This is a genomic window from Kitasatospora sp. NPDC097605 (assembly GCF_040302725.1).
GTDB lineage: Bacteria > Actinomycetota > Actinomycetes > Streptomycetales > Streptomycetaceae > Kitasatospora.
In genome coordinates, this window is record NZ_JBEOSF010000038.1 from 1 (window position 1) to 56,780 (window position 56,780).

50 protein-coding genes and 2 pseudogenes (1 of these 52 running past the window's edge) are annotated in these 56,780 nt (G+C 72.0%); 17 read left to right on the plus strand and 35 right to left on the minus strand.

All coding sequences use genetic code 11. The features are described from left to right. Window positions 1-94: pseudogene (locus tag ABTX81_RS31280) on the minus strand (D-Ala-D-Ala dipeptidase VanX); the annotation flags it as partial. Window positions 95-128: 34 nt separating this feature from the next. Beyond that, the gene (locus ABTX81_RS31285; protein ID WP_350552839.1) at window positions 129-821 is read right to left on the minus strand and encodes an RraA family protein; all 693 of its coding nucleotides are present in this window, start codon (window positions 819-821) and stop codon (window positions 129-131) included. Between the two features lie 185 nt (window positions 822-1,006). Between ABTX81_RS31285 and ABTX81_RS31290 the strand changes: the two genes are divergently transcribed. Beyond that, a complete protein-coding gene (locus tag ABTX81_RS31290; protein WP_350552650.1) occupies window positions 1,007-1,249 on the plus strand; it encodes a hypothetical protein in 243 nt (80 codons plus the stop codon). A 108-nt stretch (window positions 1,250-1,357) separates the two neighbouring features. Here the strand turns inward: ABTX81_RS31290 and ABTX81_RS31295 are convergent, their stop codons facing one another. Together ABTX81_RS31295 and pruA are read right to left on the minus strand one after the other, a co-directional pair. Then, window positions 1,358-2,287, minus strand: coding sequence for a proline dehydrogenase family protein (locus ABTX81_RS31295; RefSeq protein WP_350552653.1), 930 nt, complete (start codon window positions 2,285-2,287; stop codon window positions 1,358-1,360). 146 nt (window positions 2,288-2,433) lie between these two features. Then, window positions 2,434-4,062: an L-glutamate gamma-semialdehyde dehydrogenase gene (gene pruA, locus ABTX81_RS31300; RefSeq protein ID WP_350552656.1), complete on the minus strand. Its 1,629-nt coding sequence runs from the start codon at window positions 4,060-4,062 to the stop codon at window positions 2,434-2,436. 191 nt (window positions 4,063-4,253) lie between these two features. Between pruA and ABTX81_RS31305 the strand changes: the two genes are divergently transcribed. Beyond that, window positions 4,254-5,855, plus strand: a complete 1,602-nt coding sequence (locus ABTX81_RS31305) for a PucR family transcriptional regulator (RefSeq protein ID WP_350552659.1) — start codon at window positions 4,254-4,256, stop codon at window positions 5,853-5,855. 84 nt (window positions 5,856-5,939) lie between these two features. Here the strand turns inward: ABTX81_RS31305 and ABTX81_RS31310 are convergent, their stop codons facing one another. Together ABTX81_RS31310 and ABTX81_RS31315 are read right to left on the minus strand one after the other, a co-directional pair. Beyond that, window positions 5,940-7,421 carry an alkaline phosphatase PhoX gene (locus tag ABTX81_RS31310; RefSeq protein WP_350552662.1) on the minus strand — a complete coding sequence of 494 codons (1,482 nt, stop codon included), beginning with the start codon at window positions 7,419-7,421 and terminating at the stop codon, window positions 5,940-5,942. A 254-nt stretch (window positions 7,422-7,675) separates the two neighbouring features. Continuing rightward, window positions 7,676-9,028: a hypothetical protein gene (locus ABTX81_RS31315; RefSeq protein WP_350552665.1), complete on the minus strand. Its 1,353-nt coding sequence runs from the start codon at window positions 9,026-9,028 to the stop codon at window positions 7,676-7,678. A 238-nt stretch (window positions 9,029-9,266) separates the two neighbouring features. Here ABTX81_RS31315 and ABTX81_RS31320 point away from each other — a divergent pair, with 238 nt between their 5' ends. Next, on the plus strand, window positions 9,267-9,713 hold the full coding sequence (locus ABTX81_RS31320) for a VOC family protein (protein WP_350552668.1): 447 nt from the start codon (window positions 9,267-9,269) through the stop codon (window positions 9,711-9,713). Window positions 9,714-9,729: 16 nt separating this feature from the next. Here the strand turns inward: ABTX81_RS31320 and ABTX81_RS31325 are convergent, their stop codons facing one another. Next, window positions 9,730-11,340 (minus strand): hypothetical protein, encoded by a 1,611-nt coding sequence (locus tag ABTX81_RS31325; RefSeq protein WP_350552671.1) that lies wholly within the window; start codon window positions 11,338-11,340, stop codon window positions 9,730-9,732. A 330-nt stretch (window positions 11,341-11,670) separates the two neighbouring features. Here ABTX81_RS31325 and ABTX81_RS31330 point away from each other — a divergent pair, with 330 nt between their 5' ends. Next, window positions 11,671-13,002: an MFS transporter gene (locus ABTX81_RS31330; protein WP_350552674.1), complete on the plus strand. Its 1,332-nt coding sequence runs from the start codon at window positions 11,671-11,673 to the stop codon at window positions 13,000-13,002. Between the two features lie 53 nt (window positions 13,003-13,055). Here ABTX81_RS31330 and ABTX81_RS31335 read toward each other — a convergent pair whose 3' ends face one another. The 9 genes from ABTX81_RS31335 to ABTX81_RS31375 all read right to left on the minus strand — a co-directional run bounded on the left by ABTX81_RS31335 (window position 13,056) and on the right by ABTX81_RS31375 (window position 20,807). Further along, window positions 13,056-13,724, minus strand: coding sequence for a Uma2 family endonuclease (locus tag ABTX81_RS31335; protein ID WP_350552677.1), 669 nt, complete (start codon window positions 13,722-13,724; stop codon window positions 13,056-13,058). Between the two features lie 280 nt (window positions 13,725-14,004). Next, the gene (locus ABTX81_RS31340; protein ID WP_350552680.1) at window positions 14,005-14,379 is read right to left on the minus strand and encodes a metal-sulfur cluster assembly factor; all 375 of its coding nucleotides are present in this window, start codon (window positions 14,377-14,379) and stop codon (window positions 14,005-14,007) included. 9 nt (window positions 14,380-14,388) lie between these two features. Further along, window positions 14,389-14,841, minus strand: a complete 453-nt coding sequence (gene sufU / locus ABTX81_RS31345; protein ID WP_344324910.1) for a Fe-S cluster assembly sulfur transfer protein SufU — start codon at window positions 14,839-14,841, stop codon at window positions 14,389-14,391. Window positions 14,842-14,861: 20 nt separating this feature from the next. After that, entirely contained in the window at window positions 14,862-16,109 is a 1,248-nt protein-coding gene (locus ABTX81_RS31350) for a cysteine desulfurase (RefSeq protein ID WP_350552841.1), read from the minus strand. Window positions 16,110-16,132: 23 nt separating this feature from the next. Further along, on the minus strand, window positions 16,133-16,897 hold the full coding sequence (sufC, locus tag ABTX81_RS31355) for a Fe-S cluster assembly ATPase SufC (RefSeq protein ID WP_350552684.1): 765 nt from the start codon (window positions 16,895-16,897) through the stop codon (window positions 16,133-16,135). Window positions 16,898-16,903: 6 nt separating this feature from the next. Continuing rightward, window positions 16,904-17,221, minus strand: a complete 318-nt coding sequence (locus tag ABTX81_RS31360) for a bifunctional 3-phenylpropionate/cinnamic acid dioxygenase ferredoxin subunit (protein WP_344324904.1) — start codon at window positions 17,219-17,221, stop codon at window positions 16,904-16,906. Window positions 17,222-17,226: 5 nt separating this feature from the next. After that, window positions 17,227-18,474, minus strand: coding sequence for a Fe-S cluster assembly protein SufD (gene sufD / locus ABTX81_RS31365; RefSeq protein ID WP_350552688.1), 1,248 nt, complete (start codon window positions 18,472-18,474; stop codon window positions 17,227-17,229). 62 nt (window positions 18,475-18,536) lie between these two features. After that, window positions 18,537-19,952, minus strand: coding sequence for a Fe-S cluster assembly protein SufB (sufB, locus tag ABTX81_RS31370; protein ID WP_350552691.1), 1,416 nt, complete (start codon window positions 19,950-19,952; stop codon window positions 18,537-18,539). Between the two features lie 9 nt (window positions 19,953-19,961). Further along, window positions 19,962-20,807 carry a helix-turn-helix transcriptional regulator gene (locus tag ABTX81_RS31375; RefSeq protein WP_350552694.1) on the minus strand — a complete coding sequence of 282 codons (846 nt, stop codon included), beginning with the start codon at window positions 20,805-20,807 and terminating at the stop codon, window positions 19,962-19,964. A gap of 164 nt (window positions 20,808-20,971) precedes the next feature. On the opposite strand from ABTX81_RS31375, the gene ABTX81_RS31380 reads away from it, so the two are divergent. Continuing rightward, the gene (locus ABTX81_RS31380) at window positions 20,972-21,898 is read left to right on the plus strand and encodes an ABC transporter ATP-binding protein (protein WP_350552697.1); all 927 of its coding nucleotides are present in this window, start codon (window positions 20,972-20,974) and stop codon (window positions 21,896-21,898) included. Beyond that, complete coding sequence (locus tag ABTX81_RS31385; protein WP_350552700.1) at window positions 21,895-22,662, plus strand: ABC transporter permease; 768 nt, start codon at window positions 21,895-21,897, stop codon at window positions 22,660-22,662. The genes ABTX81_RS31380 and ABTX81_RS31385 overlap by 4 nt, the downstream gene beginning before the upstream one ends. Window positions 22,663-22,745: 83 nt before the next feature. Here ABTX81_RS31385 and ABTX81_RS31390 read toward each other — a convergent pair whose 3' ends face one another. Beyond that, window positions 22,746-23,426: an LAETG motif-containing sortase-dependent surface protein gene (locus ABTX81_RS31390; RefSeq protein WP_350552703.1), complete on the minus strand. Its 681-nt coding sequence runs from the start codon at window positions 23,424-23,426 to the stop codon at window positions 22,746-22,748. Window positions 23,427-23,754: 328 nt separating this feature from the next. Continuing rightward, on the minus strand, window positions 23,755-25,143 hold the full coding sequence (locus tag ABTX81_RS31395; RefSeq protein WP_350552706.1) for a choice-of-anchor A family protein: 1,389 nt from the start codon (window positions 25,141-25,143) through the stop codon (window positions 23,755-23,757). Window positions 25,144-25,388: 245 nt separating this feature from the next. Here ABTX81_RS31395 and ABTX81_RS31400 point away from each other — a divergent pair, with 245 nt between their 5' ends. Next, window positions 25,389-26,378, plus strand: coding sequence for a COX15/CtaA family protein (locus tag ABTX81_RS31400; protein WP_350552709.1), 990 nt, complete (start codon window positions 25,389-25,391; stop codon window positions 26,376-26,378). 70 nt (window positions 26,379-26,448) lie between these two features. Here ABTX81_RS31400 and ABTX81_RS31405 read toward each other — a convergent pair whose 3' ends face one another. Continuing rightward, window positions 26,449-26,787: a hypothetical protein gene (locus tag ABTX81_RS31405; RefSeq protein WP_350552712.1), complete on the minus strand. Its 339-nt coding sequence runs from the start codon at window positions 26,785-26,787 to the stop codon at window positions 26,449-26,451. A 7-nt stretch (window positions 26,788-26,794) separates the two neighbouring features. On the opposite strand from ABTX81_RS31405, the pseudogene ABTX81_RS31410 reads away from it, so the two are divergent. Together ABTX81_RS31410 and ABTX81_RS31415 are read left to right on the plus strand one after the other, a co-directional pair. After that, window positions 26,795-27,331: pseudogene (locus ABTX81_RS31410) on the plus strand (DUF2461 domain-containing protein); the annotation flags it as partial. Window positions 27,332-27,372: 41 nt separating this feature from the next. Next, window positions 27,373-27,501: a hypothetical protein gene (locus ABTX81_RS31415; RefSeq protein WP_350552715.1), complete on the plus strand. Its 129-nt coding sequence runs from the start codon at window positions 27,373-27,375 to the stop codon at window positions 27,499-27,501. 85 nt (window positions 27,502-27,586) lie between these two features. Here the strand turns inward: ABTX81_RS31415 and ABTX81_RS31420 are convergent, their stop codons facing one another. Next, on the minus strand, window positions 27,587-28,528 hold the full coding sequence (locus tag ABTX81_RS31420) for a heme o synthase (protein WP_350552718.1): 942 nt from the start codon (window positions 28,526-28,528) through the stop codon (window positions 27,587-27,589). Between the two features lie 500 nt (window positions 28,529-29,028). On the opposite strand from ABTX81_RS31420, the gene tkt reads away from it, so the two are divergent. The 5 genes from tkt (at window position 29,029) to pgl (ending at window position 35,836) form a co-directional block, all read left to right on the plus strand. Beyond that, window positions 29,029-31,125 (plus strand): transketolase, encoded by a 2,097-nt coding sequence (tkt, locus tag ABTX81_RS31425; protein ID WP_350552721.1) that lies wholly within the window; start codon window positions 29,029-29,031, stop codon window positions 31,123-31,125. A 92-nt stretch (window positions 31,126-31,217) separates the two neighbouring features. Further along, window positions 31,218-32,357, plus strand: a complete 1,140-nt coding sequence (gene tal / locus ABTX81_RS31430; protein WP_350552724.1) for a transaldolase — start codon at window positions 31,218-31,220, stop codon at window positions 32,355-32,357. A gap of 58 nt (window positions 32,358-32,415) precedes the next feature. Continuing rightward, the gene (zwf, locus tag ABTX81_RS31435) at window positions 32,416-33,972 is read left to right on the plus strand and encodes a glucose-6-phosphate dehydrogenase (RefSeq protein WP_350552843.1); all 1,557 of its coding nucleotides are present in this window, start codon (window positions 32,416-32,418) and stop codon (window positions 33,970-33,972) included. Further along, window positions 33,969-35,051, plus strand: a complete 1,083-nt coding sequence (gene opcA, locus ABTX81_RS31440) for a glucose-6-phosphate dehydrogenase assembly protein OpcA (RefSeq protein ID WP_350552726.1) — start codon at window positions 33,969-33,971, stop codon at window positions 35,049-35,051. Before zwf ends, opcA begins: the two co-directional genes overlap by 4 nt. Beyond that, window positions 35,048-35,836 (plus strand): 6-phosphogluconolactonase, encoded by a 789-nt coding sequence (pgl, locus tag ABTX81_RS31445; RefSeq protein WP_350552728.1) that lies wholly within the window; start codon window positions 35,048-35,050, stop codon window positions 35,834-35,836. The genes opcA and pgl overlap by 4 nt, the downstream gene beginning before the upstream one ends. Before the next feature lie 64 nt (window positions 35,837-35,900). On the opposite strand, the gene ABTX81_RS31450 is transcribed toward pgl, so the two are convergent. From ABTX81_RS31450 to uvrA, 11 genes are all read right to left on the minus strand, one after another. Then, window positions 35,901-36,188: an RNA polymerase-binding protein RbpA gene (locus ABTX81_RS31450; RefSeq protein WP_350552731.1), complete on the minus strand. Its 288-nt coding sequence runs from the start codon at window positions 36,186-36,188 to the stop codon at window positions 35,901-35,903. Between the two features lie 204 nt (window positions 36,189-36,392). Further along, window positions 36,393-36,629, minus strand: coding sequence for a preprotein translocase subunit SecG (secG, locus tag ABTX81_RS31455; protein WP_350552734.1), 237 nt, complete (start codon window positions 36,627-36,629; stop codon window positions 36,393-36,395). A gap of 87 nt (window positions 36,630-36,716) precedes the next feature. Beyond that, window positions 36,717-37,502 (minus strand): triose-phosphate isomerase, encoded by a 786-nt coding sequence (tpiA, locus tag ABTX81_RS31460; RefSeq protein ID WP_350552737.1) that lies wholly within the window; start codon window positions 37,500-37,502, stop codon window positions 36,717-36,719. 7 nt (window positions 37,503-37,509) lie between these two features. Further along, entirely contained in the window at window positions 37,510-38,712 is a 1,203-nt protein-coding gene (locus ABTX81_RS31465) for a phosphoglycerate kinase (RefSeq protein WP_350552740.1), read from the minus strand. 151 nt (window positions 38,713-38,863) lie between these two features. Next, on the minus strand, window positions 38,864-39,868 hold the full coding sequence (gap, locus tag ABTX81_RS31470) for a type I glyceraldehyde-3-phosphate dehydrogenase (RefSeq protein ID WP_350552743.1): 1,005 nt from the start codon (window positions 39,866-39,868) through the stop codon (window positions 38,864-38,866). Window positions 39,869-40,196: 328 nt separating this feature from the next. Continuing rightward, window positions 40,197-41,177, minus strand: coding sequence for a DNA-binding protein WhiA (whiA, locus tag ABTX81_RS31475; RefSeq protein WP_148642545.1), 981 nt, complete (start codon window positions 41,175-41,177; stop codon window positions 40,197-40,199). Continuing rightward, entirely contained in the window at window positions 41,168-42,316 is a 1,149-nt protein-coding gene (locus ABTX81_RS31480) for a gluconeogenesis factor YvcK family protein (protein WP_502892896.1), read from the minus strand. The genes whiA and ABTX81_RS31480 overlap by 10 nt, the downstream gene beginning before the upstream one ends. A 63-nt stretch (window positions 42,317-42,379) precedes the next feature. After that, window positions 42,380-43,210, minus strand: a complete 831-nt coding sequence (rapZ, locus tag ABTX81_RS31485) for an RNase adapter RapZ (protein ID WP_350567636.1) — start codon at window positions 43,208-43,210, stop codon at window positions 42,380-42,382. 199 nt (window positions 43,211-43,409) lie between these two features. After that, window positions 43,410-45,446 (minus strand): excinuclease ABC subunit UvrC, encoded by a 2,037-nt coding sequence (gene uvrC / locus ABTX81_RS31490; RefSeq protein ID WP_350552751.1) that lies wholly within the window; start codon window positions 45,444-45,446, stop codon window positions 43,410-43,412. Window positions 45,447-45,497: 51 nt separating this feature from the next. Continuing rightward, window positions 45,498-45,932 carry a Rieske (2Fe-2S) protein gene (locus ABTX81_RS31495; protein ID WP_350552754.1) on the minus strand — a complete coding sequence of 145 codons (435 nt, stop codon included), beginning with the start codon at window positions 45,930-45,932 and terminating at the stop codon, window positions 45,498-45,500. Window positions 45,933-46,125: 193 nt separating this feature from the next. Further along, complete coding sequence (gene uvrA / locus ABTX81_RS31500; protein ID WP_350552757.1) at window positions 46,126-49,077, minus strand: excinuclease ABC subunit UvrA; 2,952 nt, start codon at window positions 49,075-49,077, stop codon at window positions 46,126-46,128. Between the two features lie 281 nt (window positions 49,078-49,358). Between uvrA and ABTX81_RS31505 the strand changes: the two genes are divergently transcribed. After that, window positions 49,359-50,108: a maleylpyruvate isomerase family mycothiol-dependent enzyme gene (locus tag ABTX81_RS31505; RefSeq protein ID WP_350552760.1), complete on the plus strand. Its 750-nt coding sequence runs from the start codon at window positions 49,359-49,361 to the stop codon at window positions 50,106-50,108. Between the two features lie 64 nt (window positions 50,109-50,172). Further along, window positions 50,173-50,826: an MBL fold metallo-hydrolase gene (locus ABTX81_RS31510; RefSeq protein ID WP_350552763.1), complete on the plus strand. Its 654-nt coding sequence runs from the start codon at window positions 50,173-50,175 to the stop codon at window positions 50,824-50,826. 79 nt (window positions 50,827-50,905) lie between these two features. On the opposite strand, the gene ABTX81_RS31515 is transcribed toward ABTX81_RS31510, so the two are convergent. The 4 genes from ABTX81_RS31515 to zapE form a co-directional block, all read right to left on the minus strand. Next, complete coding sequence (locus tag ABTX81_RS31515) at window positions 50,906-51,889, minus strand: TerC family protein (protein ID WP_350552766.1); 984 nt, start codon at window positions 51,887-51,889, stop codon at window positions 50,906-50,908. 266 nt (window positions 51,890-52,155) lie between these two features. Then, a complete protein-coding gene (locus ABTX81_RS31520; protein ID WP_350552769.1) occupies window positions 52,156-52,737 on the minus strand; it encodes a TerD family protein in 582 nt (193 codons plus the stop codon). Window positions 52,738-52,995: 258 nt separating this feature from the next. After that, entirely contained in the window at window positions 52,996-55,095 is a 2,100-nt protein-coding gene (gene uvrB, locus ABTX81_RS31525; RefSeq protein WP_350552772.1) for an excinuclease ABC subunit UvrB, read from the minus strand. 36 nt (window positions 55,096-55,131) lie between these two features. Continuing rightward, window positions 55,132-56,184 carry a cell division protein ZapE gene (zapE, locus tag ABTX81_RS31530; RefSeq protein WP_350552775.1) on the minus strand — a complete coding sequence of 351 codons (1,053 nt, stop codon included), beginning with the start codon at window positions 56,182-56,184 and terminating at the stop codon, window positions 55,132-55,134. Between the two features lie 64 nt (window positions 56,185-56,248). Between zapE and ABTX81_RS31535 the strand changes: the two genes are divergently transcribed. Continuing rightward, window positions 56,249-56,780, plus strand: the 5' portion of a protein-coding gene (locus ABTX81_RS31535) for a pyrimidine reductase family protein (RefSeq protein ID WP_350552778.1). The gene runs 236 nt beyond the window's last position; only the first 532 of its 768 coding nucleotides appear in the window; the start codon lies at window positions 56,249-56,251; its stop codon lies beyond the right edge, outside the window.

The window sequence follows — 56,780 nt, forward strand, 5'->3', positions numbered from 1 at the left end:
GATAGATCGTCAGATCGACGGTGCTGCCCCGGCTGTGGCCGGACTTGGCGGCCACGTACCCCTGCTCGAACATCTCGGCCCTGCCGATGTTGGGACCCGGTTCTCCACCGGGGGCGCGGGCCGTCCGCTCACTCCTCGATCGCCCCGCCGACCCGCCGCAGATGCTGCCGGAAGCTGTACGCCGGGTCCGCGGCGCGGCGCTCCAGGTACTCGTCGAAGGCGGTCTGCCGGCGCAGCGTGTCGCCCGAGCGGATCCGCTGCGCCTGCGCGCGCTCGGTGCGGGCGATACCGGCCGCCGCCTCCAGCACCTCGTCCAGCCGGGCGCCGGGCACGAACAGCACCCCGTCGGCGTCCGCGAACACCACGTCCTCGACGCCCACCAGATGCGGCCCGAACCTGGCGCTGGCCAGCGCCTGCGGCTCCCGCCCGTCCAGCCGCAGCGGCCCGACCGGCAGGCTGCCGTAGCTGAACACCGGCAGCCCGATCTCCACCAGCTCCGGGGTGTCCCGGTGCAGCCCCCACACCACCACCCCGGCGGCTCCGGCGGCCCGGGCCTCCAGCACGGCGAGGTCCCCGACGCACGCCTCGTCGGTCCGCCCGCCGTTGTCGATCACCACGACGTCCCCGGGCTCGGCCGCGCCGTACGCCTCCAGGAACACGTCCACGCTCCCGTAGTGCCGCACCGGCAGCACGCGCCCGGCCACCCGGCTCCCCGGAACCACCCCCCGCACCCCCGCCGGCGCCGCCCGCACCGCCACCCCCACCCGCACGCACGCGTCCGCCACCAACGGCGTCGACAACTCCGCGAACCGCTTGACCACCACGTCAACTCCTCTCGGTCACCTCCGAGTTCACCACCTCTCCGATCCTATGCCGACCACCCCTTCCCCCCGTCGGGTGAAATCCGGCAGCCGCGACGAGGCCTCACCGCCCGACCGCCCTCACGGCCCCTGTCCCCCACCCGCCCGGTCGCCTACGGTGGAGCCCCCGACCACCGGAGGCCCCCGTGCCGGAAGAACAGCCGCCGCCGAACTACCGCAGTCACAGCTGGGAGGACGAGGCCACCGGCGCCCGGTGCTTCGCCTTCTACCCGGGTGACGAGGAAGCCGACGACGAACGCAAGGCGCGGCTGCGCGCCATGGCCCACCGGGCGTTCCCGGACCTCGGCGACCTCCCGGACGAGCCGGCCGAGCAGCCGGCCGAGAACACCGGGCCCACCCTGCGGCTGATCCGGGGAGACGGCCGCTGACTCCGCCCCCGGGGCCTCCGGTCGGTGGCCGGGGTGGCGTCCTCCAGCAGCACGCACGACGGCCCGCGCCCTCCGGGGAGGGCGCGGGCCGTTCGGTGTGCGGGGGCGTCAGCCGCGGGTGGCCATGGCGCGCAGGAAGAAGGTCAGGTTGGCCGGGCGCTCGGCGAGGCGGCGCATGAAGTAGCCGTACCACTCCTGGCCGTACGGGAGGTACACGCGCATGGTGTTGCCCTCGCCGGCGAGGCGCAGCTGCTCCTCGGGGCGGATGCCGTAGAGCATCTGGTACTCGAAGGAGTCCCGCTTGCGGCCGTTCCACTGGGCCAGCTGGCCGGCGATCTTGATCATGTTGGGGTCGTGCGAGGCGATCATCGGGTAGCCCTCGCCGGCCATCAGGATCTTGAGCGCGCGGACGTACGCGAGGTCGACCTCGTGCTTGCCCTGGAAGGCGACCGACTCGGGCTCCTTGTAGGCGCCCTTGCACAGGCGCACGCGCGAGCCGGCGCCGGAGAACTCGCGGCAGTCGTCCTCGGTGCGGCGCAGGTAGGCCTGCAGGACGACGCCCAGCCAGGGGAAGTCCTCGCGCAGCTCGCGGGCGATGGCGAGGGTGGAGTCGGTGGTGGTGTGGTCCTCCATGTCGAGGGTCACCGTGGTGCCGGCGTCGGCGGCGGCCGCGCAGATCCGGCGGGCGTTCTCCAGGGCGATCTTCTCGCCGTCCACCGGGAGGAACTGGCCGACGGCCGAGAGCTTGACCGAGACCTCGGCGCCGGCCGCCAGGCCGGTCTCCTTGAGCGCCTTGAGCAGGTGCTCGTACGCCTCGGCGGTGCCGGCGGCCTGGGCGGCGTCGCGGGTGTCCTCGCCCAGGTGGTCCAGGGTGACCTTGCGGCCGGTGGCGACCAGGTCGTCGCAGGCGGTGACGGCGTCGTCGAGGGCCTCGCCGGCGACGAACCGCTCGACTATCGCGTGGGTCGGCGGGAACTTCTCGACGACGGTGCGGACCTGCGAGGAGCGGGAGGCCGCGAGGAGGGCGGAACGGAGCATCGTGACTCCTGGAGCTGGTGCTTCTAAGGGTGGCAGAAAGTGACGGGCGGCGGACCGAGGGGGGTGGTCGGACCGCCGCCCGTGGGAGACGCGCCCGGCTGCGGGACCGGGGCGTCAGGGGACCCTGCGGGGTCCCGGCGGGGCACTCAGCCCATGTGCGGGTAGCGGTAGTCCGTCGGCGGGACGAAGGTCTCCTTGACCGAGCGGGTCGAGGTCCACCGCGCCAGGTTCTGCTTGGCACCGGCCTTGTCGTTGGTGCCCGAGGCCCGGCCGCCGCCGAACGGCTGCTGGCCGACGACCGCGCCGGTCGGCTTGTCGTTGATGTAGAAGTTGCCGGCGGCGAAGCGCAGCTTCCGCATCGCGTGCTGCACGGCCTCACGGTCCTGGGAGATGATCGAGCCGGTCAGGCCGTAGGCCGACACCGACTCCATCTGGGCCAGCATCTCGTCGTACGTGTCGTCCTCGTAGACGTGCACGGCCAGGATCGGGCCGAAGTACTCGTCCTTGAAGTACTCGCTCGCCGGGTCCTCGCAGACCAGGACGGTCGGGCGGACGAAGTAGCCGACCGAGTCGTCGTAGGTGCCGCCGGCCAGGACCTCGACCGCGGGGTCGGCCTGGGCGCGGTCGATGGCGGCCTTGTTCTTGGCGAACGAGCGGTCGTCGATGACGGCCGACATGAAGTTCGACAGATCGGTGACGTCGCCCATGGTGAGGCTCTCGACCTCGTCGCGGAACTCGTCCTTCAGCTCGGCCCAGATCGAGGCCGGGACGTAGGCGCGGGACAGGGCGGAGCACTTCTGGCCCTGGAACTCGAAGGCGCCGCGGGTCATCGCGGTCTTCAGCACGGCCTTGTCGGCGGACGGGTGGGCGACCAGGAAGTCCTTGCCGCCGGTCTCGCCGACGATCCGCGGGTAGGTGCGGTAGCCGGAGATGTTGTTGCCGACCTCGCGCCACAGGTGCTGGAAGGTCGCGGTGGAGCCGGTGAAGTGGATGCCGGCCAGCGCCGGGTGCTTCAGCGCGACGGCGGAGACGTCCAGGCCGTCGCCGGTCACCATGTTGATGACGCCCTTGGGCAGGCCGGCCTCCTCCAGCAGCTGCATCAGCAGGTGCGCGGAGAACTGCTGGGTCGGCGAGGGCTTCCACAGCACCACGTTGCCCATCAGCGCCGGCGCGGTCGGCAGGTTGCCGGCGATGGCGGTGAAGTTGAACGGGGTGATCGCGTAGACGAAGCCCTCCAGCGGGCGGTGGTCGCTGCGGTTCCACACGCCGTCCGAGGAGATCGGCTGCTCGGCCATGATCTGGCGGGCGAAGTGCACGTTGAAGCGCAGGAAGTCGACCAGCTCGCAGGGGGTGTCGATCTCCGCCTGCTGCGCGGTCTTGGACTGGCCGAGCATGGTGGCGGCGGCCAGCGTCTCGCGCCAGGGGCCGGCCAGCAGGTCGGCGGCGCGCAGGAAGATCGCGGCGCGGGAGTCGAAGGAGAGCGCCTGCCAGGCCGGAGCCGCGGCCAGGGCAGTGTCGATGGCCTCCTGCGCGTCCGCCTGGGTGGCGTTGCGCAGGGTGCCGAGCCTCGCCGCGTGGTTGTGCGGCTGGACGACGTGGAACTCGGTGCCGCCGCCCATCCGGCGCTCACCGTTGATCGTCATGGTCAGCTGGACCGGCTCCTGGCCGCCCAGCTCCTTCAGCTTGGCCTCCAGACGGGCCCGTTCCGGGCTGCCCGGGGCGTAGCTGTGGACCGGCTCGTTCACCGGCGCGGGGACCTGGGTCACAGCGTCCATGAGCGCACGCTCTCCTTCGTTTCATGCGGGGGGATACCGACGCGGGTCGCACGCCGGCCACATGACGAACGCTATTCCTGCACCGGGCCCCACTTGATTGGCCGGACGGCTAAAATCATCCGGACGGCGTTGTCCGCCCGGATGAATGATTCGGACGAAAGCCACCCGCCGGACACTCCGAGGAGGCCCGCATGACCACTCCCGGCCTCCCGCTGCGGCAACTGCTGATGTCCCTGGGCGAGCCGCTGGTCGAGCTCCAGGCCGCGCCGAACGGGCTGGACGTCCCGGTGCGCGACGTCGCCATCCTCGACCCCGAGGACCCGCCGACCGCCGCCCCCGGCGAACTCGTGCTCGCCATCGGCGCCCGCGGCCGGGCCGCGCTCCCCGCGCTGCGCGCCGCCGGGCGGGCCCGGGCCGCCGCGGTGGCCGTCAAGCTGGACGCCCCCGGGCAGGCCGACGCGCTGCGCGAGGCGGCCACCGAGGCGGGCGTCGCCCTGCTCTCGGTGCGCCGGGAGACCCGCTGGGAGCACCTCGACTCGCTCGCCCGCGCGATCATCGCCGGCCCGGACGCCCCGGACGCCCCCGGCAGCGCCGAGCACAACGCCGGTGACCTGTTCTCGCTCGCCCAGACCGTCGCCGTCCTCACCAACGGCATCGTCTCGATCGAGGACACCTCCAGCCGGGTGCTCGCCTACTCCCGCTCCTCCGACTCCGACGAGGTCGACGACCTGCGCCGGCTCTCCATCCTCGGCTGGCAGGGCCCCGAGCCGTACCTGTCCAAGCTCCGCGAGTGGGGCGTCTTCCAGCACCTGCGCAGCTCGGACACCGCCATCGCGGTCGACCCGCACCCGGAGCTGGGCCTGCGCCGCCGGCTGGCGATCGGCATCCGGGCGGGCGCGCAGCCGCTCGGCACCATCTGGGTGCAGGAGGGCGCCCAGCCGCTCGCGCCGCTGGCCGAGCAGGCGCTGGTCGGCGCGGCCCGGGTCGCGGCGGCCCAGCTGGTGCGCCGGCGCCGGGAGCTGTCCGCGGACGTCCGGCTGACCCAGACCCTGCTCACCGGCCTGCTGGAGGGCTCCACCGGCCCGCAGTCGCTCGCCACCCACCTGGGGCTCGACCTGCGCCGCCCGGCCACCGTGCTGGCGTACAGCGCGGGAACCACGGAGCAGCTGACCCGGGCCGAGGTGACCGGCCTGATCTCGGTGCACACGGCGGCCCGGCACCGCGCCGCGCTGCTCGCGCCGATCGAGTCCCGGGTCTACGTGCTGCTGCCCGAACTGCCCGCCAACCTGGCGATGGCCACCGTGCGCGGCTGGGCGCAGGAGGTGGTCGAGGCGGCCCGGGACCACCTGGGCGTCCCGCTGCGCGCGGCGATCGGCTCGACGGTGGACGGCCTCGCCCGGGTGCCCGAGTCACGCGCGCAGGCGGACCGGATCCTGGACGCGATGGGCCGCGGCGGGGTGGACCTGGAGGTCGCGGCGCTGATCGACGTCCAGGCGGAGGTGCTGGTCAGCGAGATGCTGGCGCTGCTCCAGGAGCGCGGCGGCCTGCGCGACCCGCGGCTCACCGCGCTGGCCGAGTACGACCGGCGGCACGGCACCAGGCTCGCCGAGTCGGTGCTGGCCTGGCTGGACGCGCTCGGCGAGGTCCGGGTCGCGGCGGACGCCCTGCACATCCACCCCAACACCCTGCGCTACCGGGTCCGCCGGGCGGAGCAGCTGACCGGCATCGACCTGGCCCAGCCGCAGCAGCGGCTGCTCGCCATGCTCCAGCTGCGGCTGCCGGCCGAGCCGTGAGCACCTCCTCGGCCGAGGCCGTCCTGAGCACGCGGAAGGGGCCCGCTCCGAGGAGCGGGCCCCTGGCGATCACTCGCGCTCAGCTCACTGGCCGTAGCCCTGGCCGCGCTTGTGCTCGTTCAGGCGGTGCCACGGGCCGGTGATGGCCAGCTGGATGCCCGGGGTCTGGATGTTGGCGAACAGGGTCTTGCCGTCGTCCGAGAAGGTGACGCCGGTGAACTCGCTGAACTCGGGCTTCTCGGCGGTGCCGATGTTCAGCTCGTTGCGGGCGATCGCGTAGGTCAGGCCGTCCTCGGTGGCGCCGAACAGGTGCGAGACACCCTCGCCGTCCTCGGCGATCACGATGCCGCCGTAGGGCGAGACGGTGATGTTGTCCGGGCCGTCGAAGTTGTCGTGGTCGCCCCAGACGTCGTTGTTGACGCCCAGCAGGACCTTCAGGGTGATGGTGCGGCGGGCCGGGTTGTAGAACCAGACCTGGCCGTCGTGCTGCAGCGGGCTCTCCGAGCGGGCGAAGCTGGAGACGAAGTAGAAGCCGCCGTCGCCCCACCACATGCCCTCGAGCTTGCGGGCGCGGGTGACCTCGCCGTCCTTGAACTGCTTGCGGATGGAGACGGTCTTGGCGTCGCGGTCCTCGACCTTGACCCAGTCCACGCCGTAGGTGGTACCGACCTTGGTGGCGCGGGACAGGTCGTCGATGAACTTGCCCTGGGCGTCGAAGACCTTGAAGGCCTCCAGCACACCGGCGTCGGCGGCCAGCTTGCGCAGCTGGTAGCGGCCGTGCTTGAAGCCGGCCGGCGGGGTCCAGCGGAACAGCAGGCCGTTGGGGTTGCCCGCGTCCTCGGTCAGGTAGACGTGGGCGCGCTTCGGGTCGACGACGACGGCCTCGTGGGCGAAGCGGCCGAACGCCTTCACCGGCTGCGGGTCGCGGTTGTAGTCGTCGTCGAACGGGTCGACCTCGAAGATGTAGCCGTGGTCCTTGGTGAAGCCGTTCTTGCCGGCCTTGTCCTCGGTCTCCTCGCCGGACAGCCAGGTGCCCCACGGGGTGACGCCACCGGCGCAGTTGGTGGCGGTGCCGGCGATGCCGACCCACTGCTCGACCTTGCCGTTGGCCTTGGCGTGCACGATGGTGCAGCCGCCGGCCGCGCCCGGGTCGTAGACGTGGCCCTCGGTCAGCGGGACCGGGTTCGGCCAGTTGGCGCGGGCGCCGCCCAGCTCGTGGTTGACGACCAGCAGGTTGCCGCCGCGCTCGTCCTCGAACGCCGAGGTGCCGTCGTGGTTGCTCGGGGTGAACTCGCCGGTGCGCAGCTTGCTGACGCCGGCGCGGTTCAGGACCTTGTACTTGAAGCCCTTGGGCAGCGCGAGCAGGCCCTCCGGGTCGGCGACCAGCGGGCCGTAGCCGACGGCGACGCGCTCGGCCGCGGCGGCCTCGGCGACCGGCACCTCGCCACCGGCCGGCGCGGCGATCGCACCCGGCGCGCTGGCCAGCGCCTCGGCGCTGCCGGCGATCAGAACGCCGGCCCCGACGATGGTGGAACGGTTGACGAAGTCCCGGCGGGACAGCGACATGGCAGTCACTCCTGAGGGGTCGGGCGCCGACCGGGAACGCTCCCGGTGCGTGGCCGTGCGAGGTGTCGAGGTGGTCGTCGACGCCCAGCAGACTCGGCCCGTCCGGTGAACACCCGGTGAAGCGGACGCCTCGGCAGGGTGGTCATTTGCCGACCTTATGCGAACCCATGACTCAACTTTTGCGTGGTCACCACCGGTCACACCGCAGGTCGGGCCGCCGTCACCGCCCGTTCCACCTCCGACGGGCCGTCAGCTCAGCTCCCGGCCCGCGCCGCCCGCCACTGCTCCCAGGCCGCCAGCCACAGCTGCTCGCCCATCCGGTGCTCCCCGCGCTCCCCGCGCCGGACCTGCCGCCAGGCGCGCTGCGCCGGCACGCTCGCCACCTCGCTGGCGAACACCGTGTACCGGATCGACTCCTCCATCGCGGCGTCGCCCTCCGGCGTGCCCACCACCCAGTGCGTCAGCTGGGAGAGCCGGCCGAGCTGTTCGACCATCGCGGCCACCGCCTCGGCCGCCTCCGCCCGGGTCTCCGAGGCCAGCCGCATCTGCTGGCGCACCGCCGCCTCCCAGCGCAGCGCGCCCGCCTCCGCGCGCGCCCCCCGGGGCGGCCGGGGCGGGCGCCCGGAGCGCAGCCGCGCCTCCAGGGCGGCGGCCTCGACGATGCCGTGCGCGATCACCGCCCGGTGCGCCTCCAGCCCGGCGGCCGGGGAGAGCTCGCGCTGCTCCACCGGCAGGTCCCGGCCGCGGCGCAGGGCCAGCTCGCGCAGCAGCGCGGTGCGCCCGCTCAGGCAGCGCTCGTGGTCCCGGATCCGCGCCAGCTCGACACCGCCCGGCGGCACGCCGCGCCCGCAGACCGTGACGGTCAGCCCGTCCACCCGGAAGCGGCCCGCCCAGACCGGCTCGGCGCCGCCGATCGGGCAGCAGCCGGGCAGCGCCGCGCCGGACCACAGGCCGCGCCGGTCCTCGTGCACCTCGACGGCGCGCGACTCCCCGTCGACGGTGATCCACTCGCGCAGTGCCCGGACCCGGGCGGGGGTGTCGCCCTCGTCGACGCCGAGCTGCTCGTAGACCCGGTCGCGCTCGTCCTCGACGACGTCCTCCAGCTCGGGCAGCGGCTCGTAGCGGTCGGCGCCGGGGCGGTGGGTGCGCACGGTGACGTAGGGGCCGTCCGGCGAGGTCCAGTCGCCGAAGCCGAGCTCGATCCAGCCGGGCGCGGCGGACGACCCGGCGCCCGGCAACCCGGTGCCCGGCTGCCCGGTGCCCGGGAGGCCGCCGTCCGGTGCGCCACCGTCCGGTGCGCCGCCGTCGGCCGTCCCGTAGGCGACCAGCGCGCCGCCGCCCAGGCCGGGCACCGGCGCGATGCCGTACACCGGGAAGTCGGCGGCGACGAGGGTGCGGCGGGCGAGGTCCTCCTGGACGGCCAGGAACTCCTCCAGATCACCGGCCGGGGACCCGTCGGGGTACCCGTCCACGGGTTCGCCGGCGCAGTGGTCCGGGTGCCCGTCCGGGCGTTCCCGCAGGTGGCCCCCCGCGCGGTCGCACGGGTCCACCGTCCCCGGACCGTCCCCGTACCGGCCGTCCCGGCCCCCTCCGCTCGTCCGCGTCATCCCGCGCCGCACCCCCTGCCTCGCCGTCCTCACCGTGCCGTCGACACCCGGGCAACGATACGTGGCCCGACCTGCCGGGTCATCAGGCCCTTTGCGCACCGGGCGGATCGGGCGCCCCGCCGGACGGCCCCGCCCGGGGCGCCGCTGTCGGTCCCCCTCCCCAGGGTCCGTCTTCAAACCCCCGTCGTCCGCCCGGCCGGCAGGCGGGGGTTTGAAGAGGGACCCTAGGCTGGCGGGCATGACAGCAACCACGTCCTTCCCGGCCCGGCTCAGCATCGTCACCCTCGGTGTGGCCGACCTCGACCGCAGTGCCCGCTTCTACGAGGCGCTCGGCTGGCACCGCTCCGCCGTGTCCAGCCCGGAGATCGTCTGGTTCCGCACCGCCGACTCGGTGCTCGGCCTCTTCCCGCACGAGGAGCTGGCCGCGGACGCGGGCGTACCGTCCGCCGGCGAACCGGCCTTCCGCGGCGTCACCCTCGCCGTGAACCTGGAGTCCCCGGCCCTGGTGGACGCCGCCCTGGAGACGGCGGTGGCGGCCGGCGCCATCGTGGTCAAGGCACCGGCCGCCACCCACTGGGGCGGTTACTCCGGGTACTTCGAGGACCCGGACGGCCACCTCTGGGAGCTGGCCCACAACCCGTTCTTCGCCTTCACCCAGGACGGCTCGCTGGACCTGCCGAACTGACCGGCGGAACCGGGGCTCAGCCCTGGGAGCGGGCCTTGAACGCCGCCTTGCGGGCCTCCTTCGCCACCGCCCGGTCCGGATGCAGCTCGCCGACCGCCTCCAGCACGTCCGCCGTGTAGGGGTGCTCGACCCGCCACAGCTCGCCGAAGTAGCCCACCGGGTCGTCCGTCACCGGCAGCTCGGCGACCAGGTCGCGCAGCTGGTCCGGATCGCCGCCGGTGTCCAGCAGCTGCGCCGCGAAGGCGTCCACGACCGTCCACAGCGCCATCGCCCGGTCCGGCACCGGCACGTCCGGCAGGCCGAGCGAGACCAGCCAGGCCCGCGCGCCGCCGCCCAGCTCCGGGTCGTCCAGCACCTCCCGGACGGCCGGCTCGGCGGGCGCGCCGAGCAGGGTCAGCGCCGAGTGGCAGAGCAGCCGCCGCATCGGGGCGTACGCGTCGGTGCCGCGCGCCGCCGCCAGCAGCTCGCGCGCCGCCGCCACCGGCTCCCGGCCGGCCACCCAGACCTTCAGCTCCTCCTCGGGCAGCACATTGGCGGCCTCACTGATCCCGCGCAGCAGGTCGGCGGCGTCGCCCCGGGCCAGGTCCCCGACCAGCGGCGCGTCGTAGCCGTCCTCCAGCAGCCACTGCCGGATCCCGTACTGGCCCAGCGGGGTGAGCCGGACCAGCCCGAACCGGGCGGACTCCGCCTCGTCCAGCTCGGCCGGCCCGTCCGGACCGGGGGCCTCCCCTTCCTCCTCCTCGTCGAAGAGCTCGGGGTCGATCGGCCGGTACTCCAGCAGACCCAGCTCGGCGAGGTCGGCGAGCATCGGGTCCAGGGAGACCATCACCTCGGTGATGTCGCCGAGCAGCTCGTCGCTCGGCTCCTCGCCCTCCGGGACCACCAGCAGCGCCGCCAGCACGCCCAGCGGCACCGTCTCGTTGCCCGGCTCGGCGAAGGCGGTGGTCTCGTAGAGCACCTGGAGCGCCTCGTCGAGCAGTTCGGCGGCCTCGTCGCGGGCGTCCTCGACCTCGTTCAGGCCGTCCTCGTCGGTCTCGTCCTCCGCCTGGCCGGACTCCAGCTCCTGCGAGTCGGCCTCCACCGCCAGCTCGCGGACGATCCCGGCGGCCGTCAGCCACAGCTCCAGGACGGTGTCGGCGTCCCCCTCCTCGGCCGGCTCCAGGTCCGGGCCGGGGATCGCCACGTGCTCGCCGGCGGCCGTGGTGCCGATCTCCACCAGGTCCAGGTCACAGGCCAGCGACCAGGCGCGCATCGCCTCGACCACCGCCTCCTCCGGTGCGTCCCCCTCCTCGGGGGCCAGGCCCAGCAGCCGGGCGGCCGGGGCCCGGTCCGGGCCGGTGAGGTCGCCGAACTCGTCCACCGCGCGGTGCGGGGCGGTCCAGCGGGCCAGCTTCAGCGCCCAGCCGAGCATCGGGACGGCCTTCGCCTGCTCGGCCAGCCCGGCCTCGGACGGCAGGGTGACCGGTGGTACCAGCACGGCCGCGTCGTCCAGGTCGTCGTCGTCCAGCCCGTGCGCGGCGAACGCCCCGTACAGATCCTGCAGCTCCAGGTCGGCGGGCAGCACCGCGCCCTCGCCCGGCGCACCCGCCGCCGGGGTGTCGGCGTTCCTACGACGTCGTGCGGCCATCGTTGCGCGTTCTCCCTACGCCGAGCGGTCAGCCGGCCGAACCGCGGAGATCACCTCCGCGTCACCGGTCCACCACCTCAGCGTATAGGCCGGGCACCCCCGACGCCCGGCCTCGAGGGGCGCGCGCCGGAACCGCGCGCCCACCCCTTATCCTTCGAAGTCGGTACCGCGCACAACCCCGCGCGCGCCGACGGGCAACGTAGCCCCCCTCTCAGCTCACCTGCCCCACCAGGGAGCCCGCACCGAGGCCACCACCACAGCGCCGCCAGGACGGGCGCGCCGGCACACCCCGCCGACCCGGGTGGTGCCCGGCCACAGGAGACCCCTGCCATGGCGGACCTCTCCCCCGCCGGCTCCGGCCTGCGCACCGCGCAGTTCCACGGACGCCGACTGTCGGAGGCCCTGCTTCCCCTGGAGCTCGCGCCCCGCGCCCAGCTCCAGCTCTCCGCGATCAGCCGCTGGAACGCGCTGCGCGGAGTGCGCGTCGGCCTCGTCGCCGCCGCCCTGCTGCTCATGCTGATCGGCGCCAACCTGGCCACGCCGATCTACTCGCTCCTCCAACAGCAGCTGCACCTGACCGCGCTCGACACCACCGTGCTCTTCGCGATCTACGTGTTCGCGCTGGTCCCGGTGCTGGCCGTGGTCGGCCACTGGTCCGACCACCTCGGCCGGCGCGCCCTGATCCTGCCCGCCGTCGCGCTGTCCGCCGTCGGCGACGTCGTGTTCGCCACCTCCGGCAGCTTCTGGCAGCTCGCCGCCGGCCGCGCCGTCCAGGGCATCGCCGTCGGTCTGACCACCGCCGCCGCCGGTGCCGCCCTCAGCGATCTGATGCCCGACCGCCCCACCCTGGCCGCCAAGATCACCCTGGCCTGTTCCGCCGGCGGCGTCGCCCTCGGCCCGGTGATCGGCGCCCTGCTGGCCGGGGGTTCCGACCCCCTGCTGTCGCCCTTCCTGCTGCACGCCGTCGCGCTGCTCGCGCTCTGCGTGCCGCTCGCCCTGGTCCACCCCCGGATGCCCGGCCGCAACCGCCCGCCGGCCTCCCCGCCCCGCATCACCACCCCGGCGCACCTGCGCCCCCAGCGCCCCCGCCTGCCGCGCACCGGCCGCCGCGACTTCCTGCTCGCGGCCTCGGCCGGCTTCATCTCCTACGCGGTCTTCGGCGTCTACCTCAGCCTGGCCCCGGCCTTCGCCGCCAAGCTGCTGCACACCGACTCCAAGCTGTCCGGCGCCGTGGTCGCGGCCCTGCTGCTCGGCTCCTCCGCCGTCGCCCAGCTGCTCGTCCCCCCGACCGCCGACCGTGTGGTCATCGCCCTCGGCATGACCGGCCTGGCCACCGGCCTCGCCCTGGTCGTCACCGCCCAGTACACCGGCACCCCCGCCCTGCTCTTCATCGGCAGCGTCCTCGGCGGCGCCTGCCAGGGCATCGCCTTCCGCTCCCTCTTCACCACCGCCGTCACCGCGATGCACCCCGAACGGCGGGGCTCCGAACTCTCCTCCCTCTGGATCATCGTCTACCTCGGCTCCTCCCTCCCCATCGTCGCCGTCGGCGCCCTCGTCCAGACCTACGGCCTCCTCCCCGCCACCAGCGGCTTCACCCTCCTCGCCGCCCTCCTCTGCACCGCCCTGGCCCTCGCCGTGGCCCGCAAGCCCAAGCACGGCTGACCCCCCACAGCAATGCCGCCGCCCCGGAACCAACGTTCCGGGGCGGCGGCATTTCACCAGGCCCTACACGCTCCAGGGCTTCCACGCATCGGTTCGATCTCGACACCGAACGGCTCCGGCAGCCGAACGGCCTCGCCGAACTTCCACTCGCCCAGGGTTTCGTACGTCCCCTCGCCCTTGTTCGGCTCGCCGAACAAGGTGACACCCGGCTGCCGTGGATCGCGGTCGACCAGCAGGTAATACGGCACTCCGCTCCGCGCGTACCCGCTCCACTTGGTCGGCTTGATCTGTCGCCCGAACATGGGGCGACGATCATGGCGGGCATTGGACGAGGACGTCACCTCGACGACCAGCTCAATGTCGTGTGGGTGGAGGTGCAGGACGTCCTCCGCCCGCTTCGCCGCCTCGGTCTCCTTGTGCAGCAGCACCAGGTCGGGGACGTAGCCGTCCCCGACCGGGACCAGATCCAGGTTGATCGCCTGAACGGCCCGCCAGGGAAAGGCGTTCTCCAGGAAGAGGGCCCGCTCGAAGCCCCGTTGGATGTCGGAGAGGATCCCCCCGTGGGCGAATACCGGCGCCGGCGACACGACGATCTCTCCTCCGATCACCTCGACCCGCGTACCGTCGTCCGGGAGCCGGAGGTAGTCGTCCAGCTCGCCCCGGACCCACATGGCGTACGGCGAGTCAGGCAGGAGCAACTGCGCGAACGCAACCACCGACATGACTCGCTCCCTCCGAGGTCGCGGCACCAGCCTGGCCGCCCGCTCGCAGATATACCACTGCCGCGCGAACCTTTCCTCCGAAGGAGCGGTTTACGCGGCAGCGTGTTGACGATCGGCGGATCTCAGACATTGATCGTCGGCGGCAAGGTCGAGCCGACCGACGCGAGCCCCGAGAACGCCCTGTTCCGCGAGGCGCGCGAGGCGCCTTCGAGAGACGGGGCGCGCGAACGCCGCTGCCCCGGAACGGACGTTCCGGGGCAGCGGCGTTCGCGCGGTGGTCTCAGACGTTGAAGCCGAGGGCGCGGAGCTGCTCGCGGCCGTCGTCGGTGATCTTGTCGGGGCCCCACGGCGGCATCCAGACCCAGTTGATCCGCAGGTCCTGGACGAGGCCGTCGGTGGCGGTCTTGGCCTGGTCCTCGATCACGTCGGTCAGCGGGCAGGCCGCCGAGGTGAGGGTCATGTCGATGGTGGCCACGTCGGACTCGTCGATGTGGACGCCGTAGATCAGGCCGAGGTTGACGACGTCGATGCCCAGTTCGGGGTCGACGACGTCCATCAGGGCCTCGGTCAGGTCCTCGACGGAGACGGTGCCGGCGCTGGTGCCGACCGGCCCGGTGGCCGTCTCCTCCGCGGCGGAGGTGGTTTCGTCGCTCATGTGGTGTCCTCAGTCGGTGACGGCGGGGTGCTCGGCGAGGGCCTTGGCGGTGGCGTCCTTCCAGGCCATCCAGCTGAGCAGGGCGCACTTGACCCGGGCCGGGTACTTGGAGACGCCGGCGAACGCGACGGCGTCCTCCAGCACCTCCTCGTCGCCCTCGGCCTGGCCCTTGCTCTGCATCAGCTCCAGGAAGGCCTCCTGGACCGCCTGCGCCTCGCCCACGGTCTTGCCGACCACCAGGTCGTTCAGCACCGAGGCACTGGCCTGGCTGATCGAACAGCCCTGGGACTCGTACGAGACGTCCGCGACGGTGGCGCCGTCGAGCTTCACCCGCAGGGTGATCTCGTCGCCGCAGGTCGGGTTGACGTGGTGCACCTCGGCGTCACCGTCGCGCAGACCCTTGCCGTGCGGGTTGCGGTAGTGGTCCAGGATGATGTCCTGGTACATCGAGTCGAGCTTCATGGTCGCGTTGCCCCGTCCCGTCAGCCGAAGAAGTTCCGGACGTGGTGCAGGCCGTCGATCAGCGCGTCGACCTCGCCCGGCGTCGAGTACAGGTAGAACGACGCCCGCGTGGTCGCCGGAATTCCGTACCGCAGGCAGACCGGCCGCGCGCAGTGGTGACCGACGCGCACCGCGATGCCCTGCTCGTCGAGCACCTGGCCCACGTCGTGCGGGTGGATGTCGCCCAGGGTGAACGAGATCGCCGCGCCGCGGTCGACCGCCGTGCGCGGGCCGATGATCCGCAGGTCCGGGACCTCCAGCAGCCGCTCGACCGCGTACGCGGTGATGGCGTGCTCATGGGCGGCGATCCGCTCCATGCCGATGCCGGACAGGTAGTCGATGGCCGCGCCGAGCCCGACCGCCTGGGCGATCGGCGGGGTGCCGGCCTCGAACTTGTGCGGCGCCGGGGCGTAGGTGGACGAGCCCATGGTGACGGTCTCGATCATCTCGCCGCCGCCGAGGAACGGCGGGAGGTCCTCCAGCAGCTCCTGGCGGCCCCAGAGCACGCCGATGCCGGTCGGGGCCAGCATCTTGTGTCCGGTGAAGGCGACGAAGTCGGCCTCCAGCGCCTGGACGTCCAGCACCATGTGCGGGGCGGCCTGCGAGGCGTCGATCACGACCAGCGCGCCGACGTCCTGCGCCTTGCGCACGATCGCCTCGACCGGGTTGACGGTGCCGAGCAGGTTGGAGACCAGGGTGAAGGAGACCACCTTGGTCTTCTCGGTGATCAGCTCGTCGATGTCGGACAGGTCGAGCCGGCCCTCGTCGGTCAGCCCGAACCACTTCAGCTTCGCGCCGGTGCGCTGCGCGAGCAGCTGCCACGGCACGATGTTGGAGTGGTGCTCCATCTCCGTGATGACGATCTCGGAGTCCTTGTCGACCCGGTACGGCTCGTCGGCCCAGCCGAGCATGTTGGCGACCAGGTTGAGCGACTCGGAGGCGTTCTTGGTGAAGATCACCTCGTCGCGGCTCGGCGCGTTGACGAACGCCGCCACCTTGTCCCGGGCGCCCTCGTACAGCGCCGTGGCCTCCTCGGCGAGCACGTGCACGCCGCGGTGGACGTTGGCGTTGTGCCGCTCGTAGTAGGCGTTCAGCGCGTCGAGCACCTGGCGGGGCTTCTGCGAGGTGGCCGCGTTGTCCAGGTAGACCAGCGGCTTGTCGTCGTGCAGCAGGCGCTGCAGGACCGGGAAGTCCTTGCGGATCGCGTCGGTGTCGAGCAGGCCCGGCAGGACCGCCGACTCGTGCGTACGGGTCACTCGGACGCGCCACCCTTCACGTAGGCCTCGTAGCCCTCCTCCTCCAGCTTGTCGGCCAGCTCGGCACCGCCGGACTCGACGATGCGGCCGCCCGCGAAGACGTGGACCTGGTCGGGCTTGATGTACCGCAGGATGCGGGTGTAGTGGGTGACCAGCAGGGTGCCCACCTCACCGGTCGAACGCACCCGGTTGATGCCCTCGGAGACGACCCGCAGCGCGTCGACGTCCAGGCCGGAGTCGGTCTCGTCGAGGATCGCGATCTTCGGCTTGAGCAGCTCCAGCTGGAGGATCTCGTGGCGCTTCTTCTCACCGCCGGAGAAGCCCTCGTTGACGTTGCGCTCGGCGAAGGCCGGGTCCATCTGGAGGGCGGCCATCGCCTCCTTGACCTCCTTCACCCACAGCCGCAGCTTGGGGGCCTCGCCGCGGACGGCGGTGGCGGCGGTGCGCAGGAAGTTGGAGACCGAGACACCGGGGACCTCGACCGGGTACTGCATCGCCAGGAAGACGCCGGCCCGGGCGCGCTCGTCGACGGACATCTCCAGGACGTCCTCGCCGTCCAGCAGGACGGAGCCGCCGGTGACGGTGTACTTGGGGTGGCCGGCCAGCGAGTAGGCCAGGGTGGACTTGCCGGAGCCGTTCGGACCCATGATCGCGTGGGTCTCGCCCTGCTTCACGGTCAGGTCGACGCCCTTCAGGATCTCCCGGGGGCCGTTCTCCGCCTCGACGGAGACGTGCAGGTCGCGGATTTCAAGGGTAGCCATATGTACTCAGGACTCCTGGTTGACGGAGACGAGCACATCGTCCCCTTCGATCTTTACGGGGTAGACAGCGACCGGCTTGGTGGCGGGCAGGCCGGAGGGCTTGCCGGTGCGCAGGTCGAAGCTGGAGCCGTGCAGCCAGCACTCGATCATGCAGTCCTCGACCTCGCCCTCGGAGAGCGAGACGTTCGCGTGCGAGCAGATGTCGTTGATCGCGAACACCCCCTCGTCGGTGCGGACGACGGCGACCGGGACGCCGTTGAGGTCGACGCGCTTGGGCACGTCCTCAGCCAGTTCGCTCAGCGCGCAGGCGCGAAGGAAGCTCATCGGTGTCAGACCGCCGCTTCCAGCTCGGACTCGATCTTCTCCATGAGGTGGTCCTGGATCTCGGCGACGCCGATCTGCTGGACCAGCTCGGCGAAGAAGCCGCGCACCACCAGGCGGCGGGCCTCGTCGGCCGGGATGCCGCGGGACTGCAGGTAGAAGAGCTGCTCGTCGTCGAAGCGGCCGGTGGCGGAGGCGTGGCCGGCGCCGACGATCTCGCCGGTCTCGATCTCCAGGTTCGGCACGGAGTCGACCCGGGCACCGTCGGTGAGCACCAGGTTGCGGTTGTGCTCGTAGGTGTCGGTGCCCTCGGCGGCGGCGCGGATCAGCACGTCGCCGATCCACACGGCGTGCGCGTCCTGGCCCTGCAGCGCGCCCTTGTAGACCACGTTGGAGCGGCAGTGCGGCGTGTCGTGGTCGATGACCAGCCGGTGCTCCAGGTGCTGGCCGGCGTCGGCGAAGTAGAGGCCGAACAGCTCGGCCTCGCCGCCCGGCGCGGCGTAGGTGACCCGCGGGTGCAGGCGGACCAGGTCGCCGCCGAAGGTGACGACGACGGACTTCAGCGAGGCGTCGCGGCCGATCAGCGCGGTGTGCTGGGCGGCGTGCACCGCGTCGCGGTCCCAGTCCTGCACCGAGACGAAGGTGAGCTTGGCGCCGTCGCCGAGCAGCAGCTCGACGTTGGCGGCCCGGGTGCCGGTGCCGGTGTGGTTCAGCAGCACGACGGCCTCGGCGAACGGCTTGACGTCGACGACCACGTGGGCGAAGCGGGTGCCGCCCTCGCCGTGCACGTCGATCCGCACCGGCTCGGTGAGCACCGTCTCCTTGGGGACGGTGACCACGAGCGCCTGCTCGAAGGCGCTGAACGCCTGCGCGGCGACCCGGTCGACCGGCTTGCCGGCCTTGCCGAGGCGGGCGTCGTCGCGGCCGACGGTCTCGGCGGTGACGCCCTCGGGCAGGCTCAGCTCGACCTTGTCCTCGCCCTTCTCGGCGTCGACGGCGGTGCCGTCGTGCAGGCCGCCGAGGCGGTGCAGCGGGGTGAACCGCCAGTCCTCCTCGCGGCCGGTGGGCACCGGGAAGTCCGCGACGTCGTAGGACGGCTCGACCGCGACGCGGGCGTCGATCGGCTGCCGGACGGTGTCCCGGCCGGTGCCGGGGCCGGCCAGCTGGGCGCCGGCACCGGCGGTGCCGACCTCGATCGAACCGGCGGTGGTGGAGCCGGGGGTGTTCCCGGTGACATTCACAGGCGTGTCAGCCATGGCTGTTCGTTGTGCTCTCTTCCTCAAAAAACGTGTCGACGGACGGCGGGGCGGTCGGCGGGTCAGCCGACGGAGCCCTCCATCTGCAGCTCGATCAGCCGGTTCAGCTCCAGCGCGTACTCCATCGGCAGCTCGCGGGCGATCGGCTCGACGAAGCCGCGGACGATCATCGCCATGGCCTCGAACTCGGTCATGCCGCGGCTCATCAGGTAGAAGAGCTGGTCCTCGCTGACCTTGGAGACGGTCGCCTCGTGGCCCATGGACACGTCGTCCTCGCGGACGTCCACGTACGGGTAGGTGTCCGAGCGCGAGATGGTGTCGACCAGCAGCGCGTCGCAGAGCACGTTGGACTTGGCGCCCTTGGAGCCCTCGCCGATCTCGATCAGACCGCGGTAGGAGGTGCGGCCGCCGCCCCGGGCCACCGACTTGGAGACGATGTTGGAGGAGGTGTTCGGCGCCATGTGGACCATCTTGGCGCCGGCGTCCTGGTGCTGGCCCTCGCCGGCGAAGGCGATGGACAGGGTCTCGCCCTTGGCGTGCTCGCCCATCAGGTAGACGGCCGGGTACTTCATGGTGACCTTGGAACCGATGTTGCCGTCGATCCACTCCATGGTCGCGCCCTCGTACGCCACGGCGCGCTTGGTGACCAGGTTGTAGACGTTGTTCGACCAGTTCTGGATGGTCGTGTAGCGGCAGCGGCCGCCCTTCTTGACGATGATCTCCACGACCGCCGAGTGCAGGGAGTCGGAGGAGTAGATCGGCGCGGTGCAGCCCTCGACGTAGTGGACGTAGGCGTCCTCGTCGACGATGATCAGCGTCCGCTCGAACTGGCCCATGTTCTCGGTGTTGATCCGGAAGTAGGCCTGCAGCGGGATGTCGACGTGCACGCCCTTCGGCACGTAGATGAAGGAGCCGCCGGACCAGACCGCCGTGTTCAGCGCGGCGAACTTGTTGTCGCCGGCCGGGATGACGGTGCCGAAGTACTCCTTGAAGATCTCCGGGTGCTCGCGCAGCGCGGTGTCGGTGTCCAGGAAGATGACGCCCTGCTCCTCCAGGTCCTCACGGATCTGGTGGTAGACGACCTCGGACTCGTACTGGGCGGCGACGCCGGCGACCAGGCGCTGCTTCTCCGCCTCCGGGATGCCGAGCTTGTCGTACGTCGCCTTGATGTCCGCCGGCAGGTCCTCCCAGGACTCGGCCTGCTTCTCGGTGGAGCGGACGAAGTACTTGATGTTGTCGAAGTCGATGCCGGACAGGTCGGAGCCCCAGGTCGGCATGGGCTTCTTCCCGAACAGCTTGAGGCCCTTGAGACGCAGGTTCAGCATCCACTCGGACTCGTTCTTCTTGGCCGAGATGTCGCGGACGACGTCCTCGTTCAGTCCGCGCTTGGCGGCGGCGCCGGCCACGTCCGAGTCGGCCCAGCCGTACTCGTAAGTGCCCAGGCCTTCGAGCTCGGGGTGCGAAACGGTGTCAGTCATGCGGGCTTCCTAACGCGCGGACGCTGAATCTTCGGTGGACGTACCGGCAGTCGGCGCGGCACCGGTGTCCCGGCCCGCGGCGGTGCGCAGGGCGGGCGACGATGCGGCACCGGGTGCCGGCACATAGGTGGTGCAGACCCCGTCGCCGTGGGCGATGGTGGCCAGCCGTTGCACATGGGTGCCCAGCAGCTGGGAGAAGACCTCGGTCTCCGCCTCGCACAGCTGCGGGAACTGCTCGGCGATGTGCGCGACCGGGCAGTGGTGCTGGCAGAGCTGGGCGCCCGCCGGGGCCTTCGCCGCGGCCGACGGGACCCGCCGCACCGTGGCAGCGTACCCGTCGGCGCTCAGCGCCTGGGCGAGTGCCTCGGTGCGCTCCGCCGCCCCGGCGGTGCGCAGCGCCTCCAGGTACTTCTCCGCCTGCCGGCCGAACCGGGCCCGGGCGAAGGCGGCGACCGCCTCCTCGCCGGCCTTGCCGCCCCCCACGGAGTCGGAGATCCAGCGCAGGGCGTCGGCCGCGAGCTGGTCGTACTCCTGGTAGAAGGCGTCCCGGCCGGCGTCGGTGAGGGCGAAGACCTTGGCCGGGCGGCCCCGGCCCCGGCTGCCGTAGACCTTCTGCTCACGGGACTCGACCAGACCGGTGGCCGCGAGTCCGTCCAGGTGACGGCGGACGGCGGCGGCGGTGAGGCCGAGCCGGCTCGCCAGGTCGGCGGCGGAGGAGGGGCCGTGGTCCAGGATCGAGCGGGCGACCCGGTCGCGGGTGGCGCGGTGGCCGTCCAGCAGCACCTCGGCGGCCGTCGCGGGCACGGCGCAGCCGGGGGCCGACTCGGCCTCCTGCTGCGTGGGGTGCTCGCGCATGTTTTTCACAACACCAGTGTTGCGTAATTACTTCCGCCGGGACAAGCCGTGATCCAGGCCTCACCCGTGTCATCTGTCACGCAGGCAAGCCTTACCTGACCAGCGGATGAAGTGATCAAGCCCAGTGTGCAAACGCCCTGTTGGGGCCTCTTAGACTCACCCGTATGCAATCCGAACCCGCGGTCCAGATCACCGGGCTGGTCAAGCGCTACGGGGACAAGCCCGCGGTGGACGGTCTCGACCTCAGCATCGCGCGCGGCACGGTGACCGCCGTTCTCGGCCCCAACGGCGCCGGCAAGACCACCACCATCGAGACCTGCGAGGGCTACCGCCGCCCCGACGCCGGCACGGTGCGGGTGCTCGGCCTCGACCCGGTCGCCCAGGGCGCCGAGCTGCGCCCCCGGATCGGGGTGATGCTGCAGTCCGGCGGCGTCTACGCGGGAGCCCGCGCCGTCGAGATGCTCCGGCACACCGCCGAGCTGCACGCCCACCCGCTGGACGTGGACGCGCTGGTCGAGCGGCTCGGCCTCGGTTCCTGCGGCCGCACCACCTACCGCCGGCTCTCCGGCGGCCAGCAGCAGCGGCTCGCCCTGGCGATGGCCGTGGTCGGCCGCCCCGAGCTGGTCTTCCTGGACGAGCCGACCGCCGGCCTGGACCCGCAGGCCCGCCGGGCCACCTGGGAGCTGGTCCGCGACCTGCGCCGGGACGGCGTCACCGTGGTGGTCACCACCCACCACATGGAGGAGGCCGAGCAGCTCGCCGACCGGGTGGCCATCGTCGACCGCGGCCGGGTGATCGCCGAGGGCAGCCCGGAGGAGCTCTGCCGCGGCGGCGCCGAGTCCACCGTGCGCTTCGACGGCCCGCCCGGGCTGGACCTCGCCACCCTGCTCAAGGAGCTGCCCGAGGGCGCCACCGCCGCCGAGACCGCGCCCGGCGGCTACCGCGTCGAGGCGCCGGTCGACCCGCAGCTGCTGGCCACCGTCACCGCCTGGTGCGCGGCCGGCGGGATCATGCCCGAACGGCTCGCGGTGCAGCGCCGCAGCCTCGAAGACGTCTTCCTCGACCTGACCGGACGGGACCTGCGCTCATGACCGCCGACTACTCCCCCCGGCCCGGCGCCGCGCCGGTCGGCCGGATGCTGCTCGCGCAGACCGCGTTCGAGACCCGGATGCTGCTGCGCAACGGTGAGCAGCTGCTGCTCACCGTGATCATCCCGACGGTGCTGCTGGTGCTGTTCTCCGCCGTCGACATCGTCGCCGTCGAGGGGCCCGGCAAGCGGGTCGACTTCCTCGCCCCGGGACTGCTCGCGCTCGCGGTGATGTCCACCGCCTTCACCGGCCAGGCCATCGCCACCGGCTTCGAGCGCCGCTACGGCGTGCTGAAGCGGCTGGGCGCCAGCCCGCTCCCCCGCTGGGCGCTGCTCACCGCGAAGACCGGCTGCGTGCTGGTCACCGAGGCGCTCCAGGTGGCGCTGCTGTCGGTGATCGCGCTGGCGCTCGGCTGGTCCCCGCAGGGCAACCCGCTCAGCGTGCTCGCCCTCCTGGTGCTCGGCACCGCCGCCTTCTCCGGCCTCGGCCTGCTGATGGCCGGCACCCTGCGCGCGGAGGCGACGCTGGCCGCCGCCAACCTGGTCTTCGTCCTGCTGCTGCTGGCCGGCGGAGTGATCGTCCCGCTCTCGAAGTTCCCCGCCGCCGTCCAGTCCGCCCTGGAACTCCTCCCGATCGCCGCCCTCTCCGACGGCCTGCGCACCGTCCTGCAGACCGGCGCCGGCACCCCCTGGGCCGACCTCGGCATCCTGGCCGTCTGGGCGGTCGCCGCCCTCGCCGCCGCCGCCCGCTTCTTCCGCTGGGAGTAGCCGCCGGCCCCGGACGCGACGGAACGGCCCCCGGCTCGATGGATGAGCCGGGGGCCGTCGTCGCTGTGGTCCGGTGCTCCGGATCAGCCCTCGGTGTTGCCGCGGCGACGGCGGGCGAGGAGCACGAGGGCGCCGCCGAGGAGCACGACACCGCCGCCGACGGCCGCGATCACCGGGGTGGCGTCGCTGCTACCGGTCTGCGCGAGAGCCGGCGCGACCGGGGTCTGGGTGGCGGTCGGGGTCGGGGTCGGCGTCACCGTACGACTGGGCGTGGGGGTCGGGGTGAGCGTCGGGGTGGGCGTGGGGGTCGGGGTCGGCGTCGGCGTCGGGGTGGGAGTCGGCGTCGGCGTGGGCGTGGGGGTGGGCGTGGGGGTGGGCGTCGGGGTCGCGCAGACCGGGATCGTCTTGGTCTCGGTCTTGTTCCAGTCCGTGTTCTTCGGGTCCTCGGTGGTGGTCACCACGAGGGTGGCGTCGACCGGCGCGCTGTGCGCGGCCACCGGGAAGCTCTGGTGGAACTCCTTGCCGAACTCCTTCTGGTCCAGCACCTTCACGCCGTCGATGCTCAGGCTGACGGCGTTCTTGATGCCCGTCTCGGTGCTGTAGTTGGTCAGGTCGACCGTGATCGTGTCGCAGGTCACCTTCCAGGTCGGCACATGGGCCGAAGCACTGGTCGCCAGCACCACCGGCAGCAGGGCCGCGGCCGCCGCCGTTCCCGCGATCGCCGCGCCGGTTCCGATCCTGGTCTGCCGCCGCTGTCGCGCCATCTCGTTGTCCCCTCCGAACGGTCTTGTGCAGCAGGCGTGTTGAGTGGAACAGCGGTGGCCCGCTACGACTGTCCGGGGGACTCTACCGGCACCCCCGTACCTCGCCACACCCCACTGCGCGGCCGGATTTCCTCTATCCGTCCGCTCCCGCATGTGCATCGACAGCCCATCACGCCCGCTGCCTCGGCGGACACCGCTTCGGCCAACTTGAAATGAACTCCGTCACAGTGGCCGAAAAGCGCGACCCCCGGTGATCGTTCGCGATCACCGGGGGTGCCTGATCGGGCAGTTCGGACCACTATCGGTCCGACAGCCTCCTGCGGCGGATTCAGGCCTGGCCCGCCGCCTTACGCCGACGCGCGACCAGGACCAGCGCGCCACCGGCGGCGATGACCACCGCGCCGCCGATCGCCAGCGGCACGACCGGGCCGGAGCCGGTGTGGGCGAGGTCGCCCCCGGCGTCGGCCTGGGCCGAGGGGCTCGCCGAGGCGCCCGGCGCGGCCGCCGAACCCGAGGCGGAGGCCGACGGGCTCGCCGAGGCACCGCCGGGCGGGTGGGCCGTGGCCGACGCGGACGGGCTGCCCGAACCGCCCGGCGTCACGGACGGACCAGGGGTGCCCGGGGTGGCCGGCGTGCTCGGCGTCCCGGAGGTGCCCGGGGTGGCCGGCGTCGACGGCGTGGTGGTGGCGGACGGCGTACCGGTCGGCACCACCACCGGCGGCGTGGTGGCCGGGGTGGTCGGCGGCGTGGTGGGCGGCACCACGCCCGGCAGGCAGCCGGTGAACGGGTAGTGGTGCGTCTCCGCACCGCCCTTGCCGGTCAGCGACTTGACGATGACCGAGCCGTTCACGGGGGCGGCCGAGCCGAGGTCGAACGCGGCGTTCGGCGCCAGCACGGTGCCGGACCAGGCGGCCAGGCTGCTCTTGACCACCTTGGTGGCGGTCGGGAAGTTCCAGAGCAGCTTGGAGCGGACGGCGCCGCCGTGCGCGCTCTGCACCTTGTCGTCCAGGACGTAGGCCTTCTTGCCCTCGTCCCACAGGTGGAAGCCGGTGGTCTTCGCGGCGGCCTGGTCGTACGACGCGCCGGTCACGGTGACCACGGTGACCGCGCCGGCCGGCACCTTCACGAAGATGTCGGTGGCGCCCTGCAGGGTGGCGGCGGAGACGGTGAAGCTGTTGAACTTCGCGTCGCCGCTGGTGAGGTGGAGCTCCTTGCCCTTGGCCTCGACGGTGGCACCGGCGGTCTGCGGCAGCCCCGCCAGCGTGGTGGCGACGGCGCGCGCCTTGGCGAACTCGGCGGCGAAGTCGATCGGCGAGCTGCCCTGGCCGACGCTGCCCTGATGGGCCTGGATCACGGCGGCGTCGGGCTTCGAGCCGTAGACGCCGTTACCCTTCATCACCTGGGTGTTGCCGCCGGTCAGCTTGCCCGCGACGACCAGGGCGTTGCCGCCGGGCAGCGCCTTGACCTGGTCCGCGGTCAGCTCCTGGCCGACCGAGAAGCCGCCGGTGAAGTCGGCGTTGCCGCCGACCGCCACCGCACCCTCGGCGTCCGGCGTGTGGGTGTCGTCACCCTCGACGAACTCACCGTAGAGGTTGGCGACCCCGAGGCTCAGGCACTGGTTCGGGTCGGCGGCGTGGGCGGCGGCCGGGGCTACCAGCCCGGCCAGAACGAGTGATCCACCGAGCGCGAGCGCTGCGGCGGGAACGGATATGCGCATGTGCAGGATCTCCGCTTACGTGCGGGGGTGGGAGGGGTCCACCTGAAAAAGGTATGGACCAAACCGCACTCTTTCGGCCAAACGGGTGATTGGTCAAGACCAATGACCGCCTTGCCCGAACAGTCCTTTTTGCTCCCTCTTTACGGTCCATGGGTTTACCGCTAAGTCGACACGGGAAAGCTTCTCCGTTCACCCCGCGCCACGGTGTCCGCCCCGCCCGAAGATCGCCTGTAAGGCCGCATACCATGGACGCCGTGCCTAACACCACCCCCTTCTCCCTGCTCGCCGAGCGCTGGCAGCCCTCCGCCGCCGTGGTCAAGCGCGCCGCGTTCGCCGCGCTGGTGATGAGCGTGGTGATCGTCGTCACCGGCGGTGCCGTCCGGCTCACCGCCTCCGGCCTCGGCTGCACCACCTGGCCGCGCTGCACCGACGAGAGCCTCACCCCGACCGCCGAGATGGGCTTCCACGGCGTCGTCGAGTTCGCCAACCGGATGCTCACCTACGTGCTGAGCGCCGCCGTCGGCTGGGCGATCCTCGCCGCCCGCTGCCACCGCCCCTGGCGGCACAGCCTGACCAAGCTCGGCTGGGCGCAGTTCTGGCTGGTGATGAGCAACGCCGTGCTCGGCGGCATCACCGTGCTCACCGGCCTCAACCCCTACACCGTCGCGCTGCACCTGATCGCCGCGATGGCCCTGGTCTGGGTCGCGACGCTGATGTGGGAGCGCAGCAAGGAGGGCGACGGCCCGGCCCGCCTCCTGGTGGCCGAGCCCATCAAGCGGCTCAGCTACGTCCTGGTCGGCGCGATCGGCCTGCTGGTCGCCGCCGGCACCCTGGTCACCGGCGCCGGCCATCACCCGGGCACGCCCAAGGACAACAAGATGGTCCCGCGCATCCCGCTGGACTACGACCGCCTCGCCCAGGCCCACGCCGACCTGGCCTTCGTCTCGATCGGCCTCTCGATCGCGGTGATCTTCGTCTTCGCCGCCGTCAAGGCCCCGCCCGCCGCCAAGGCCCGCGCCCGCGAACTCCTGATCGGCCTGCTGCTCCAGGCCGTGATCGGCTTCGCCCAGTACTTCACCGACGTCCCCGAACTCCTCGTCGGCCTCCACATGCTCGGCGCCACCCTCATCTGGATCGCCGCCCTCCGCATCCCCCTCGCCCTGCGCACCCGCGCCACCTCCCCGGCCGCCGCGGACGCCGCCACCTCCCGCACCCCCGAACCCGCGGCCGCCTGACGGCTCCCGTGCATGCCGAAGGCCCCGGTCGCATCGACCGGGGCCTTCGGCATGCACGGGAGCGGTGGGGTCAGCCGCCGAGCTGGATGCCGGCCATGCGCTTCCACTCGTAGGCGCCGGTCCTCACCTTGAGGCCCAGCTCGCCCTCGAAGGAGTCGTGCAGGGTGACCCCGGCGAGTTCGGCGGCGCGGCGGCCGATCGCGTAGCTGGGCGCGACCTGGTCGCCCCAGGTGCCGTCGGCGCCGACCACCACGATCCGGGTGGCGACCGCGCCGACGTACTCGACGACGCCGTCGGCGCTGCCGCCGTGCTGCGCGGCGAAGGCGGTCAGGTTCTTGGCGATGCGCTTGGCGCGGCGCTCGGCGCGGGCGTCCGGCGCGGCGGGGGTGGCGGTCTCTGCGCTGCTCATGCCCCGCATGCTACCCAGCGGTAGGGACGCTGGCGACGGGAGCGCCGTGTGCACCGGGCCACATACTGAGGGGGTGACCTTCGACGGCTGGCCGGCCGAGGCCCTCGACTTCTACGAGCACCTCGAAGCCGACAACTCCAAGACCTTCTGGCAGTCCCACAAGGCCCGGTACGAGCACGCCGTACGGGAGCCCATGGAGCGGCTGCTGGCCGAGCTGGAACCCGAGTTCGGGCCGGGCAGGATCTTCCGTCCCAACCGCGACGTCCGGTTCAGCGCCGACAAGTCCCCGTACAAGACCCACATCGGCGCCCATCTGCGGGCCGGCGGCTACGTCCAGCTCTCCGCCGACGGCCTGGCCTGCGGCAACGGGCTGTACCAGCTCGCCGCGGACCAGCTGGAGCGCTACCGCGCCGCGGTCGCCGAGGACGTCTCCGGCGCCGAGCTGGAGCGCGTGGTCGCCCGGGTCCGCGAGGCGGGCCCCGAGGTGGTCGGCCGGGACTCCCTGAAGTCCGCCCCGCGCGGCTACCCCAAGGACCACCCGCGGATCGCGCTGCTGCGCCACAAGGGGCTGATCGCCTGGCAGGAGTGGGCCCCCGGGCCCTGGCTGGGCACCCGACCGCGTACGAGCGGATCACCGGGTTCCTGCGCGCCTCGCAGCCGCTCAAGGACTGGCTGGACGGCCACGTGGGCCCGTCCGGGCTCCCCTCCCGCTGAGCGGAGAAGAAGCGGAGAAGAAGCAGAGGGGAAGCGGAAACGCAGAAGGCCCCGGTCGGATCGACCGGGGCCTTCTCTCAGCACATCACTTCACGAACGGATCCACCGCGATCACCACGAACAGCAGCGTCAGATAGGTGATCGACCAGTGGAACAGCCGCATCTCCTTGAGCTTGGCGCCCACCACCCCGGCCTTGGCCCGCGCGTACAGCGCGTGCGCCTCCTTGAGCCAGGCCGCGCCGAGCAGCACCGCCGCCACCGGGTAGAGCCAGCTGGTGTCGGCCAGCGGCCACAGCAGCAGCGAGACGCCCACCATCACCCAGGAGTAGGCGACGATCTGCTTGGCGACCGCCAGGTTGCCCTTGATCACCGGCAGCATCGGCACCCCGGCCCGGGCGTAGTCCTCGCGGACCTTCATCGACAGCGGCCAGTAGTGCGGCGGCGTCCAGAAGAAGATCACCAGGAAGAGCACCAGCGCCGACCAGGAGACCGAGTTGGTGACCGCCGCCCAGCCGACGAAGACCGGCATGCAGCCGGCGATCCCGCCCCAGACGATGTTCTGCGCGGTGCGCCGCTTGAGCCCCAGCGTGTAGACGAACACGTAGAACAGCAGGGCGCCGAGCGCCAGCGCCGAGGACAGCCAGTTGACCAGGACGCCCAGCCAGACCGTCGACAGGACGCCGAGCGCGATGCCGAACACCAGCGCCTCGCGCGGCGAGACCATGCCGGTGACGATCGGGCGCCGCTCGGTCCGGGACATCACCGCGTCGATGTCGCGGTCGATGTACATGTTGAGGGCGTTGGCGCCGCCCGCCGAGAGGTACCCGCCGAGGACCACCTTCAGCACCAGCAGCAGGTCCGGCACGCCGCGCTCCGCCAGGAACATCACCGGCACCGTGGTGATCAGCAGCAGCTCGATGATCCGCGGTTTGGTCAGTGCGACGAAGGCGCCGACACGGGCCCCGAACGGCCGTTGCGCAGGCGTCGCCCCGGTGACCCCGGCGGGACGGGATTCGACGGCGGTCACTAACACCCCAACTGAAGATGAATCCTCACAGGCGGCCACCGGAACGTTGTCTCCCGAATCGTCCGCTCTGCGCGTACCACGCCACCTTAGACGCTCCATATCTCCCCACCGGCCCCGGGGTGCCCCGGCGAGGCGGAACGCACACCCCCGGGTGAACCCCCGCCGCCCCGACCTGGAACGTTGCCGGCGCGACCCCCGCGGGGCCGGGGATCCCCCCTCCCGCACCCCGGAGAGGCGAACCGGACGGATCCGGGCGAGGGTGGACAAAGGGGCGGGCCGCGCCGACGCACGGTCGTCCACGGACCGTCCGGGGAATGACGGCCAACATGCCTGAGTTGTCCCACCACGGAGGGTGAGCCCCGGCCCGGACGGTAGGCTCGCCCACAGAAGCGGGATCTACCCTCCGTGACCGGCACCACCTCAGCGTCCGGCCCCAGCGACGTGGCCGACCCGGTCCCTCACGGGGTCACTCTTCACCATGGAAGGAGCCCTGAGACAGGGTGAGCACGACGCCGAATGCATTCGAGTGGTCGGACCTCGACGAGCGGACCGTCGACACGGCCCGCGTCCTGGCGATGGACGCGGTTCAGAAGGTCGGCAACGGACACCCCGGGACGGCCATGTCGCTGGCCCCGGCCGCCTACCTGATCTTCCAGCGCTTCCTGCGCCACGACCCCACCGACCCCGCCTGGGTCGGCCGTGACCGGTTCGTCCTCTCCCCCGGTCACACCAGCCTGACGCTCTACACGCAGCTCTACCTCTCCGGCTACGGCCTGGAGCTCGACGACCTCAAGGCCTTCCGGGTCGCCGGCAGCCGCACCCCGGGCCACCCCGAGCACGGCCACACCGCCGGCGTCGAGACCACCACCGGCCCGCTCGGCCAGGGCATCGCCAACGCCGTGGGCATGGCGATGGCCGCCCGCTTCGAGCGCGGCCTGTTCGACCCGGACGCCCCGGCCGGCGAGTCGCCGTTCGACCACACCGTCTGGGCCGTCGTCTCCGACGGCGACCTGGAGGAGGGCATCTCCGCCGAGGCCTCCTCGCTGGCCGGCCACCAGAAGCTCGGCAACCTGGTCGCCCTGTACGACGACAACCACATCTCGATCGAGGGCGACACCGAGACCGCCTTCTCCGAGGACGTCCTCAAGCGCTACGAGGCGTACGGCTGGCACGTCCAGCGCGTCACGCCGAAGGCCAACGGCGACATCGACGTCGCCGCGCTCGCCGAGGCGCTGGCCGCCGCGAAGGCCGAGACCTCCCGCCCGTCGATGATCGCTATGCGCACGATCATCGCCTGGCCGGCCCCGGACGCCCAGAACACCGCCAAGGCCCACGGCTCCGCGCTCGGCGCCGCCGAGATCGCCGCCACCAAGAAGGTCCTGGGCTTCGACCCGGAGAAGACCTTCGAGGTCAGCGACCATGTCATCGAGCACGCCCGGCTGGTCGTCAAGCGCGGCAAGGCCGCCCGCGCCGAGTGGCAGCAGTCCTTCGACGCCTGGCGCGCCGCCAACCCGTCGCGGGCCGCCGAGTTCGACCGGATCGAGGCCGGCGAGCTGCCCGAGGGCTGGAAGAAGGCCGTCCCGGTCTTCGAGGCCGGCAAGGACGTCGCCACCCGCAAGGCCAGCGGCGAGACCCTCAAGGCCCTCGGCGCGGTGATCCCGGAGCTGTGGGGCGGCTCGGCCGACCTCGCCGAGTCCAACCTCACCACCATCGACGAGGACAGCTCCTTCCTCCCCGAGGGCAACCCGCTGAAGACGGCCGGCCCCTACGGCCGCACCATCCACTTCGGCATCCGCGAGCACGCCATGGGCTCCACCATGAACGGCATCGCGCTGCACGGGAAGACCCGCGTCTACGGCGGCACCTTCCTGGTCTTCGCCGACTACATGCGCCCCGCCGTCCGCCTGGCCGCCCTGATGAAGCTGCCGGTCACCTACGTGTGGACGCACGACTCCATCGGCCTCGGCGAGGACGGCCCGACCCACCAGCCGGTCGAGCACCTGGCCTCGCTGCGCGCCATCCCGGGCCTGTCCGTGGTCCGCCCGGCCGACGCCAACGAGACCGCCGTCGCCTGGCGCACCGTCATCGAGCGCCAGACCACCCACCCCGGCCCGGTCGGCCTGGCGCTCACCCGCCAGAACGTCCCGACCTTCGACCGCGCGTCCTACGGCAACCCCGAGGGCACCGCGAAGGGCGGCTACGTCCTGGCCGAGGCCTCCACCGGCACCCCGCAGGTGATCCTGCTCGGCACCGGCTCCGAGGTCCAGCTGGCCGTCAAGGCCCGCGAGGTCCTGGAGGCCGAGGGCATCGCCACCCGCGTCGTCTCCATGCCGTCCTTCGAGTGGTTCCAGGAGCAGGACCAGGCCTACCGCGACAGCGTGCTGCCGCCGTCGGTCAAGGCCCGCGTCTCGGTCGAGGCCGGCATCGCCCAGGGCTGGCGCGAGCTGGTCGGCGACCACGGCCGGATCGTCTCGCTGGAGCACTTCGGCGCCTCCGCCGACTACAAGGTGCTCTTCGAGGAGTTCGGCATCACCGCCGAGCGCGTGGTCGCCGAGGCCCACAACGCGCTGCGCTCGCTCGAGGCCGTCAACCGCTAGCGGCACCGGGCCGGGGCGCCGACCGCACATCGGCGCCCCCGGCCCGCCCCACACCACCCCACAGCAAGAAGAAGTAAAGGGACGGAAGCACCATGACTGACGCACTGAAGCGCCTCAGCGACGAAGGCGTGGCGATCTGGCTGGACGACCTCAGCCGCAAGCGGCTGAACACCGGGAACCTCGCCGAGCTGGTGCAGCACAAGCACGTGGTGGGCGTGACCACCAACCCGACCATCTTCCAGAAGGCCATCGGCGGCGGCGACAGCTCCTACGACGGCCAGCTGCGCGACCTCGCCGTCCGCAAGGTCACCACCGACGAGGCCGTCCGCATGATCACCACCTCGGACGTGCGGGACGCGGCCGACGTGCTGCGCCCGGTCTACGACGCGTCCAACGGCCGCGACGGCCGGGTCTCCATCGAGGTCGACCCGCGACTGGCCCACGAGACCACCGCCACGGTGGCCGAGGCCAAGCAGCTGTGGTGGCTGGTCGACCGCCCCAACGTGTTCATCAAGATCCCCGCCACCAAGGCCGGCCTGCCCGCGATCGCCGAGGTCATCGGCAAGGGCATCAGCGTCAACGTCACGCTGATCTTCTCGCTGGAGCGCTACAAGGCCGTCATGGAGGCCTACCTGACCGGCCTGGAGGCCGCCAAGGCCAAGGGCCTGGACCTCTCCCAGATCGAGTCGGTCGCCTCCTTCTTCGTCTCCCGCGTCGACACCGAGATCGACAAGCGCCTGGACGCGGTCGGCGGCGAGGCCAAGAACCTCCGCTCCAAGGCCGCCCTCGCCAACGCCCGCCTCGCCTACCAGGCCTACGAGGAGGTCTTCGGCACGGTCGACGGCAAGACCGCCGGCAGCGACCGCTGGAAGGCCCTGGAGGCCGCCGGCGCCAAGCCGCAGCGTCCGCTCTGGGCGTCCACCGGCGTCAAGGACCCGGCCCTGCCGGACACCCTCTACGTCACCGAGCTGATCGCCCCCGGCACCGTCAACACCATGCCCGAGGCCACCCTGGACGCCACCGACGACCACGGCGTGGTCACCGGCGGCACCATCGTCCCCAACTACGCCGACGCCAAGGCCGTGATGGACGCCATCGCCGCCGCCGGCGTGGACTACGACGACGTGGTCCAGGTACTGGAGGACGAGGGCGTGGAGAAGTTCGAGCAGTCCTGGAAGGAGCTGCTCGACACCGTCACCGCCTCGCTCGCGTCGTTCGCCGACGAGAAGTGACCCCCTGCTCACAGCGCACGAAAGCGGAGCCCATCCAGTGAGCACTGATTTCCCCGAGTTGACGCCGGAGTCGGACGCGGACAACCTCCCGTCGGCCCCCGTCAACCCGCTTCGCGACCCCTCCGACCGGCGGCTCCCGCGCATCGCGGGGCCGTCCGGCCTGGTCATCTTCGGGGTCACCGGTGACCTGTCCCGCAAGAAGCTGATGCCGGCCATCTACGACCTGGCCAACCGCGGCCTGCTGCCGCCGGGCTTCTCGCTCGTCGGCTTCGCCCGCCGCGAGTGGAAGGACGAGGACTTCGCCCAGGAGGTCCACGACGCGGTCAAGGAGCACGCCCGCACCCCCTTCCGCGAGGAGGTCTGGCAGCAGCTCGCCAAGGGCATGCGGTTCGTCCACGGAACCTTCGACGACGACGACGCCTTCGACAAGCTCCGCGAGACCATCCAGGAGCTGGACAAGGCGCAGGGCACCGGCGGCAACTTCGCCTTCTACCTGTCCGTCCCGCCGAAGTTCTTCCCGACCGTCGTCCAGCAGCTCAAGAAGCACGGCCTGGCCGACCCGCCGAACGGCTCCTGGCGGCGCGCCGTCATCGAGAAGCCGTTCGGCCACGACCTGGAGTCCGCCCAGGAGCTGAACCGGATCGTCCACGAGGTCTTCCCCCGGGACGAGGTCTTCCGGATCGACCACTACCTGGGCAAGGAGACCGTCCAGAACATCCTGGCGCTCCGCTTCGCCAACCAGATGTTCGAGCCGATCTGGAACCGGTCGTACGTCGACCACGTGCAGATCACCATGGCCGAGGACATCGGCATCGGCGGCCGGGCCGGCTACTACGACGGCATCGGCTCGGCCCGTGACGTCATCCAGAACCACCTGCTCCAGCTGATGGCGCTCACCGCCATCGAGGAGCCGGCGTCCTTCCACCCGAAGGCGCTGGTGGCCGAGAAGCTCAAGGTGCTGAGCGCCGTCAAGCTCCCGGCCGACCTCGGCGAGCACACCGTGCGCGGCCAGTACACGGCCGGCTGGCAGGGCGGCGAGGAGGTCGGCGGCTACCTCGACGAGGACGGCATCAACCCGGACTCCAAGACCGACACCTACGCGGCCATCAAGCTGGAGATCAACAACCGCCGCTGGGCGGGCGTGCCGTTCTACCTGCGCACCGGCAAGCGGCTGGGCCGGCGGGTCACCGAGATCGCGGTGGTCTTCCAGCGCGCCCCGTACCTGCCGTTCGACTCCTACGCCACCGAGGAGCTGGGGCAGAACGCCCTGGTCATCCGGGTGCAGCCGGACGAGGGCGTCACCGTGCGGTTCGGCTCCAAGGTGCCGGGCACCTCCTTCGAGGTCCGGGACGTCACGATGGACTTCGCCTACGGCGAGTCCTTCACCGAGTCCTCCCCGGAGGCGTACGAGCGGCTCATCCTCGACGTGCTGCTCGGTGACGCCAACCTCTTCCCCCGCCACCAGGAGGTCGAGCTCTCCTGGCAGATCCTCGACCCGATCGAGAAGTACTGGGACACCCACGGCAAGCCCGCCGAGTACCCGGCCGGCACCTGGGGTCCGACCGAGGCGGACGAGATGCTCGCACGAGACGGCAGGAGCTGGCGCCGGCCATGAAGATCGACCTCACGAACACCACGTCCGGCAAGATCAACGCAGCCCTCATGGAGGCGCGCCGGGGCAGTGGCGCCACCGCCGCCGGCATGGTGCTCACCCTGGTGATCGTGACCGACGAGGGCAGCGCGTACGACGCCCTCAAGGCGGCCAACGACGCCTCCCGCGAGCACCCCTCGCGCACCCTGGCGGTCATCAAGCGTGCCGGGCGCTCGCCCCGGGCCCGCGCCGAGACCCGCCTGGACGCCGAGATCCTGGTCGGCTCCGACGCCGGCTCCGGCGAAACGGTCATCCTGCGGATGCACGGCGAACTCGCCGCGCACGCCCAGTCGGTCGTCCTGCCGCTGCTGCTGCCGGACGCCCCGGTGGTGGTCTGGTGGCCGGACAACGCGCCGCTGCACCCGGCGCAGGACCCGCTGGGCGCACTCGCCCAGCGCCGGATCACCGACGCGGTCACCGCCGAGTCCCCGGTCGGCCAGCTCGGCCAGCGGGCCCAGAGCTACACCCCGGGCGACACCGACCTGGCCTGGACCCGGATCACCGGCTGGCGCTCGATGCTGGCCGCCGCCCTGGACCAGCGGCCCTCGACGATCACCTCCGCGGTGGTCGAGGGCGAGTCGTACAACCCCAGCGTCGAGCTGCTCGGCCTGTGGCTGCACACCCGGCTGCACGTGCCGGTCGAGCGGGTCGTCACCAACGGCCCGGGCATCACCGCGGTGCACCTGCGCACCAAGGACGGGGACATCACCCTGGACCGCCCGGACGGCCTGATGGGCACGCTCTCCATGCCCGGCTCGCCGGACCGCCAGGTGGCGCTCAAGCGGCGCGAGACCTCGGAGCTGATCGCCGAGGAGCTGCGCCGGCTCGACCCGGACGACATCTACGCGGCCGCCGTGCGCACGCCGGTGGACCGGCTCAAGGAGCCGGAGAACGCCGAGCCGGCGGCGGCCCACGAGGCGCCCTCCGACGCCCCCGCCGACGCCGGGCCGGCGCCCGCCCAGGACGGCGAGGACGCCGCCGAGGCGGCTCCCGCCGCCAAGAAGGCGTCCGGCAGGCGCGGGACCAAGAAGGCGGACGCATGACCGCGGCCACCCCGCAGCTGGTCGTCCACCGCGACAAGGAGCTGATGGCCCAGGCGGCCGCGGCCCGGCTGATCACCCGGATCGTGGACGCCCAGGCCGCCCGCGGCACCGCCTCGGTGGTGCTCACCGGCGGACGCAACGGCAACGCCCTGCTGGCCGCGATCGCCGCCTCCCCGGCGCGCGACGCGGTCGACTGGGCGCGGCTGGACCTCTGGTGGGGTGACGAGCGGTTCCTGTCCTCCGCCGACCCGGAGCGCAACGCCGTACAGGCCCGCGCCGAGCTGCTGGACGCCGTCCCGCTCGACCCGGCGCGGGTGCACGAGATGCCCGCCGCGGACGGCGTCGACGGCTCCGACGTCGACGCCGCGGCGGCCCGCTACGCGCAGGAGCTGGCGAAGGCGGCCGGCCCGGGCGACCGGGCCGGCGTCCCGGCGTTCGACGTGCTGCTGCTCGGCGTCGGCCCGGACACCCATGTCGCCTCGCTCTTCCCGGAGCACCCGGGCGTGCGGGAGACCGAGTTGACGGTGATCGGCGTGCGCGGCGCGCCGAAGCCGCCGCCGACCCGGATCTCGCTCACCCTCCCGGCCATCCGCAGCGCCCGCGAGGTCTGGCTGCTGGCGGCCGGCGAGGACAAGGCGGGCGCGGTGGCGGTGGCGCTGTCCGGCCCGGGCGAGCTCCAGGCGCCCGCCTCCGGCGCGCACGGCACCAGCCGCACCCTGTGGCTGCTGGACCGCGCCGCGGCGTCCGAACTGCCGCCCCAGCTCTACCCCCCGGCCTCGGCCTGAGGCCCGGAAGCGCCGAAGGGCGCCACCCGTCCGACGGGTGGCGCCCTTCGTGTTCCGCCTCTGTTCAGATCTCGCCGCGGAGCTTGGCCAGCGCCTCCGCCAGGATCGCCTCGCCGTCGGCGTCGGTGCGCCGCTCGCGGACGTAGGCGAGGTGGGTCTTGTACGGCTCGTTGCGGGACGGCGCGGGCGGGTTGTGCTCGTCCTGGCCGGCCGGGAAGCCGCAGCGCGGACAGTCCCAGGTCTCCGGGATCACCGCGTCGGCCGCGAAGCTCGGCCGGGTCTCGTGCTTGTTCGCGCACCAGAAGGAGATCCGGTTGCGGGGGGCGGATTCGCCGCGCTCCGCCTCACCCATCGGGCCGGCTCCGACCCTGCTGCCACGGATGGCGTTGCCACTTGCCACGGTCTGACTCCCTGCGTGCTGGTGCGCCGACGCGCGCGACGCGCGTCGGTGGCGAAAGTCGTCCTAGTGTAAGCAGGAGTTAAGCATGCGCCACCACCGGCTCCGCCCCGGACCTTTCCAGGATAGGCCGCCGGGCGACGGGGCGTCAGACGTATGTCAGCCCTTGTACTTCATGACCAGACCGAGCACCACGAGGCAGGCGAACCAGGCGAGGCCGACCACGATCGTGATGCGGTCGAGGTTGCGCTCGGCCACCGCCGAGCCACCGCCGGTGGACATCGCGCCGCCACCGAACATGTCCGACAGGCCGCCGCCCTTCCCCTTGTGCAGCAGCACCAGGAGGATCATCAGCAGGCTGAAGACGATCAGGGCAATCGAGAACCCGAGAACCACGACGGGACCAACTCTCTCGTATCTTCGGCGAAGGGGCCGGACCACGTCGGGTGGTCCGGCCCCAAAGCCTACGTTGCTGCGGCGGCGTTAGCCTACTGCCTGCTCACGGTACCGCACGATCTTGACGAACTCCTCGGCGTCCAGCGAGGCTCCGCCGATCAGGCCGCCGTCGATGTCCGGCTTGGCCATCAGGCCCGCCGCGCTCGACGACTTCACCGAACCGCCGTAGAGCACCCGGACCTTGCCGGCCAGCTCGGCGGAGTACAGCTCGGCGATCCGCGCGCGGATGGCGGCGCAGACCTCCTGGGCGTCCTCGGGGGTCGCCACCTCGCCGGTGCCGATCGCCCAGACCGGCTCGTAGGCGACCACGATGGACTCGGCCTGCTCGGCCGGGACGTCCTTGAGGGCGCCGTCGAGCTGGGCCAGGGTGTACTCGACGTGGGTGCCGGCCTTGCGGACCTCCAGCGGCTCGCCGATGCACAGGATCGGGGTGATCCCGCTGCGGTAGGCGGCCTTGACCTTGGCGTTGACGATCTCCTCGTTCTCGCCGTGGTACTGGCGGCGCTCCGAGTGGCCGATCACCGCGTAGGTGCACTTCAGCTTGGCCAGCATCGGTCCGGAGACCTCGCCGGTGTAGGCGCCGCCGTCGTGCTGCGAGACGTCCTGCGAGCCGTACTTGATCTTCAGCTTGTCGCCGTCGACCAGGGTCTGCACCGAGCGGAGGTCGGTGAACGGAACCAGCACGGCCACCTCGACCGCCGCGTAGTCCTTGTCGGCCAGCGCGAAGGCCAGCTTCTGGGTGTGCTGGATGGCCTCGAGGTGGTTGAGGTTCATCTTCCAGTTGCCCGCCATCAGCGGGAGACGCTCAGTCATGCGTGTTTCAGCCTTCCAGGGCGGTGAGACCGGGGAGCCGCTTGCCCTCCAGGTACTCCAGGCTCGCGCCACCGCCGGTCGAGATGTGCCCGAACTTCGTCTCGTCGAAGCCCAGGGTGCGGACGGCCGCGGCGGAGTCGCCGCCGCCGACCACGGAGAACGCGTCACTGTCGAGCAGGCCCTGCGCCACGGCCGCGGTGCCGCCGGCGTAGTCCGGGTGCTCGAAGACGCCCATCGGGCCGTTCCAGAACACCGTCTTCGCGTCGGCCAGCTTCTCCGCGAACAGCTTGCGGCTCTCCGGGCCGATGTCCAGGCCCAGCTGGCCGGCCGGCATCGCGTCCGCGGGGACGACCGAGTGGACGGTGGGGGCCTTGGCCTTGAGGTCCGGGAAGCCGGTGGAGACCACGACGTCCGTCGGCAGGACGAACTCGACGCCCCGCTCCTTCGCCTCCGCCAGGTAGCCCTGGACGGTCGGGATCTGGTCCTCCTGCAGCAGCGAGGTGCCGACCTCGTGGCCCTGGGCCTTGAGGAAGGTGAACACCATGCCGCCGCCGATCAGGATCCGGTCGGCCTTCTGCAGCAGGTTCTCGATCACGCCGACCTTGTCGGAGACCTTGGAACCGCCGAGCACCACCACGTACGGGCGCGCGACGTCCTCGGTGAGGCGCTTCAGCACGCCCACCTCGGTGGCGATCAGGTCGCCGGCCGCGTGCGGCAGCAGCGCCGGCAGGTCGAACACCGAGGCGTGCTTGCGGTGCACCGCGCCGAAGCCGTCGCCCACGTAGAGGTCGGCCAGCGCGGCCAGCTGACCGGCGAACCCGGCGCGCTCGGCGTCGTCCTTGCTGGTCTCGCCACCGTTGAAGCGCAGGTTCTCGAGCAGCGTGACCTCGCCGTCGGCCAGGGCGGCGACGGTGGCCTTCGCGCTCTCGCCCACGGTGTCGGTCGCGAAGGCGACCGGCGTGCCGAGGATCTCGCCGAGGCGGACCGCCACCGGCGCGAGGGAGAACTGCGGGTCCGGCGCGCCCTTGGGACGGCCGAGGTGGGAGGCGACGACGACCTTGGCGCCGCGCTCGACGAGCTTGGCGATGGTCGGGGCGACGGCACGGATCCGGCCGTCGTCGGTGATCGTGCCGTCGGAAAGCGGAACGTTCAGGTCGGCGCGAACGAACACGCGCTTACCGGTGACGTCCAGATCTTCGATGGTCTTCACGGTCTACGGTCTCCTGGCGAGATGGTGGAGCAGGGGACGACACAACGTTGTGCCGTCCATGGGGAGTTGAGGGTGCGCAGACGGAGGGCCCGGTCGGCTTCGCACCTGCCTTCCGGGCCCTCCCCCCTACTTCACGTCAGCTCCCGCTACGTCAGAGCCCGGCACCGACGAGGGTGGTCAGGTTGACGAGGCGGTTCGAGTAGCCCCACTCGTTGTCGTACCAGCCGAAGATCTTGACCTGGTTGCCCTGGGCCATCGTCAGCAGCGAGTCGAAGATCGTGGAGAACGGCGAGTTCACGATGTCGGAGGAGACGATCGGGTCCTCGGTGTACTGCAGGATGCCCTTGAGGGTGGTCTCGGAGGCCTTCTTGAAGGCCTCGTTGACCTCGGCGACGGTGACGTCGCGCTCCAGGGTGACCACGAGGTCGGTGATCGAGCCGGTCGGGACCGGGACGCGCAGCGAGGTGCCGTCCAGCTTGCCCTTGAGCTCCGGCAGGACCAGCGCGGTCGCCTTGGCGGCGCCCGTCGAGGTCGGGATGATGTTGAGGGCCGCGGCGCGGGCGCGACGCAGGTCCTTGTGCGGGAAGTCCAGGGTGACCTGGTCGTTGGTGTACGCGTGCACCGTGGTCATCAGACCCTTGACGATGCCGAAGCTCTCGTTCAGCACCTTGGCCAGCGGCGCCACACAGTTGGTGGTGCAGGAGGCGTTGGAGATGACGGTGTGCTTGGCGGCGTCGTACTTGTCGTCGTTGACGCCCATGACGATGGTGATGTCCTCGTCGGTGGCGGGCGCCGAGATGATGACCTTCTTGGCACCGGCCGTGACGTGCTTCTTCGCCGCCTCGGCCTTGGTGAAGATACCGGTCGACTCGATGACGATGTCCGCGCCCAGCTCACCCCAGGGGAGGTTGGCCGGGTCACGCTCGGCGATGACCTTGAAGGTCTTGCCGTCGACGGTGATGCTGTCCGCGGTGTGCGACACCTCGCCCGGGAAGGTGCCCAGGATCGAGTCGTACTTGAGCAGGTGCGCCAGGGTCTTGGTGTCGGTCAGGTCGTTGACACCGACGATCTCGATGTCCGCGCCCTGGGCCTGAACCGCACGGAAGAAGTTGCGGCCGATGCGGCCGAATCCGTTGATGCCTACCCGGATCGTCACGAACCGATCTCCTCATTAGGTACGCCGGACGCTATGCCGACGGGGTGGAATTTTGGGATGTCCCCGACCGCCTATGACCCTACCCCTCCGAGGCCGGGTAGAGCACATCAGGCGCCCGCGCAAGCCCTGGCGTGGCGCGTGTTCACAACGATCGCGGGTCGTCCGGCCTTGCCCTCCCGGGCAGTTGGTCCCGGCCCCGCGCGGGGCCCGTCGCGAGGCCCCTCCCGGCGCCCGTCCCGACCCCGTCCCACCCTCCGGACACGGCTCCGCCGGTGCCCGCGGAAGCGGACACCGGCGGAGGGTTCGGCACCGGGTGTGACGGTCGGCGTCAGTTGAGCGCCATCTCGTCGGTGAGGTTGGCCTCGGTGCTCGGCAGGCCGAGCTCGGAGGCGCGCTTGTCGGCCATCGCCAGCAGCCGGCGGATCCGGCCGGCCACCGCGTCCTTGGTCAGCGGCGGGTCGGCGAGCGCGCCCAGCTCCTCCAGCGAGGCCTGCTTGTGCTGCATCCGCAGCTGGCCGGCGGCCGCCAGGTGTTCGGGAACCTCCTCACCGAGGATCTCCAGCGCGCGCTGCACCCGGGCGCCGGCCGCGACCGCGGCCCGGGCCGAGCGGCGCAGGTTGGCGTCGTCGAAGTTGGCCAGCCGGTTGGCGGTGGCGCGCACCTCGCGGCGCATCCGGCGCTCCTCCCAGGCGAGCACCGACTCGTGCGCGCCGAGCCGGGTGAGCAGTGCGCCGATCGCGTCGCCGTCGCGGATCACCACCCGGTCGACCCCGCGCACCTCGCGGGCCTTGGCCGGGATGCCGAGCCGGCGGGCGGCGCCGACCAGGGCGAGGGCGGCCTCCGAGCCGGGGCAGGTGATCTCCAGCGAGGACGAGCGGCCGGGCTCGGTCAGCGAGCCGTGCGCCAGGAAGGCCCCGCGCCAGGCCGCCTCGGCGTCGCAGGTGGCGCCGGAGACCACGGCCGGGGGCAGGCCGCGGATCGGGCGGCCGCGGCCGTCCACCAGGCCGGTCTGGCGCGCGAGCAGCTCGCCGTCCTTGACCACCCGGACCACGTAGCGGCTGCCGCGCCGCAGGCCGCCGGGGGCCATCACGACCAGGTCCGAGGAGTGTCCGAAGATCTCCAGCAGGTCCTTGCGCAGACGCCGCGCGGCGGCTCCGGTGTCGAGCTCCGCCTCGATCACGATCCGGCCGCTCACGATGTGCAGCCCGCCCGCGAATCGCAGGATCGCCGACACCTCCGCCTTGCGGCAGCAGGCCCGGGTGACCGGGAGCCGGCTGATTTCGTCCTTCACCGCTGGAGTCATCGCCATGGCCCGATCCTTCCATGTGTCCGGAAAATCCGGTCGTACGCGGCCGCCAAGAGCTCCGGGTCGTGTCGCGGCGTGCCGTCGGTGCGGGCGACCCGGCCGAGCACCAGGGCTGCTCCCATCCGCTCGGCGGCCTTTTCCAGGCCGGCCAGGTCAGCCTGGCCGAAAGCGCCACCGGTGACGGCGCGCTCGTCCACAAGGATCGCATCCACCGCGAGGTCCGGTGCGTGGTCGGCGATGACGTCGAGGTGGCGCTGCGGGGTGAAGCCCTCGGTCTCGCCGGGCTGCGGGGCCAGGTTCAGGGTGAGCAGCCGGCGGGCGCGGGTCTCCACCAGGGCCTTGGCCAGCTCGGGCACCAGCAGGTGCGGCAGCACGCTGGTGAACCAGGAGCCGGGGCCGAGCACCACCCAGTCCGCCTCGCGGACCGCGGTGACCGCCTCCGGCACGGCGGGCGGCTCGTCCGGCAGCAGCCGGACGGACTGCACGGTGCCGGAGGTGACCGCGACGTTGGCCTGGCCGCGGACGGCGGCCAGCTCGGCCGGGAAGGCCGGGTCGTGGCCGCGGACCACGGCCTCGATGTCCAGCGGCACCGCCGACATCGGCAGCACCCGGCCCTGCACGTTGAGCAGCCGGCCGACCCAGTCCAGGGCGGCGACCGGGTCGCCGAGCTTCTCCCAGAGCGCGACGATCAGCAGGTTGCCGACGGCGTGGCCGCCCAGCTCGCCGGTGCCGGTGAAGCGCTGCTGGATCACCTCGGACCAGGTGCGGCCCCAGTCGTCGTCGCCGCAGAGCGCGGCGAGCGCCTTGCGCAGGTCGCCGGGGGGCAGCACCCCGAGCTCCTCGCGGAGCCGGCCGCTGGAGCCGCCGTCGTCGGCGACGGTGACCACGGCGGTGAGGTCGGTGGTGAGCCGGCGCAGCGCGGAGAGCGAGGCGGACAGGCCCTGGCCGCCGCCGAGCGCGGTGATCCGCGGGGCCTGGTTGGTCCGGGCGGACTGGCCGGTCCGGGGGGCCGGATGGGGACGGGAGGGGCCGGTGCGGGCCGCCCCGGAGCGGGGGCGGCCGGTCCCGGTGGACCGGGCCGTGGCCCCACTCCGGTCGGCGGTCCTGTTCTGGAACTGCCGCCCGGGCACGTATCCCGTCACACCTACCTCGCGTTCCTGTCGCCCGCCGCCGGCCTCCGCCGGCGGCCCGGCAGGGCGCGGCGGCTACTCCCGTCCCATGTCACGGTGGACGAGCACCGTTTCCACTCCGTCCGCGATGAGACGCTTCGTCAGGCGCTCGGACATCGCGACGCTGCGGTGCTTGCCACCGGTGCAGCCTACGGCAAGGGTCATATAACGCTTCCCCTCGCGGCGGTAGCCCTCGGTGACGATGCGCAGCAGCTCGGCGTAGCCGTTGAGGAACTCGTTGGCGCCGGGCTGCTGGAAGACGTAGTCGGCGACGTCCGCGTCGGTGCCGGTACGGGCCCGCAGTTCGGGCACCCAGTGCGGGTTGGGCAGGAAGCGGCAGTCCACCACGAGGTCGGCGTCGACCGGCAGGCCGTACTTGAAGCCGAAGGACATCACGGTGGCGCGCAGCTCGGGCTCGTCGTGGTCGGCGAACTGGGCGTCGAGCTTGGCCCGCAGCTGGTGGACGTTGAGGTTGGAGGTGTCGATCACCAGGTCGGCCTCGCCGCGCAGCTCGCGCAGCAGGTCGCGCTCCTGGGCGATGCCGTCCACGATCCGGCCGTCGGCCTGCAGCGGGTGCGGGCGGCGCACGCTCTCGAAGCGGCGCACCAGCGCCTCGTCGGAGGAGTCCAGGAAGACGACGCGCAGCCGCACGCCGCGCTTCTCCAGCTCGTCCAGCGAGGTCAGCAGGTCGTCGAAGAACTGCCGGCCGCGGACGTCCACCACGGCGCCGATCCGGGCGACGTTGCCCTGGGAGCGGGCGCCGAGGTCGACCATGGTCGGGATGAGGGCCGGCGGCAGGTTGTCCACCACGAACCAGCCCAGGTCCTCCAGGCACTTGGCGGCGGTGGAGCGGCCCGCTCCGGACATGCCGGAGATGATCACCAGCTCCGGGGTGTTCTCGCCGCCGGCCTCCGGCCGGACGGTCCCCCCGTAATCGGACACGGTCACTTCGGTTCCCCGCTCTCGGTGGTTCTGCTGTGGAGAACGCGCGTCGCGCGGGCATGCTTCCCCGGCTCACTCGGACGAGTGGGGCGGGGGCACGCCGGCTGACGGGCGGCGCCGGCCGTCATGGCGTCTCCTGGATGGGTGCGGTCTCGGGCTCGGGCGCCGCGGGCGCCGGCTCGTCGGCGCCGTCGTCGATGATCTCGCCCGTGGCGGTGTTCACGGCGGGTGCCGCGGGTGTACGGGACGACAACGCCGCCGCAACGGTCTCCGCCGTCCGCCGTCCGATGCCGGGGACGGCGCAGAGCTCGTCGACGGTGGCCGCCCGGAGCTTCTTCAGCGAGCCGAAGTGCTTGAGCAGCGCCTGACGGCGAGTCTCGCCGAGGCCGGGGACGGAGTCCAGTTCTCCGGCGGTGAGTCGCTTGGAACGCTTGCCGCGCTGGTAGGTGATGGCGAAGCGGTGGGCCTCGTCGCGGACCCGCTGGAGCAGGTAGAGGCCCTCGCTGCTGCGCGGGAGCACGACCGGGTCGTCCTCGCCGGGCAGCCAGACCTCCTCCAGGCGCTTGGCCAGGCCGCACAGGGCGACGTCGTCGATGCCGAGCTCGTCCAGGGCCCGCCGGGCGGCGGCGACCTGGGGCTGCCCGCCGTCGACGACGAGCAGCTGGGGCGGGTAGGCGAAGCGCCTGGGGCGGCCGTCCTCGCCGCGGTGGCCGTCCTCCTCCGGGCCCTCCGCCTCCTCGGGGACGGCCCATTCGCCGGTCTGCTCGCGCTCCTGGAGGTAGCGGCGGAAGCGGCGGCTGATCACCTCGTGCATCGAGCGGACGTCGTCCTGGCCCTCGAAGCCCTTGATCTGGAAGCGCCGGTACTCGCTCTTGCGGGCCAGGCCGTCCTCGAAGACGACCATCGAGGCGACCACGTCCTCGCCCTGGAGGTGGGAGATGTCGAAGCACTCGATGCGCAGCGGGACGCTGTCCAGTTCGAGCGCGTCGGCGATCTCCTGGAGGGCGCGGCTGCGGGTGGTGAGGTCGGAGGCGCGCTTGGTCTTGTGCAGCGCGAGCGCCTGCTGGGCGTTGCGCTGCACGGTGGCCATCAGGTCCTTCTTGTCGCCGCGCTGCGGGATGCGCAGGTCGACCTGGGCGCCGCGCAGGCCGCTCAGCCAGTCGCGGACCGGCTCGACGGGGTCGGGCAGCGCGGGGACCAGCACCTCGCGCGGGACGGACTCGCTGCCGCCGCCGTAGAGCTGCTGGAGGGCGTGCTCGACCAGGCCGGCGGTGTCGACGTCCTCGACCTTGTCGGTGACCCAGCCGCGCTGGCCGCGGACCCGGCCGCCGCGGACGTGGAAGATCTGGACGGCGGCCTCGAGTTCGTCCTCGGCGACGGCGAGCAGGTCGGCGTCGGTGGCGTCGGCGAGGACGATGGCGTTCTTCTCCATGGCCCGCTTGAGCGCGCCGATGTCGTCGCGCAGCCGGGCCGCCTTCTCGTACTCCAGGTCGGCGGCGGCCTCCTGCATCTCGGTCTCCAGCCGGCGCAGGTAGTTGCCGGTGCGCCCGGCCATGAAGTCGCAGAAGTCCTCGGCGAGGGCGCGGTGCTCCTCGGCCGAGACCCGGCCGACGCAGGGCGCGGCGCACTTGCCGATGTAGCCGAGCAGGCAGGGGCGGCCGACCTGGCGGGCGCGCTTGAAGACGCCGTTGGAGCAGGTGCGGACCGGGAAGACGCGCAGCAGCAGGTCGACGGTCTCGCGGATCGCCCAGGCGTGGCCGTAGGGGCCGAAGTAGCGCACGCCCTTCTTGTGCGCGCCGCGCATCACCTGGACCCGCGGGTACTCCTCGTTGAGGGTGACGGCGAGTTCCGGATAGCTCTTGTCGTCGCGGTACTTGACGTTGAACCGGGGGTCGAACTCCTTGATCCAGGAGTACTCCAGCTGGAGCGCCTCGACCTCGGTGGAGACGACGGTCCACTCCACCGAGGCGGCGGTGGTGACCATGGTGGCGGTGCGCGGGTGCAGCCCGGCGAGGTCCTGGAAGTAGGAGGACAGCCGGGGCCGCAGGCTCTTGGCCTTGCCGACGTAGATGACCCGCCCGTGGGCGTCGCGGAACTTGTAGACACCGGGCGAGGCGGGGATCGCACCCGGCGCCGGGCGGTAGGTGGACGGGTCAGCCATGGGTCCACCGTACCGACTCGGGCCGGGGGCGCGTGCGGGAGATCAACTGCTTCAGCGCGGGGTCACCTTGAGGTTGCCGCCCTCGACCGCCACGGTGTACTCGGGCAGCGGGGTGGGGGCCGGGCCGCCCAGCACGGCGCCGTCGGTGATGCCGAACATGCTGCTGTGACAGGGGCATTGGATCTTCTGGTTCTTGACCTGGTCGACGATGCAGCCGGCGTGGGTGCACTTGGCGCTGAACGCCTTGTACTGGCCCTCGGTGGGCTGGGTGACGACGATCTTCTTCTCGCGGTAGACGGTGCCGCCGCCGACCGGGACGGCGGAGGCGGGGCCGACGTCCACCGGGGTCTTGTCGGCGGAGCCGGAGTCGGAGGAGGACGAGGAGCAGCCGGAGACGGCGAGGGTGCCGCCGGCGGCGAGCACGGCCGCGGCCCCGCAGAGCAGGGTGCGGCGGGTGGGGACGGGGCTGTCGGGGGCCTCGGACATGGCGTTCGCTCCTGGTCGCACAGTGGCCGGCGGCTGCGGGCCGCCCGGCAGTCTATGCGGCCCCTCCTGAGCTCGCTCGCCTCCGGTGCGCTCCGGGTCCGGTGCCGGAGGGCGCGCCGGCGCGCCCTTCGGCTCGCTCGCCGACACCGGCCGCCCCCGGTACGTCCGGGGGCGGCCGTGATCGTGGCGCGGGCTACTTCTTGGCCGCTACCGCCCGCTTGCGCGGAGCTGCGGCCTTGGCCGGTGCCTTGGCCGTCCTGGCGGGCGCCTTGGCGGCCGTCCGCCGCACCGGGGCGTCGGCGAAGTCGCCCGGCAGGATGTCGCGCAGGAACTTGCCGGTGTGGCTCTCCGGCACGGCGGCGATCTCCTCGGGGGTGCCCTCGGCGACCACGGTGCCACCGCCGGAGCCGCCCTCGGGGCCCATGTCGACGATCCAGTCGGCGGTCTTGATGACGTCGAGGTTGTGCTCGATGACGATGACCGTGTTGCCCTTGTCCACCAGGCCGGTGAGGACCTTGATCAGCTTGCTGATGTCCTCGAAGTGCAGACCGGTGGTGGGCTCGTCCAGCACGTAGACGGTCCGGCCGGTGGAGCGCTTCTGCAGCTCGGAGGCGAGCTTGACGCGCTGGGCCTCGCCGCCGGAGAGGGTGGGCGCGGACTGGCCGAGCCGGACGTAGCCGAGGCCGACGTCGTTGAGCGTCCGCAGGTGGCGGGCGATCGCCGGGACGGCCTCGAAGAAGCCGAGCGCCTCCTCGATCGGCATGTCCAGCACCTCGGCGATGGACTTGCCCTTGTAGTGGACCTCCAGCGTCTCCCGGTTGTACCGGGCGCCGTGGCAGACCTCGCACGGCACGTAGACGTCCGGCAGGAAGTTCATCTCGATCTTGATGGTGCCGTCGCCGGAGCAGTTCTCGCAGCGGCCGCCCTTGACGTTGAACGAGAACCGGCCGGGCAGGTAGCCGCGGACCTTGGCCTCCTGGGTCTCCGCGAAGAGCCGCCGGACGTGGTCGAACACGCCGGTGTAGGTGGCCGGGTTGGAGCGCGGGGTGCGGCCGATCGGCGACTGGTCGACGTGCACCACCTTGTCCACCAGGTCGGTGCCGGTGATCCGGGTGTGCCGGCCGGGCACCGTGCGGGCGCCGTTCAGCTCCCGGGCGAGGTGGGTGTAGAGGATGTCGTTGACCAGGGTGGACTTGCCCGAGCCGGAGACACCGGTGATCGCGGTGAAGGTGCCGAGCGGGAAGCCGACCGTGACGTCCTTGAGGTTGTGCTCGCGGGCGCCGTGCACGGTGAGCTGGCGCTTCTTGTCCCGGGCGCGGCGGTCGTCCGGGATCGGGATGGAGCGCTTGCCGGAGAGGTACTGGCCGGTCAGCGACTCCTTGTTGCCGAGCAGCTGCTTCAGCGAGCCGGAGTGCACCACCTTGCCGCCGTGCTCGCCGGCGCCGGGGCCGATGTCGACCACCCAGTCGGCCATCTTGATGGTGTCCTCGTCGTGCTCGACGACGATCAGCGTGTTGCCGATGTCGCGCAGCCGGACCAGGGTCTCGATCAGCCGGTGGTTGTCGCGCTGGTGCAGGCCGATGGACGGCTCGTCCAGCACGTAGAGCACGCCGACCAGGCCGGAGCCGATCTGGGTGGCGAGCCGGATGCGCTGGGCCTCGCCGCCGGAGAGCGTGCCGGCCGCGCGGTCGAGCGAGAGGTAGTCCAGGCCGACGTCGACCAGGAAGCGCAGCCGCTCGTTGACCTCCTTGAGGACCCGCTCGGCGATCTGCTTGTCCCGGGCGTTGAGCCTCATCGCGCCGAGGAAGTCCGAGCAGTCGCTGATCGACATCGAGGAGACGTCGGCGATCGAGCGGCCCTCGACGGTGACCGCGAGCACCACCGGCTTGAGCCGGGTGCCGCGGCAGGTCGGGCAGGGCACCTCGCGCATGTAGCCCTCGAAGCGCTCGCGGCTGGAGTCGCTCTCGGCTTCCTGGTGGCGGCGCTGGATGAACGGCACCGCGCCCTCGAAGCCGGTGCTGTAGGAGCGGTCGCGCCCGTAGCGGTTGCGGTAGCGGACCTGCACCTGGTGCTTGTGTCCGTGGAGCAGCGCCTTCTTGGCGCGGGCCGGCAGCCCGGCCCAGGGGATGTCGGTGCGGAAGCCCAGCTCGCCGGCGAGGGCGTCGATCAGCCGCTGGAAGTACTCCTTGGTGTGGCCGCCGGACCACGGGTGGATGGCGCCCTCGTCCAGCGAGCGCTCCTCGTCGGGCACCACCAGCTCCGGGTCCACCTCCATCCGGTTGCCGAGGCCGGAGCAGTCCGGGCAGGCGCCGAACGGCGAGTTGAAGGAGAACGAGCGGGGCTCCAGCTCCTCGAACGACACGTCGTCGTAGGGGCAGTAGAGGTGCTCGGAGTACATCCGCTCGCGCTCGGGGTCGTCCTCGGGGAGGTCGACGAAGTCGAGCACCACCATGCCGCCGCTCAGCCGCAGGGCGGTCTCCACCGAGTCGGTCAGCCGGCGCTTGGCGCTCTCCTTGACGGTGAGGCGGTCGATCACCACCTCGACGGTGTGCTTCTCCTGCTTCTTCAGCTTGGGCGGCTCGGCGAGCTGGATCGTCGCGCCGTCCACCCGGGCCCGGGCGTAGCCCTTGGACTGGAGGTCGGCGAAGAGGTCGACGAACTCGCCCTTGCGCTCGCGGACCACCGGGCTGAGCACCTGGAAGCGGGTGCCCTCGGCGAGTTCGAGCACCTTGTCGACGATGGCCTGCGGGGACTGCTTGGCGATCGGGCGGCCGCAGTGCGGGCAGTGCGGCTTGCCGATCCGGGCGAACAGCAGGCGGAGGTAGTCGTAGACCTCGGTGATGGTGCCGACGGTCGACCGCGGGTTGCGGTTGGTGGACTTCTGGTCGATCGAGACGGCCGGGGAGAGGCCCTCGATGAAGTCCACGTCGGGCTTGTCCATCTGGCCGAGGAACTGGCGGGCGTAGGACGACAGCGACTCGACGTAGCGGCGCTGGCCCTCGGCGAAGATGGTGTCGAAGGCGAGCGAGGACTTGCCGGAGCCGGAGAGGCCCGTGAAGACGATGAGGGAGTCGCGGGGCAGGTCGAGCGAGACGTTCTTGAGGTTGTGCTCGCGAGCACCGCGGACGATGAGGCGGTCGGCCACTGCTTCTGGCGCCTTTCTCCGGGGCGAGAGGGCTGGTGAACGAAAAGGTGTGCTTCTTCCAGGATGCGGCAGCCAGCCTACTAGCTCACGCGTTCGATTAACGACCATGTCCAGCCGGGTCCACCCGAACGAGTGAGGACGGCTTGCGGAGCCTTGACGTTCGCTCCGCGAAAGCCCCTGCTCAGCGGCGAGGAACGGCGGTAGCGTCGTCCCCGGCGTCACCCCCTCAACGAGCGGAGCCCCCCAGGGCAACGCGCCGCCCCTCCTGGAAGGCCGATCCGATGACCGACCCGCAGTCCGCCGCAGCCTCCTCCTCCGCCGCCCGTGCCGCGCGCTACCTCGCGCTGGTCGAGGAGAGCACCCGGCACCTGCTGCACACCGTCGGCGAGCTCAAGCCCGACGCCGTCGCCGAGCCCTCCGCGCTGCCCGGCTGGACCCGCGGCCACGTCCTGGCCCACCTCGCCCGCAACGCCGACTCCCTGGTCAACCTGCTGGACGGCGCCCGCACCGGCACCGACATCCCGCAGTACCCGAGCGAGGAGGCCCGCGACCTGGGCATCGAGGAGGGCGCGCCCCGCCCGGCGGACGTCCAGCTCGCCGACCTGCGCGCCACCGGCGAGCGATTCGCCGCGGCCGCCGCCCTGCTGCCCGCCGAGGCCTGGGCCGCCGAGGTCCGCCACCGCAGCGGCTACCTCTTCCCGGCCTCCGACATCCCGTGGAGGCGCCTGATGGAGGTCGAGTACCACCACGTCGACCTGGACGCCGGCTACACCCCCGCGCACTGGCCGGCCGAGTTCGCGTCCGCCGAGTTCCGCCGCCTCGCCGGCAAGCTCGCCGGCGCCGGGCTGCCCGCCGTCGAGCTGTTCGCCGAGGACACCGCCGAGCGCGCCGTGATCGGCACCGGCACCCCCGCCCTGACCGTCGAGGGCCCGGTCCGCGCCCTGCTCGCCTGGCTCTCCGGCCGCGCCGACGGCGACGGCCTGCGCCGCACCCCCGCCACCCCCCTGCCCGCCCTCCCCCCTCTGGGCTGAGCGGCCCGCCGAGGCCGTTGTACGCGAAGATGACCCCAGGACCCACACCACGAGGAGCGGACGGATGACGTACCACGGAGCGGTCAAGGTCGGCGGGCCGCCGGACGTGCGCGAGCTGGCGCATCTGATCATCACCAAGGTCGCGGTCGGCCCGTACGACAACAACGCCTACCTGCTGCGCTGCCGTGACACCGACGAGCAGCTGCTGATCGACGCGGCCGCGGAGGCGCCGGTGCTGCTGGAGACGGTGGGCGAGAGCCTGGCGACCGTGGTCACCACCCACCGGCACCACGACCACTGGGGGGCGCTGGCCGAGGTGGTCGCCGCCACCGGGGCGCGCACGGCGGCCGGGGAGCACGACGCGGAGGGCATCGACGTCCCCACCGCGCTGCCGCTCGCGGACGGCGACACCCTCACGGTGGGCCGCTGCGCGCTGACCGTCCGGCACCTGGTCGGCCACACCCCGGGGGCGATCGTGCTGGTCTACGACGACCCGCAGGGCCACCCGCACGTCTTCACCGGCGACTGCCTGTTCCCCGGCGGGATCGGGAACACCTGGGGCGACAAGGAGGCCTTCGCGAGCCTCTTCCGGGACGTCAACGAGAAGATCTTCGACGCCCTGCCGGACGAGGCCTGGATCTACCCCGGCCACGGCAACGACACCACCCTCGGCGCCGAGCGCCCGCACCTGCCCGAGTGGCGCGAGCGCGGCTGGTAGCCGCCGGGAGACGAACGGGGGCGGGCCCGCGACCGCTGCTCGGTCGCGGGCCCGCCCGGCTCCGGGGGGAGGTTCCGCGTCAGGCGTCCAGCTTCTGCGCCTCGTCCGGCTCGGCCGGCACGGCCCGCTTGGAGGCCATCAGGCTGGTCACGGTGGTGATCGCGAGGACCACCACGATGAAGCCCAGCGAGAACGGGATGCCGATCTCCGGCACGTGCACGCCCTGCTCGTGCAGCGCGTGCAGCACGAGCTTCACGCCGATGAAGCCGAGGATCACCGACAGGCCGTACGAGAGGTGGACCAGCTTCTTCAGCAGGCCGCCGATCAGGAAGTACAGCTGGCGCAGGCCCATCAGGGCGAAGGCGTTGGCGGTGAAGACGATGTACGGGTCCTGGGTCAGGCCGAAGATCGCCGGGATCGAGTCCAGCGCGAACAGGACGTCGGTGGTGCCGATCGCCAGCATGACGATCAGCATCGGGGTCATCAGCCGGCGGCCGTTCTCCCGGATGAAGAGCTTGGTGCCGTGGTACTTGTCGGTCGACGGGAAGCGCTTCTCGATCGACTTGAGGAGGCGGTTCTCCTCGAACTCCTCGTCCTCCTCGTCGGCCCGCGCCTCCTTGATCAGCTTCCACGCCGTCCAGATCAGGAAGCCGCCGAAGATGAAGAAGACCCAGGAGAACTGGGCGACCAGGGCGGCGCCGCCGGCGATGAAGACCGCGCGCAGCACCAGGGCGATGATCACACCGAACATCAGCACGCGCTGCTGGTAGACCCTGGGCACCGCGAACTTGCCCATGATCAGGATGAACACGAAGAGGTTGTCGACGCTGAGCGACTTCTCGGTGATGTAGCCGGCGAAGAACTCACCGGCCGGCGTCGCGCCGGAGTGCCACCAGAGGAAACCGCCGAAGATCGCGGCCAGCACCACCCAGACCGTGGTCCAGATGCCGGCTTCCTTGATCGACACCTCGTGCGGCTTGCGGCCGCCGATGAAGAAATCGGCGGTGATCAGGGCCAACAGCACCACGATGGTGCCGACCCAGAGGCTTACGGAAACGTCCACTACTGCTCCTCCGGCAGGTAGGCGAGACAGACATCGTCACTGCCGGAGGTCTCTTCCGCCCGTCGGGCGCGCGGCGGCGCGCCCGCGGACCAGCGCCCCGGGGCGCCGCGACGGGCGCCCGTGATGACGGGGACGACTGCGTGTGGGAATACTCCCCTCCGCTGCAAGAAGGGTAACAGCATCCCCAAACAAAGGTAAAGAAGGTAAAGCCCTGTCAGGTCCGCGGCCGGGCCGGGGCCGGGGGCGGGGGGCCGGGGGCGGGGCTCCTACAGGAACGGCTCGATGGCCGGCAGCAGATCCTGGAAGGTCCGCCCCTTGGCCGGGGCGCCGATCGCCTGCATCTCCCAGCCGCCGTCGCCGTCCCGGAACACCTTCGCCATGATCTGGCCGGTGTGCGGGCCGCCGCCGGTCAGCTCGTAGCGGGCCAGCTCCAGGCCGGTCGACTCGTCCACCAGCCGGCAGTGCGCGTTCTGCACCTCGGCGAAGGTCTGCCCGGTGTACGAGCTGACCGTGAACACCACCTGGGTGATCTGCGGCGGCACGTGGGCCAGGTCCACCAGGATCGACTCGTCGTCCTCCCCCGCCCCGGACCCGCCGACCAGGTTGTCCCCGGTGTGCCGCACGGAGCCGTCGGCGCTCTCCAGGTGCTGGAAGAACACCACGTCGGAGGGGGTGCGCTCGGCGTACAGCAGCGCCGAGGCGTCCAGGTCGATCTGCCTGGTGCGGCTGCCGAACAGACCCCGGCGGGGCGCCGCCTTCCAGCCCAGGCCCATCCGGACCACGGTGAGCGTCTCCCCCGGCCCCTTCTGCAGACTGACCCGCTGGCCCTTGGCAAGGTTCACCGACACGGCGCATGTCCTCTCTGCCCGGCCGCGCGGGAACCCCGCGCCGGCACCACGGTGGAACACCCCGTTGCCGTCCCCCGGCTGAGGCCCCCTCTTCCGGCCGCCCGTCCCGGAGCGGCTCCGCAGGCCAGCCTAGGCCCTGCGGTCGAACGCGCTGTCCGCCCTGTACCCCTTTGTGGCAGGGCTGAGACACCGCCGGGCTTGACCGGGAACGGAACCGGCCACGCCCGGCGGGGCGTTCTCGGGGAGCACTCCGGGCCGCTACGCGATGCCGGCCTCGCGCATCTGCCGCAGCTCCTTCTTCAGCTCCTTGACCTCGTCGCGCAGCCGGGCCGCCACCTCGAACTGGAGGTCGACGGCGGCGGCGTGCATCCGGTCCGTCATCGACTGGATCAGCTCGGCCAGCTCGGCCGCCGGCAGCGACTTCGCCGGCTTGCGGTCGACGCCCAGCGCCGGCACCGCGGTCTTGCCGCCCTTGCCGCCGCCCGCGGCGCGGTAGCCGGTGGAGAGCAGCTCCCCGGTGTCCACGTCCTCGCGGGCGAGGGTGTCCAGGATGTCGCCGATCTTCTTGCGCAGCGGCTGCGGGTCGATCCCGTGCTCCTTGTTGTACGCCTGCTGCACGGCCCGGCGGCGGTTGGTCTCGTCGATGGCCTTCTCCATCGCCGGGGTGATCCGGTCCGCGTACATGTGGACCTGGCCGGAGACGTTGCGGGCCGCGCGGCCGATGGTCTGGATCAGCGAGGTGCCGGAGCGCAGGAAGCCCTCCTTGTCCGCGTCCAGGATCGCCACCAGGGAGACCTCCGGGAGGTCCAGGCCCTCGCGCAGCAGGTTGATGCCAACCAGCACGTCGTACTCGCCGGCCCGCAGCTCGCGCAGCAGCTCGACGCGGCGCAGCGTGTCGATGTCGCTGTGCAGGTACCGCACCCGGATGTCCAGGCCGAGCATGTAGTCGGTGAGGTCCTCGGCCATCTTCTTGGTGAGCGTGGTGACCAGGACGCGCTCGTCCTTCTCCACCCGCCTGCGGACCTCGTGCACCAGGTCGTCGATCTGGCCCTCGGTCGGCTTGACGATCACCTCGGGGTCGATCAGGCCGGTCGGGCGGATGATCTGCTCGACCTGGCCGTCGCCCCGCGACAGCTCGTACTGGCCCGGGGTCGCCGACAGGTAGACGGTCTGGCCGATCCGCTCCAGGAACTCCTCCCACTTCAGCGGGCGGTTGTCCATCGCGGACGGCAGCCGGAAGCCGTGCTCGACCAGGGTGCGCTTGCGCGAGGCGTCGCCCTCGTACATCGCGCCGATCTGCGGGACGGTGACGTGCGACTCGTCGATGACCAGGAGGAAGTCCTCCGGGAAGTAGTCCAGCAGGGTGTTCGGCGGGGAGCCGGGCTCGCGGCCGTCGAAGTGCATCGAGTAGTTCTCCACGCCGGAGCAGGTGCCGATCTGGCGGAGCATCTCGAGGTCGTAGGTGGTGCGCATGCGCAGCCGCTGGGCCTCCAGCAGCTTGCCCTGCTTCTCCATCCGGGCGAGGGTCTGCTCCAGCTCCTTCTCGATGTCGTTGACCGCGCGTTCCATCCGCTCCGGGCCCGCCACGTAGTGCGAGGCCGGGAAGACGTAGACCGAGTCGTCCTGGCTGATGATCTCGCCGGTGAGCGGGTGCAGCGTGTACAGCGCCTCGATCTCGTCGCCGAACATCTCGATCCGGACGGCGAGTTCCTCGTAGACCGGGAAGATCTCGATGGTGTCGCCGCGCACCCGGAAGGTGCCGCGGGTGAAGGCGAGGTCGTTACGGGTGTACTGGATGTCGACGAAGCGCCGGAGCAGGACGTCCCGGTCGATCTCCTCCCCGACCTTCAGCCGCACCATCCGGTCCACGTACTCCTGCGGCGTGCCGAGGCCGTAGATGCAGGAGACCGACGCGACCACGACCACGTCCCGGCGGGTGAGCAGCGAGTTGGTCGCCGAGTGGCGCAGCCGCTCGACCTCCTCGTTGATCGAGGAGTCCTTCTCGATGTAGGTGTCCGTCTGCGGGACGTACGCCTCGGGCTGGTAGTAGTCGTAGTACGAGACGAAGTACTCGACCGCGTTGTTCGGCAGCAGCTCGCGGAACTCGTTCGCCAGCTGCGCGGCCAGCGTCTTGTTCGGCGCCATCACCAGGGTGGGCCGCTGCAGCTTCTCGATCATCCAGGCCGTGGTGGCCGACTTGCCGGTACCGGTGGCGCCGAGCAGGACGACGTCCTTCTCCCCGCCCCGGATCCGCCGCTCCAGCTCCGCGATCGCCGCCGGCTGGTCACCGTTGGGCTGGTAGGGACTGACGACCTCGAAGGGCGCCACTGACCGCTCAATACTCGTGATGGGTCGCACGCCTCCACCGTACGACCCACCACCGACAACCGGGGACTACCGGGCGCTGTCCCGGGCGAGGGCGACGAGGCGGGAGACGGCGCGGAGGTACTTCTTGCGGTAGCCGCCGCGGAGCAGTTCCTCGGGGAAGACCTGGTCGAAGGGGAGGCCGGAGGCGGTGATGGGGAGTTCGCGGTCGTACATGCGGTCGGCGAGGACGACCAGGCGCAGGGCGGTGGACTGGTCGTCGACCTGGTGGACGCCGCGCAGGCAGACGGCGGTGACGTCGTCCAGCAGGGCGCCGTAGCGGCTGGGGTGGACGGCGGAGAGGTGGGCGAGCAGGGCGTCGAAGTCGTCGAGGGAGGCGCCCGGGGTGCGGGCGGCGACGGCGTCGACCTCGGTGGCCGGGTAGGGCGGCGGGGCGTCCGGCAGGCCGCGGTGGCGGTAGTCCTGGCCGTCGATCCGCATCGGGCGGAAGTGCGCGGACAGGCCCTGGATCTCGCGCAGGAAGTCGGCGGCGGCGAAGCGGCCCTCGCCGAGCTTCTCGGGCAGGGTGTTGGAGGTGGCGCAGAGCTTGACGCCGTTCTCCACCAGGCGGCCGAGCAGGGTGGAGACCAGGACGGTGTCGCCCGGGTCGTCGAGCTCGAACTCGTCGATGCACAGCAGGGTGTGCCCGGAGAGGGTCCGCACGGCCTGCTGGAAGCCGAGCGCGCCGACCAGGTTGGTCAGCTCGACGAAGGTACCGAAGGCCTTGGGCCCGGGGGCGGCGTGCCAGAGCGAGGCGAGCAGGTGGGTCTTGCCGACGCCGTAGCCGCCGTCCAGGTAGATGCCGGCCGGGCCGGCCGGGGCCGGGGCGCTGCGGCGGAACCAGCTGCGCTTGGGCGCGGAACCGTTTCCGCTGTTGAGCGTGCCGGCGAACTGCTCCAGGACCTGCACGGCCTCGTACTGGCTGGGCTGGGCCGGGTCCGGGATGTACGTCCCGAAGCTCACGTCGGAGAAGCGCGGCGGCGGCACCATCTCGGCGACCAGGCGTTCGGCGGGTACGACGGGACGCCGGGAGGTGAGGGCTATCGGCTCGGTCGCGGTGGCGGGGCGGGAAGCTGCGGGCACGGTGACAAAGGGTACGCCTGGTCGGGTCGGGCCCGGGACCTGCACCCGGTGGAACACTGGGGGCATGCAACAGCTGATCAGTCCCCTGGCGGAGACCTTCGACGACCCGAGTTCGCTGGAGGCGCTGGCCGCCGTCTACGCGTACCCCGGGCAGGTGAACCACGGGCGTCCCTGGCTGCGCGCCAACATGGTGGCGGGGCTGGACGGCGGGGCCCGGCTGGACGGGCTCTCCGACGGGCTCTCCGGCGACGCCGACAAGCGGATCTTCGGGGTGCTGCGGGCGCTGTCGGACGTGGTGCTGGTGGGGGCCGAGACGGTGCGGGCGGAGGGGTACCGGCCGGCCCGGGCGCGGGCCGACTTCGCCGGGGCGCGCCGGGCGGCCGGGCAGGCGCCGGCGCCCGCGATCGCGATCGTCAGCCGCTCGCTCGGGCTGGACCTCGCGGCCCCGCTGTTCACCGAGCCGCTGGTGCGCACCGTGGTGATCACCACCGAGGACGCGCCGGTGCGCAGCCTGGCGGCGGTGACCGAGGTGGCCGACGTGATCGCGGTCGGCCGGGGCGCGGTGGACCTGCGGGCGGCGGTCGCGGCGCTGGCCG

Coding starts and splice junctions, on each gene's coding strand:
- ABTX81_RS31320 (WP_350552668.1), top strand. CDS start 9,267: ATGACAGCAACCACGTCCTTCCCGGCCCGGCTCAGCATCGTCACCCTC.
- ABTX81_RS31305 (WP_350552659.1), top strand. CDS start 4,254: ATGACCACTCCCGGCCTCCCGCTGCGGCAACTGCTGATGTCCCTGGGC.
- tal (WP_350552724.1), top strand. CDS start 31,218: ATGACTGACGCACTGAAGCGCCTCAGCGACGAAGGCGTGGCGATCTGG.
- ABTX81_RS31310 (WP_350552662.1), bottom strand. CDS start 7,421: ATGTCGCTGTCCCGCCGGGACTTCGTCAACCGTTCCACCATCGTCGGG.
- sufD (WP_350552688.1), bottom strand. CDS start 18,474: ATGGCTGACACGCCTGTGAATGTCACCGGGAACACCCCCGGCTCCACC.
- ABTX81_RS31380 (WP_350552697.1), top strand. CDS start 20,972: ATGCAATCCGAACCCGCGGTCCAGATCACCGGGCTGGTCAAGCGCTAC.
- whiA (WP_148642545.1), bottom strand. CDS start 41,177: ATGGCGATGACTCCAGCGGTGAAGGACGAAATCAGCCGGCTCCCGGTC.
- tpiA (WP_350552737.1), bottom strand. CDS start 37,502: ATGACTGAGCGTCTCCCGCTGATGGCGGGCAACTGGAAGATGAACCTC.
- ABTX81_RS31330 (WP_350552674.1), top strand. CDS start 11,671: ATGGCGGACCTCTCCCCCGCCGGCTCCGGCCTGCGCACCGCGCAGTTC.
- ABTX81_RS31495 (WP_350552754.1), bottom strand. CDS start 45,932: ATGTCCGAGGCCCCCGACAGCCCCGTCCCCACCCGCCGCACCCTGCTC.
- ABTX81_RS31505 (WP_350552760.1), top strand. CDS start 49,359: ATGACCGACCCGCAGTCCGCCGCAGCCTCCTCCTCCGCCGCCCGTGCC.
- ABTX81_RS31385 (WP_350552700.1), top strand. CDS start 21,895: ATGACCGCCGACTACTCCCCCCGGCCCGGCGCCGCGCCGGTCGGCCGG.
- ABTX81_RS31360 (WP_344324904.1), bottom strand. CDS start 17,221: ATGAGCTTCCTTCGCGCCTGCGCGCTGAGCGAACTGGCTGAGGACGTG.
- ABTX81_RS31340 (WP_350552680.1), bottom strand. CDS start 14,379: ATGAGCGACGAAACCACCTCCGCCGCGGAGGAGACGGCCACCGGGCCG.
- opcA (WP_350552726.1), top strand. CDS start 33,969: ATGAAGATCGACCTCACGAACACCACGTCCGGCAAGATCAACGCAGCC.
- ABTX81_RS31395 (WP_350552706.1), bottom strand. CDS start 25,143: ATGCGCATATCCGTTCCCGCCGCAGCGCTCGCGCTCGGTGGATCACTC.
- ABTX81_RS31325 (WP_350552671.1), bottom strand. CDS start 11,340: ATGGCCGCACGACGTCGTAGGAACGCCGACACCCCGGCGGCGGGTGCG.
- ABTX81_RS31450 (WP_350552731.1), bottom strand. CDS start 36,188: ATGGGTGAGGCGGAGCGCGGCGAATCCGCCCCCCGCAACCGGATCTCC.
- ABTX81_RS31375 (WP_350552694.1), bottom strand. CDS start 20,807: ATGCGCGAGCACCCCACGCAGCAGGAGGCCGAGTCGGCCCCCGGCTGC.
- ABTX81_RS31315 (WP_350552665.1), bottom strand. CDS start 9,028: ATGACGCGGACGAGCGGAGGGGGCCGGGACGGCCGGTACGGGGACGGT.
- ABTX81_RS31510 (WP_350552763.1), top strand. CDS start 50,173: ATGACGTACCACGGAGCGGTCAAGGTCGGCGGGCCGCCGGACGTGCGC.
- rapZ (WP_350567636.1), bottom strand. CDS start 43,210: ATGTCCGGAGCGGGCCGCTCCACCGCCGCCAAGTGCCTGGAGGACCTG.
- pruA (WP_350552656.1), bottom strand. CDS start 4,062: ATGGACGCTGTGACCCAGGTCCCCGCGCCGGTGAACGAGCCGGTCCAC.
- sufU (WP_344324910.1), bottom strand. CDS start 14,841: ATGAAGCTCGACTCGATGTACCAGGACATCATCCTGGACCACTACCGC.
- sufC (WP_350552684.1), bottom strand. CDS start 16,897: ATGGCTACCCTTGAAATCCGCGACCTGCACGTCTCCGTCGAGGCGGAG.
- ABTX81_RS31390 (WP_350552703.1), bottom strand. CDS start 23,426: ATGGCGCGACAGCGGCGGCAGACCAGGATCGGAACCGGCGCGGCGATC.
- ABTX81_RS31335 (WP_350552677.1), bottom strand. CDS start 13,724: ATGTCGGTGGTTGCGTTCGCGCAGTTGCTCCTGCCTGACTCGCCGTAC.
- ABTX81_RS31400 (WP_350552709.1), top strand. CDS start 25,389: ATGGACGCCGTGCCTAACACCACCCCCTTCTCCCTGCTCGCCGAGCGC.
- ABTX81_RS31295 (WP_350552653.1), bottom strand. CDS start 2,287: ATGCTCCGTTCCGCCCTCCTCGCGGCCTCCCGCTCCTCGCAGGTCCGC.
- uvrC (WP_350552751.1), bottom strand. CDS start 45,446: ATGGCTGACCCGTCCACCTACCGCCCGGCGCCGGGTGCGATCCCCGCC.
- ABTX81_RS31405 (WP_350552712.1), bottom strand. CDS start 26,787: ATGAGCAGCGCAGAGACCGCCACCCCCGCCGCGCCGGACGCCCGCGCC.
- pgl (WP_350552728.1), top strand. CDS start 35,048: ATGACCGCGGCCACCCCGCAGCTGGTCGTCCACCGCGACAAGGAGCTG.
- sufB (WP_350552691.1), bottom strand. CDS start 19,952: ATGACTGACACCGTTTCGCACCCCGAGCTCGAAGGCCTGGGCACTTAC.